Annotated in this window: 43 protein-coding genes, 2 tRNA genes and 3 rRNA genes (2 of these 48 cut by a window edge); 31 read left to right on the plus strand and 17 right to left on the minus strand. The window is 53.1% G+C overall.

Annotation, left to right across the window (positions count from 1 at the left end; all coding sequences use genetic code 11):
- The 4 genes from SAMA_RS07820 to SAMA_RS07835 form a co-directional block, all read right to left on the minus strand.
- Positions 1–1,002 carry the start of a TonB-dependent receptor plug domain-containing protein gene (locus tag SAMA_RS07820; RefSeq protein ID WP_011759618.1) on the minus strand. Its footprint begins 1,698 nt before the window's first position, so the window shows 1,002 of its 2,700 coding nt (coding positions 1–1,002); it begins with the start codon at positions 1,000–1,002; its stop codon lies beyond the left edge, outside the window.
- 536 nt (positions 1,003–1,538) lie between these two features.
- On the minus strand, positions 1,539–2,549 hold the full coding sequence (locus SAMA_RS07825) for a TDT family transporter (RefSeq protein ID WP_011759619.1): 1,011 nt from the start codon (positions 2,547–2,549) through the stop codon (positions 1,539–1,541).
- 103 nt (positions 2,550–2,652) lie between these two features.
- Positions 2,653–3,732, minus strand: coding sequence for a methyltransferase (locus SAMA_RS07830; protein ID WP_011759620.1), 1,080 nt, complete (start codon positions 3,730–3,732; stop codon positions 2,653–2,655).
- Positions 3,733–3,933: 201 nt separating this feature from the next.
- A complete protein-coding gene (locus SAMA_RS07835) occupies positions 3,934–6,195 on the minus strand; it encodes an aminotransferase class V-fold PLP-dependent enzyme (protein ID WP_011759621.1) in 2,262 nt (753 codons plus the stop codon).
- A 274-nt stretch (positions 6,196–6,469) separates the two neighbouring features.
- Here SAMA_RS07835 and SAMA_RS07840 point away from each other — a divergent pair, with 274 nt between their 5' ends.
- Positions 6,470–7,132, plus strand: a complete 663-nt coding sequence (locus SAMA_RS07840) for a TetR/AcrR family transcriptional regulator (RefSeq protein ID WP_011759622.1) — start codon at positions 6,470–6,472, stop codon at positions 7,130–7,132.
- A gap of 99 nt (positions 7,133–7,231) precedes the next feature.
- Here the strand turns inward: SAMA_RS07840 and cysK are convergent, their stop codons facing one another.
- On the minus strand, positions 7,232–8,200 hold the full coding sequence (gene cysK / locus SAMA_RS07845) for a cysteine synthase A (RefSeq protein WP_011759623.1): 969 nt from the start codon (positions 8,198–8,200) through the stop codon (positions 7,232–7,234).
- Positions 8,201–8,410: 210 nt separating this feature from the next.
- Between cysK and SAMA_RS07850 the strand changes: the two genes are divergently transcribed.
- Genes SAMA_RS07850 through SAMA_RS07860 form a run of 3 tightly spaced genes read left to right on the plus strand, consistent with a single transcriptional unit; the run spans position 8,411 to position 11,921 of the window.
- Positions 8,411–9,538, plus strand: coding sequence for an RDD family protein (locus SAMA_RS07850; RefSeq protein ID WP_011759624.1), 1,128 nt, complete (start codon positions 8,411–8,413; stop codon positions 9,536–9,538).
- Positions 9,535–10,659, plus strand: coding sequence for a beta-ketoacyl-ACP synthase III (locus SAMA_RS07855; protein ID WP_011759625.1), 1,125 nt, complete (start codon positions 9,535–9,537; stop codon positions 10,657–10,659). Before SAMA_RS07850 ends, SAMA_RS07855 begins: the two co-directional genes overlap by 4 nt.
- An 11-nt stretch (positions 10,660–10,670) precedes the next feature.
- Positions 10,671–11,921, plus strand: coding sequence for a GGDEF domain-containing response regulator (locus SAMA_RS07860; RefSeq protein ID WP_011759626.1), 1,251 nt, complete (start codon positions 10,671–10,673; stop codon positions 11,919–11,921).
- A 99-nt stretch (positions 11,922–12,020) separates the two neighbouring features.
- On the opposite strand, the gene SAMA_RS07865 is transcribed toward SAMA_RS07860, so the two are convergent.
- A complete protein-coding gene (locus tag SAMA_RS07865; protein WP_157608318.1) occupies positions 12,021–14,369 on the minus strand; it encodes a carbohydrate binding family 9 domain-containing protein in 2,349 nt (782 codons plus the stop codon).
- A gap of 147 nt (positions 14,370–14,516) precedes the next feature.
- Entirely contained in the window at positions 14,517–15,311 is a 795-nt protein-coding gene (cysZ, locus tag SAMA_RS07870; protein ID WP_011759628.1) for a sulfate transporter CysZ, read from the minus strand.
- Positions 15,312–15,605: 294 nt separating this feature from the next.
- Between cysZ and SAMA_RS07875 the strand changes: the two genes are divergently transcribed.
- From SAMA_RS07875 to SAMA_RS07935, 13 genes are all read left to right on the plus strand, one after another.
- Positions 15,606–19,025 (plus strand): chromosome segregation protein SMC, encoded by a 3,420-nt coding sequence (locus tag SAMA_RS07875; RefSeq protein ID WP_011759629.1) that lies wholly within the window; start codon positions 15,606–15,608, stop codon positions 19,023–19,025.
- A 23-nt stretch (positions 19,026–19,048) separates the two neighbouring features.
- On the plus strand, positions 19,049–20,101 hold the full coding sequence (zipA, locus tag SAMA_RS07880; protein WP_011759630.1) for a cell division protein ZipA: 1,053 nt from the start codon (positions 19,049–19,051) through the stop codon (positions 20,099–20,101).
- A 62-nt stretch (positions 20,102–20,163) separates the two neighbouring features.
- Positions 20,164–22,176, plus strand: a complete 2,013-nt coding sequence (ligA, locus tag SAMA_RS07885) for an NAD-dependent DNA ligase LigA (RefSeq protein WP_041410257.1) — start codon at positions 20,164–20,166, stop codon at positions 22,174–22,176.
- A gap of 125 nt (positions 22,177–22,301) precedes the next feature.
- Complete coding sequence (locus SAMA_RS07890; RefSeq protein ID WP_011759632.1) at positions 22,302–23,243, plus strand: collagenase; 942 nt, start codon at positions 22,302–22,304, stop codon at positions 23,241–23,243.
- Between the two features lie 122 nt (positions 23,244–23,365).
- On the plus strand, positions 23,366–23,857 hold the full coding sequence (locus SAMA_RS07895; protein ID WP_011759633.1) for a DUF2919 domain-containing protein: 492 nt from the start codon (positions 23,366–23,368) through the stop codon (positions 23,855–23,857).
- Positions 23,858–24,380: 523 nt separating this feature from the next.
- Positions 24,381–25,595, plus strand: coding sequence for an HD-GYP domain-containing protein (locus tag SAMA_RS07900; RefSeq protein ID WP_011759634.1), 1,215 nt, complete (start codon positions 24,381–24,383; stop codon positions 25,593–25,595).
- 66 nt (positions 25,596–25,661) lie between these two features.
- On the plus strand, positions 25,662–26,477 hold the full coding sequence (locus SAMA_RS07905; RefSeq protein ID WP_011759635.1) for an SDR family oxidoreductase: 816 nt from the start codon (positions 25,662–25,664) through the stop codon (positions 26,475–26,477).
- A gap of 78 nt (positions 26,478–26,555) precedes the next feature.
- Positions 26,556–27,113, plus strand: coding sequence for a thiol:disulfide interchange protein DsbA/DsbL (locus tag SAMA_RS07910; protein WP_011759636.1), 558 nt, complete (start codon positions 26,556–26,558; stop codon positions 27,111–27,113).
- 256 nt (positions 27,114–27,369) lie between these two features.
- The gene (locus SAMA_RS07915) at positions 27,370–27,636 is read left to right on the plus strand and encodes a DUF4212 domain-containing protein (protein WP_011759637.1); all 267 of its coding nucleotides are present in this window, start codon (positions 27,370–27,372) and stop codon (positions 27,634–27,636) included.
- 11 nt (positions 27,637–27,647) lie between these two features.
- Positions 27,648–29,366, plus strand: a complete 1,719-nt coding sequence (locus SAMA_RS07920) for a sodium:solute symporter family protein (protein WP_011759638.1) — start codon at positions 27,648–27,650, stop codon at positions 29,364–29,366.
- A gap of 150 nt (positions 29,367–29,516) precedes the next feature.
- Positions 29,517–31,364 carry a DUF294 nucleotidyltransferase-like domain-containing protein gene (locus SAMA_RS07925; RefSeq protein ID WP_041409730.1) on the plus strand — a complete coding sequence of 616 codons (1,848 nt, stop codon included), beginning with the start codon at positions 29,517–29,519 and terminating at the stop codon, positions 31,362–31,364.
- Entirely contained in the window at positions 31,364–32,050 is a 687-nt protein-coding gene (locus SAMA_RS07930) for a 3'-5' exonuclease (RefSeq protein WP_011759640.1), read from the plus strand. The genes SAMA_RS07925 and SAMA_RS07930 overlap by 1 nt, the downstream gene beginning before the upstream one ends.
- Positions 32,051–32,134: 84 nt before the next feature.
- A complete protein-coding gene (locus tag SAMA_RS07935) occupies positions 32,135–32,725 on the plus strand; it encodes a C40 family peptidase (RefSeq protein WP_011759641.1) in 591 nt (196 codons plus the stop codon).
- Between the two features lie 161 nt (positions 32,726–32,886).
- Here the strand turns inward: SAMA_RS07935 and SAMA_RS07940 are convergent, their stop codons facing one another.
- The 5 genes from SAMA_RS07940 to dapA form a co-directional block, all read right to left on the minus strand.
- Complete coding sequence (locus SAMA_RS07940; RefSeq protein WP_011759642.1) at positions 32,887–33,951, minus strand: ketoacyl-ACP synthase III; 1,065 nt, start codon at positions 33,949–33,951, stop codon at positions 32,887–32,889.
- 90 nt (positions 33,952–34,041) lie between these two features.
- Positions 34,042–34,713 carry a GntR family transcriptional regulator gene (locus SAMA_RS07945; RefSeq protein WP_011759643.1) on the minus strand — a complete coding sequence of 224 codons (672 nt, stop codon included), beginning with the start codon at positions 34,711–34,713 and terminating at the stop codon, positions 34,042–34,044.
- A gap of 113 nt (positions 34,714–34,826) precedes the next feature.
- On the minus strand, positions 34,827–36,374 hold the full coding sequence (locus SAMA_RS07950; protein WP_011759644.1) for an aldehyde dehydrogenase (NADP(+)): 1,548 nt from the start codon (positions 36,372–36,374) through the stop codon (positions 34,827–34,829).
- Between the two features lie 36 nt (positions 36,375–36,410).
- Positions 36,411–37,412: a 4-hydroxyproline epimerase gene (locus SAMA_RS07955; RefSeq protein ID WP_011759645.1), complete on the minus strand. Its 1,002-nt coding sequence runs from the start codon at positions 37,410–37,412 to the stop codon at positions 36,411–36,413.
- Positions 37,413–37,456: 44 nt separating this feature from the next.
- A complete protein-coding gene (gene dapA, locus SAMA_RS07960; protein ID WP_011759646.1) occupies positions 37,457–38,371 on the minus strand; it encodes a 4-hydroxy-tetrahydrodipicolinate synthase in 915 nt (304 codons plus the stop codon).
- 204 nt (positions 38,372–38,575) lie between these two features.
- Between dapA and SAMA_RS07965 the strand changes: the two genes are divergently transcribed.
- Positions 38,576–39,616, plus strand: coding sequence for a proline racemase family protein (locus tag SAMA_RS07965; RefSeq protein WP_011759647.1), 1,041 nt, complete (start codon positions 38,576–38,578; stop codon positions 39,614–39,616).
- Between the two features lie 10 nt (positions 39,617–39,626).
- Positions 39,627–40,913: an NAD(P)/FAD-dependent oxidoreductase gene (locus SAMA_RS07970; protein WP_011759648.1), complete on the plus strand. Its 1,287-nt coding sequence runs from the start codon at positions 39,627–39,629 to the stop codon at positions 40,911–40,913.
- Between the two features lie 81 nt (positions 40,914–40,994).
- Here the strand turns inward: SAMA_RS07970 and SAMA_RS07975 are convergent, their stop codons facing one another.
- A complete protein-coding gene (locus SAMA_RS07975) occupies positions 40,995–42,320 on the minus strand; it encodes an aminopeptidase P N-terminal domain-containing protein (protein ID WP_011759649.1) in 1,326 nt (441 codons plus the stop codon).
- A gap of 164 nt (positions 42,321–42,484) precedes the next feature.
- Between SAMA_RS07975 and gmhB the strand changes: the two genes are divergently transcribed.
- The 8 genes from gmhB (at position 42,485) to corA (ending at position 50,714) form a co-directional block, all read left to right on the plus strand.
- Positions 42,485–43,039, plus strand: coding sequence for a D-glycero-beta-D-manno-heptose 1,7-bisphosphate 7-phosphatase (gene gmhB / locus SAMA_RS07980; RefSeq protein ID WP_011759650.1), 555 nt, complete (start codon positions 42,485–42,487; stop codon positions 43,037–43,039).
- A gap of 387 nt (positions 43,040–43,426) precedes the next feature.
- Positions 43,427–44,971: ribosomal RNA gene (locus tag SAMA_RS07985) — 16S ribosomal RNA — on the plus strand.
- Positions 44,972–45,040: 69 nt separating this feature from the next.
- Positions 45,041–45,117, plus strand: a tRNA-Ile gene (locus SAMA_RS07990).
- A 120-nt stretch (positions 45,118–45,237) separates the two neighbouring features.
- Positions 45,238–45,313 (plus strand) — tRNA-Ala (locus SAMA_RS07995).
- Positions 45,314–45,589: 276 nt separating this feature from the next.
- Positions 45,590–48,483 (plus strand): 23S ribosomal RNA (locus SAMA_RS08000).
- 190 nt (positions 48,484–48,673) lie between these two features.
- Positions 48,674–48,789, plus strand: a 5S ribosomal RNA gene (rrf, locus tag SAMA_RS08005).
- Together the 16S, 23S and 5S rRNA genes with 2 tRNA genes alongside form the textbook arrangement of a ribosomal RNA operon.
- Positions 48,790–49,308: 519 nt before the next feature.
- Positions 49,309–49,662, plus strand: a complete 354-nt coding sequence (locus SAMA_RS08010) for a hypothetical protein (RefSeq protein WP_011759651.1) — start codon at positions 49,309–49,311, stop codon at positions 49,660–49,662.
- Between the two features lie 104 nt (positions 49,663–49,766).
- Positions 49,767–50,714 carry a magnesium/cobalt transporter CorA gene (gene corA, locus SAMA_RS08015; RefSeq protein ID WP_011759652.1) on the plus strand — a complete coding sequence of 316 codons (948 nt, stop codon included), beginning with the start codon at positions 49,767–49,769 and terminating at the stop codon, positions 50,712–50,714.
- Positions 50,715–50,717: 3 nt separating this feature from the next.
- Here corA and SAMA_RS08020 read toward each other — a convergent pair whose 3' ends face one another.
- A complete protein-coding gene (locus tag SAMA_RS08020) occupies positions 50,718–51,023 on the minus strand; it encodes a DUF3135 domain-containing protein (RefSeq protein WP_011759653.1) in 306 nt (101 codons plus the stop codon).
- Positions 51,024–51,144: 121 nt separating this feature from the next.
- Positions 51,145–52,401 carry an HD-GYP domain-containing protein gene (locus tag SAMA_RS08025; RefSeq protein WP_011759654.1) on the minus strand — a complete coding sequence of 419 codons (1,257 nt, stop codon included), beginning with the start codon at positions 52,399–52,401 and terminating at the stop codon, positions 51,145–51,147.
- A gap of 112 nt (positions 52,402–52,513) precedes the next feature.
- Between SAMA_RS08025 and SAMA_RS08030 the strand changes: the two genes are divergently transcribed.
- Positions 52,514–53,206 (plus strand): 2OG-Fe(II) oxygenase, encoded by a 693-nt coding sequence (locus SAMA_RS08030; RefSeq protein WP_011759655.1) that lies wholly within the window; start codon positions 52,514–52,516, stop codon positions 53,204–53,206.
- Positions 53,207–53,232: 26 nt separating this feature from the next.
- On the opposite strand, the gene SAMA_RS08035 is transcribed toward SAMA_RS08030, so the two are convergent.
- Both SAMA_RS08035 and SAMA_RS08040 read right to left on the minus strand, forming a co-directional pair.
- The gene (locus tag SAMA_RS08035; RefSeq protein ID WP_041410262.1) at positions 53,233–54,582 is read right to left on the minus strand and encodes an ATP-binding protein; all 1,350 of its coding nucleotides are present in this window, start codon (positions 54,580–54,582) and stop codon (positions 53,233–53,235) included.
- Between the two features lie 2 nt (positions 54,583–54,584).
- On the minus strand, positions 54,585–55,259 hold the full coding sequence (locus tag SAMA_RS08040) for a response regulator (RefSeq protein WP_011759657.1): 675 nt from the start codon (positions 55,257–55,259) through the stop codon (positions 54,585–54,587).
- 174 nt (positions 55,260–55,433) lie between these two features.
- Here SAMA_RS08040 and SAMA_RS08045 point away from each other — a divergent pair, with 174 nt between their 5' ends.
- The 3 genes in view from SAMA_RS08045 to SAMA_RS08055 are tightly spaced (at most 2 nt apart) and all read left to right on the plus strand, a layout consistent with a single transcriptional unit that may run on beyond the window.
- Positions 55,434–56,288 (plus strand): putative selenate ABC transporter substrate-binding protein, encoded by an 855-nt coding sequence (locus tag SAMA_RS08045; protein WP_011759658.1) that lies wholly within the window; start codon positions 55,434–55,436, stop codon positions 56,286–56,288.
- A gap of 2 nt (positions 56,289–56,290) precedes the next feature.
- Positions 56,291–56,968 (plus strand): ATP-binding cassette domain-containing protein, encoded by a 678-nt coding sequence (locus SAMA_RS08050; RefSeq protein WP_011759659.1) that lies wholly within the window; start codon positions 56,291–56,293, stop codon positions 56,966–56,968.
- Positions 56,962–57,671, plus strand: partial view of a PhnE/PtxC family ABC transporter permease gene (locus SAMA_RS08055; protein ID WP_011759660.1) — the beginning only. It continues 790 nt past the right edge of the window; 710 of the gene's 1,500 nt are visible here — the first part of the coding sequence; its start codon is at positions 56,962–56,964; the stop codon falls past the right edge of the window. The genes SAMA_RS08050 and SAMA_RS08055 overlap by 7 nt, the downstream gene beginning before the upstream one ends.

Genomic DNA, 57,671 nt, shown 5'->3' on the forward strand with positions numbered 1-57,671 from the left:
GGTAGTGGATTGGGCCTTGGCATAATCCATACGACCAACGAAAGACAGGTCGTCAGACAGCTCATAGGTGAAGTTGGTTGAGCTGATGAAACGGCTGCTTTCCGGTGCCAGATCGCGCCATTGTGAACGGTCGAAACCACAGAGGTTCTTCTCGGCTACCCACAGGTAACCTTCAGCAATACAGCGCTCCATTGGGATGCTGCCGACAAAGGTGTTGCCTTTAGGACCACCGGCGATACGGGCACCGTAAGAGCTGTAGGCAGAGTATTCGCTGTAAGGCACTTTGTCTGTGTGCAGACCGAATACTTCACGGTCAGAGGCTCTCAGACGCTCGTTATCGGTGAATTCGATGAAGGTAGACACGTTACCACGGTCAGAAGAGGCACCCAGAGACAGGGCGATACGATCTGAACCGCCGCCACCTTCAGTGGTGTCTCCGTGACGGTATTTCAGGGCAACGCCTTCGAAATCGTCCTTCAGGATGATGTTAACCACACCACCTACGGCGTCAGCACCGTATACGGCAGACGCACCGGATTGCAGAACTTCGATACGGGCTACGGCTTCCATTGGCAGGTTGGCAGTGTCAACAAAGTTGTCAGTACCGCCGGCTGGCTTTGGATACTGGTTCAGACGCTTACCGTTGATCAGCGTCAGAGTGCGGCTGGCACCGGCGCCACGCAGGCTGATGGAAGAAGCGGCTGGGGTAAAGCCGTGCACAGACTGAGTGGTCATGGCGCCTGTGGTAGAAGTCAGGCTTTCCAGAGCGTCCTGAATAGTGGTGAAACCTTGCTTGGCCATTTCTTCAGAGCTGAGAACGGTAACAGGCGTTGCTGATTCCAGATCGGTACGCTTAATACGTGAACCTGTTACCTCGATGCGTTCTACTTTTGCACCATCGGCTTCTTCGGCAAAGGCGGCAGCGCTGGTGATAGCTACAGAAGCAGCACCACCGATCAGCGCAAAGCGTACCGCTTTGGCCAGAGTGTTGTTAACGAGCATGATAATCTCCCTGACACTTAAATGTGTTTTGCTTTTTATAGGACGATATCCCGATACAAATTAATTAAATCCGTGATCGAAATTCGTCTGGCTGGAGATATAACCACACCGAATTTACATGTGCAACACAGGGCTAAAGTATTAGAAGTTTATGAATATAAACCAAAAAATACACTAAAAAGTAACAGAAATAAAACAAGGTGGCGTTTTTCTAACGTTGTTTTTGGTTTAAATGGTTTCAGGTGTTAATAAAACGTTTTTTATTATTTTAAAAAGGTTTCATTGCGGTGTTATTGGTGTTTTTATGCTGGTGAAATTTCCTTTAAATCGCAATGAAAAGTAACAAATTGTCATAATTAAAAAAATGTGTAAGAACAAAAATCCTGCAAAAAGAGAGATTTTTTCAAGTATATAAGGGGTGCTATTCTGTATATTTTGTCGGCGCTACCACGGAATATTTGAAATATTCCTTATTTGTTAACAAATATCATTTGGTCAGTTGTTAATAAATTTGATTGAATTAATCTGCTCAAATATTAACTTTTGTGTTTCTTGAGATAGAAAGCCAGATATTTTGCGCTCACAAAAAGCACCACTGCCGCCGCAACAGTCAGCTCAAGATTTGCCAGGTGTGACAGCCCAAGAGTCAACTGGCCGACATGGCCGTGGTCAGCGAGCCAATCGTGTGTTTTGTACAGGGCTGTGGCGCCAATGACCATGGGGAAGGTAAAGGCCGCGAATCCCGGGCTGAAGGGCAACCGCAGCAAATGGAAGAAGGCAAGATAGATGATACTGGTCATCAGCACTGCCAGGGTCAGCAATAACCCTATTATCACCGCCGAAGGTTCAGGGATAAGACTCAGGTAACCGGCCAGAGACAGGCTTGCCGGGGCGGCGAGAATGGCCAGGGTTGGCTGTGCTGCTTCGGGCACTGCAGCGCGAAAGATAAGCCGGTAAAGCATCACTGGCAGCATGACAAGGTAGGCCAGCATGCCAAACCACAGCAGAGCTTCTGCCAGCACTCTGGGTCCATGGGGCGGAAAGGCTACTGCCGCCACTATGATGCCAATGGGGGGCACAAACCAGCTGGGTACCATGCTGTCCAGAGAAAAGTTACGGCAGCGATGAATACAAAAGGCAGCCAGAAATCCCAGGTGTGCGGCCACGGCCAACAACCACAGAATCTCGCCCGCACCCGCAACATAATTGCCAAGACAGCGGGACACCACCATCCATCCCATGGCATAGGTGGGAATGACACTGCCCAATACCGGATGGGCCAGCTCCTCGGCCAGGATTTTGGGGTGGAGGATAAACTTGATAGTCAGGGCCATCAGTAATAAGGAACCCACCAGGCTGCCCGCAAGCTGGGCCATGCCGTTTGCTGAGGGAAGGATATTCTCCAGCGTCCAGCCCAGACTGGCAATGGCCAGCGCCAGACCTCCCAGTGGACTGGGCAATTTGGCGGCGCCTGCATGGAGGCGTTTATGCAGCCCCGACTCAAAGACACCCTGTGTTGAGTTGGTTTCGATGGATTGCCGGTTCATATCGCACTCCTCATAAACAGTCAGTTCCTGTATCTCGGTGAAAACAGTTTATGGTGGGAGTAATGGTAATAATATTTGAATGTTGTTAATCATACGGTAAGTATTATTTAATCTCACAACAGAGCAGGGTATGGCCCAGGCCAATATTGTGCTTTTGCCAGCTGATACTGAGCCCGGTCTCGGCGATGAGGCGTTCAAACACACTGGAGTGGTACATTCGGCTGTTGCCGTTGGCGATGGCGGTAAAGTACAGGCTGGTGGCATTCACACAATAGGCGGCTGTTTCATTGGGCTGCTTATCCCAGAAGGTTTCCAGAATATAGAGACGGCTCTCCCTGCCCATGGCCTCCCGGGTGTGGCTGAGCACGGCACGGATTTGTGCCTCGCTGAAGCAATCGAGAAACTGACTCATCCAGTACACATCTGCGCCTTTAACAAAGCGTGGCGCCTCATCCAGTAAATCCACCGGGTGATAATGGATACGCTCGGCAAAGCCTGCCGCCGTGCAGGCCTCGTTAGCCAGAGCAAGTTGCTGGGGTAAGTCCATGATGGTGACCCTGAGGTTTGGCTGATAACTACAGCAGGCTCTGGCCCATTTACCGGTGTTGCCGCCGATATCGACCAGATGCGCGGGCTTATCAGCCAATACCAGAGGCAACAGGCTGTCGAAGGCATGGTCTGAATAAAAGTGGTCGAAGGCAAACCAGCTCTCTTTTGCCGCCAAGGGCAGGGACGAAAGTGCAGGATACAGGGTGTCCCAATCGCCAAACTGACTCAGTCCGGCAGGCGTGCCGCTCAGTAATGACTCTTCCAGCTTAAACATGCCCTGATAACAAATATGATGTACAAACTCGAGGTTGGTCCGGCTCATGCCATCGTGCAGTAAAAAATGGCCGGTTTTGTCCAGTTGATACTTGTCTTTTTCGTGCCACAACAGCCCCATACTGAGTCCCATGTCCAGCAAGACGCCTATCGCATACAGGGACAATGGCTCGCCAGCCAACTGGAGTTTCTGGTGTATGTCCGCAGCACTTGCGCCACCTGTCTGGTCTAAGGCATCCAGGATCCCAAAGCGCAGCAAGCAGCGCGCGGCCTGGAAACTGATGGGAGCAAAGGCGATTTTCTGCGCCTCAGATTTGGCATCGAATGCATGCAGTGCTTTTGGCTGGGAATAGAAAGGCATAGCTCGGCCCTGAATTCAAAAAGGCTATTTGTATCAGGCTTTAATGGCCGGACTTATGATCTATGCCAAGGCTTGGGTAAAAAAGCCCGGGCCTTGGTGTCCTTGATTGCAACAGTGGGCGGTAGCTCATGCCCCAAAAGTAAAAAAGCGCCCGCAGGCGCTTTTTTACTGTTTATCTTACCATCAGGGCAATCGGCCCACTCAGCACTGACTTAAGGCATAACCCCCTGCCACGTGGGCAACAGCGCTGAAACCAAAACGCTCAAGAGCCTTTGCTGCCACCAGCGAGCGGCTGCCACTGCGGCAAATCAATACCAGAGGCTTACTGCGTGCTCCTGGCTCCCGCGCCACAAACCCCGCCAGGCGGGTGAGGGGCACGTTAACGCAGCGGCTCTCTCGATGGGATAGCTGATACTCGTGAGGTTCACGAATGTCCAATACCAGGGCTTCGGGATTGCTGTGAAGCAACTGCTCCAGAGTGTCAGCACTATACTCTTCCACCCCTTTGGCCTGTTGGCACTGGCCATAGGCACCGCACATGATGGTCTCACCCTGCACATCCTTGAGAGTCGCATCCATGGCATCTTTACGGGCAACAAAGGTGGCTTCATCCATGGCACCGGTAAGGACGTCGTTAAGCAGTGCGGACTGTTTGAGTTCGACGCCAAAATTGGTGAAGAAATCGTTGTGATAGTCATGGGAAGACAGCAGCAGGCTCTGGTCTCCCAACAGGCTATGCAGTCGCTTCAGGGTATGAAAGAGTGCCACACTGGAAGAGGATGGGAAGTTGCTGCGGCCAATACTGCCCGGCAACACAGTATCGCCCACAAAGGCAAATTGAGGTGCCTGTGTATCATCCAGCATGATAAAGCTGTGACTGTCGTCTGTGTGACCCGGGCTTGGCAGTGAAACCAATGTCTTGTTTCCGACACTCAGGCTCTTTACCTGTTCACCACGCCACATCTGGCCTTTGCTGCTTAAAGGCCATCCCAGATGGTCGCAAGCGTCTGTTAGCCCAAGCTCGCAGATGAGCTCGCTGCGTATGCTCTGATGGTCGCCATGGCCATGGGTATCCAGTACTGCCAGGACTTTGAGTTCCTGGCAACGCACCAGATTGAGTAAACGGTGTTTCAGCGCTGGCAGCGGGTCAACTATCAGGGTTTCACGGCTATCTTTGTCTGTGTATACCCAGCAACAGGCGCCATCGTCTTTAAACTGCACCAGGCCTTGCAGCGGCTCGCGGTCTGCGTCGGTGCTGCGGGAGTCTCGGGTGAGTAGACAGGAATGGGTCAGGGAGGACGCGGCAGTCACGATACGTTCGCAGGCTGCCTCCAGTTCGGCCGCTGTCATGGCCGGGCCAAATGAGAGGCGAATGGCCGATTCACTCTGCCAACGGGGTAATCCCATGGCATCCAGCACAAAACTGCGGGTGACTTTAGAGCTGCAGGCAGAGCCTGAGCTGACACGGAGCCCGGCGGCATCAAAGAGATCCATGATTTCCTTGCTGGAAAAACCCGCAATAGAAAAGTTCAGGGTGGTAGGGACCGTGTTTTCCAGGCTGTGGTTCAGCGTCACTTCACCGAAGGCTTGCTCAAGTGCCGCAAGCAGCTTGAGGCGATAGCCCTTGAGGGTTTCCTTGGACTCAAAGCGCTCTTGAGCATCACCATTGAGCATATCCAGCACGACCTTGAGCGCTGCCATGGCCGGCAGGTTTTCAGTGCCTGAACGCAAGCCACCTTCCTGACCACCACCGGCGATAAATGGGGTAAAGGGCGCACCGTCGCGGATATAGAGCATGCCAATGCCTTTGGGGGCATAGAGTTTATGGCCACTGAAGGGCGCGTAGTCGATGCCGCTGCTGGCCAAATCGATAGCGAGTTTTCCCAGTGCCTGCACACAGTCGACCATCCAGAAAACGGTAGGATTGGCTTGTCTGATGCAACGTGAAAGGGCATCCAAATCCTGATACACACCGGTCTCGTTATTCACGGCCATAGTACAGATAAGCAGCGCGTTGGGGGCCTTGTCGCGGATAAAAGCCATATCCAACCGGCCTTGAGTATCCACGGGAATCGCCAACACATCGGCATTGATGCCAAGTACCTTGTTCCAGTGTTTGAGGGATTCGGGGACAGCCTTGTGCTCGGTGGCACCATACAGCAAGCAGGCGCCTGCAGGGACGCCCGTGTCTCTGGCTGCCACCAATGCCGACAAAATAGCGGTTTGAATGCCTTCGGTTGCACCGCTGGTGAATACCAGTTTACCTGTGCCGGAACCCAGCTGTTTGCGGGCGGCGGCGCGGGTTTGTTCCATCAGGGCTTTGGCCTGAAGACCCGTGATATGGCTGCTGGAAGGATTCCCGTAGATATGCTCCATGGCATCCATGGCGGCTTTGGCGGCGGCGGGTAATACGGGAGTGGTGGCGTTGGCGTCGAGATAGATCAAGGGCTTTGACTGGCTCATGGCTTTTTCTGTGCTCGTGTTGAATTGTTATAATTATTGGTTATATGAAATTCTGATGGATTATATTAGCAGTTTTTAGTGTAACGACAAGATGGCTTATGGAAATTGGTATAAGCCTCGCCAGTGCACCATTGTGGCAGCCGAACTGCCCTGCAATTGGGATAAACAGTGGGACGCAATCACCCTTTATTATTCAAAACAGGAATTTAATGCAGGCAGCAAAGGTGATAGCGTTAAAAACATAGGCGGACAGGTCCAAGGTCAGGAAACACGAATGTTACAACCCTTACTTTATATAGGTCGGCAAGCGAGCCGCAGTGATGGCCAGGCCCGCAGGGTCGCCATTCTCGAGGCTACCCTTAAGCTGATTGTCGCCGAAGGGATCCGCGGTGTACGCCACCGGGCGGTGGCCTCAATGGCCCAGGTTCCACTGGCTTCAACCACGTATTATTTCAGTGATATCAAAGAATTGATCCACGATGCCCTCACATTTCACGTGGAAAAAACCATGGCAGCCAATCTGACCCTGGAAAAGCAGAGTTTTGCTGCGCTGGGAGACTTTAACGCTGCCTCGCTTAAAGACCGCAGTCGCCGGGCGCAGCTGGTCGCCATGCTGAGCGGCTTTGTCTGTGAACATATCAAGAGCCATGCGAAAGACAGAGAAGGGCGGTTGCTTGAGCTGGCATTTCATGACGAGGCGCTGCGTAATCCGGCGCTGGCCCAGGCGATTGTGGCGCTTGATGATGCCATTTTTGGCCCCATGATGGGCTTTTTCAGTCAAATCGGTGCCGGTGCGCCACGGGCGCTGGCGTGTCAGATGCTGGGACTTATCAGGCTGCTTGAGTATCGCTATACGGTGCGGCCATGGGACGAAGAAGAGTGCAGGAGCGCCGTGACGTCCCTGCTCGAATCCCAATTTGTCGCGATTTCTGTATAACGATTTCATGTAAAAAGCCCGCCCCCAAATCATTGGGACCGGGCTTTTTTGTGTGGGTTGTCATTAATCAACCCATCGCACGTATATTACGTTGACGGCTTACTGCACGTTTTCCTGGTCGCCAAACTGACCCTGGAACAGTACTGAAGACAGGTAACGTTCAGCGGCGGATGGCAGTATGACCACGATGTTTTTATCAGCAAACTCGGGCAGGGCTGCGATGCGGTTGGCGGCAACCACGGCTGCACCGGAGGAAATGCCCACCAGAATGCCTTCTTCCTTCATCAGGCGGTGGGCCATCTCGATGGCGTCTTCGTTGCTGACGGTTTCAACACGGTCAATCAGTTCAAGGTCAAGGTTGCCCGGAATAAAACCGGCGCCAATGCCCTGAATTTTGTGCGGACCTGGCTGAACAGGCTGACCAGCAAGTGTTTGGCTGATAACCGGTGAGTCAACAGGCTCAACGGCCACAGACACTATGGCCTTGCCCTGTGCCTTCTTGATATAGCGGCTCACACCTGTGATGGTACCACCGGTACCCACACCGGCCACCACCACGTCAACGGCACCGTCGGTATCATTCCAGATCTCTGGGCCTGTGGTTTTTTCGTGGATTTCCGGGTTGGCAGGGTTGTCAAACTGCTGCAGCAGAACGTATTTTTCCGGTGCAGACTGACGGATTTCTTCGGCTTTTTCGATAGCGCCTTTCATGCCCTTGGCGCCTTCGGTCAGCACCAGGTTGGCACCCAGTGCCTTGAGCAGCTTACGGCGCTCCAGGCTCATGGTGTTGGGCATGGTCAGGGTCAGTTTGTAACCACGGGCCGCGGCCACATAGGCCAGCGCAATACCAGTGTTACCGGACGTAGGTTCGATGAGTTCCTTGTCTTTGGTCAGCACGCCACGCTTTTCGGCATCCCAAATCATGTTGGCGCCGATACGGCACTTTACAGAGAAGCTGGGGTTACGGGCTTCAACCTTGGCCAGCACCTTGCCGTTGCTGACACGGTTCAATCGTACCAGGGGGGTATTGCCAATCGTGTAAGAATTGTCTTCAAAGATTTTGCTCATGGGAATGCAGCTCCTGTGACTTTATCGCATTTAAGCATAAACGCTGTTACGACATTGAGAAGTGATTCTTTGTTCTTCGTTATTTCTTTTAGTTATTAAAGCATTCGCTTTTATTCATAATGTCTGATTTGTTCGGCAATTGAATGTGATAACCTCGAATCAATAACAAGAGAGTTGTCATCCACGGGTGTACAGCCGCCGGACACAAGTATGACAAAGCCGCAAGCCAATCACACAGGCGCCTTGCCAGGTGGCAAGGATCCGCGCACCATTATTACGCCCCACGCCTTCAGTGTGAATGAAGGCCTGCTTTACACGCCCCTGGCTTCCCCCGTGAAACGGGCCCTCGCCATCTCCATAGATGGTTTGGTGATTGCTGTGCTCGCCGAAGAAGCCGGGGTGGTGTTTGTGCTGCTGGTATTGCTCGCCTCTTATTTAAATAAACGCCTTACCAGTATTGGCCGTTATGCCAAGCTGGCCATCTACCTGCTGATGACCCTGGTCATGCTTTATGTATTGTCTGAATCTTTCGTGCAGCGTGGTCAGGTCGGCGAAAACCTTGGTGAGAGGCCGTCAGACGTCGTATCGGCAACCCAGCTGCTGGCGTTGGTTCCACACACTACAGCGCTGGCGCTTTGTGACACCCCTGACTGCGTTGATGAGCAGGCCGATGCTCTTGCCACTGAGCTCGCCGCATCGTCGCTCCACCGGGAAGAAGCCGAGGCACTGCTTTTTGGTACCCTCGATGAAGTCTCGCTGACGGATGCTCAGCGTTCAGTGCTCAAAGAGAGACTTTCCATGCGTTTGGCCCAGCTGCCATTGCGCAGTGCCAACCCCGCGGGCGCCGACATTTCTGCCGCTCCGCATGCGGGGCAGGGGTCTGTACCCGAGGCAGATAAATCCCCCGGCAAAGTGACTATATCCCCCGGGAATGACGACGAGCGGAACGTCGAAACAGGGTCTTTCGAAAACGCAGCCCCCACCGGGAATTACAGCCTCATTCAATGGGTAAAAGGCATTTTAAACGATCTGGGTCTTGGTTTCGGCTGGGCCGCTTTCTACTTTACTGTGTTTACGGCCTGGTTTGATGGCCAGACACTGGGCAAGAAACTCCTTGGGATCCGGGTGATTTCATTGGACGGCTCCAAGTTGGGACTCTGGGCTGCTTTTGGGCGCTATGGCGGCTATGGTGCGGGGTTTGCCACCGGACTATTGGGTTTTTTGCAGGTGTGTTGGGATGCAAATCGTCAGGCCATTCAGGACAAGATATCGTCCACTGTGGTGATTGATTTAACCAAGCCACGGCAGACTCCGATTTCAGAAGGAAACAAAACATGACTCAGTCAATTGCCATTACCGGCACCGGCGTTTTTACGCCGCCGGAAGGAATAGACAATGATGCCCTGGTGGCCAGCTTCAATGCCTATGTGGATCTCTTTAACCGAGAGCATGAAGGCCAAATCGACCTTGGCCATATTGAGCCGCTTGCATACTCATCCAGTGAATTTATTGAAAAGGCCTCGGGGATTAAGCATCGCTACGTGATGGTGAAAGACGGGATCCTGGACCCTGAAATCATGATGCCGCTTATTCCCGAGCGGCCAGCGGATGCCCTGTCACTGCAGGGTGAAATGGGGGTATTGGCCGCTCAAGAGGCACTGGCCAATGCCGGGCTGCAACCATCAGATATCGACCTGGTCATAGTCGCCTGCGCCTATACCCAAAGGGCGTATCCTGCAATGGCCATTGAAATTCAGCAGGCCCTCGGCACTTCGGGCTTCGGGTTTGACATGCAGGTGGCCTGCAGCTCGGCCACCTTCGGATTGGCCGCCGCCAAGGGCTTGATTGCCCAGGGCAGTGCCCGGCGAGCCCTGGTGATTTGCCCTGAAATCTGCTCGGCCCAGGTGAACTACCGCGATCGCGACAGCCATTTTATTTTTGGTGATGTGGCGACAGCCATGGTCGTCGAACCTTTAGCCGGCAGTCGCAGCCACCAGAGTTTTGAAATACTGGGGCATCGCTGTGTGACCCAGTATTCCAACAACATTCGCAGCAATTTTGGCTTTCTCAATCGCTGCGATCCGGCCACGGCCTATGATGCCGACAAGCTGTTCCATCAGCAGGGGCGAAAAGTCTTCAAAGAACTCTTGCCTATGATCTACAGTCATCTCGACAGTCAGTTCGCCGATGCTGGCCTCACGCCTGAAGCCATGAAGCGGCTGTGGCTGCACCAGGCCAACATCAATATGAACCAGTTTGTGGTGAAAAAACTGCTTGGGGATGATGTGAGTGCCGATACGGCGCCGGTAGTGCTAGACCGTTATGCCAATACCGCATCGGCCGGCTCTGTCATTGCACTGCATCAACACAGAGAAGGGCTTGGCAGTGGCGACCTGGGGCTTCTGTGCTCCTTTGGCGCCGGTTATTCCATCGGCAGCTTTATTTTGCGGGCAGTGTAAGGAGTATCGGTGTGCGGATTCTGGTGGTAGAAGACAGCAGCGTGGCAGCACGCATCCTCAAACATATGCTGACCCATCAGCTCGAGTGCAGCATTGATGTTGCGCCGGACTTGGCCAGCGCCGCGGCCCTGCTGGCCAAGCACGACTATTTTGTGGCGATATGCGATCTCAACCTGCCCGATGCTCCCGGCGGGGAGAGTGTCGAGCTGGTGCTTGGCAATCAGACGCCCTGTATCGTGCTGACCGGCAGCCTGGATGCACAGCAGCGCCGCCGTTTACTGCAAATGGGCATAGTGGATTATGTCTACAAGGAAAACCGTTACAGTTACGAGTACGTAGTCAAACTTATCGCCACCCTTGCTCGCAACCGCCACACCAAGGTGTTGGTGGCCGACGATTCGGCCCTCAGTCGCAAATTTGTCCGTAATCTGTTGGAGCTGCATCTTTTTGAAGTGATCGAAGCCGAAAACGGCGCCAGGGCATTGGAGCTGCTTGACGCCGTGTCCGGCATTCGCCTGCTTATTGCCGATTACAATATGCCGGGTATCGATGGATTTGAACTTATCTTAAGAGCCCGTGAAAAATTCAGCCGTGAGGAAATGGCGATTATCGGTCTTTCAAACGACACTGACGAAACCCTCACGGCACGTTTTATTAAAAACGGTGCCAATGACTTTTTGCAAAAGCCCTTTGTACACGAAGAGTTTCACTGCCGCGTGAGCAACACCCTTGAATCCCTTGAGATGGTCAGGCAGCTCTGGGAGCAGGCCAATTTGGATTACCTTACCTCGGTGTATAACCGCCGTTTTTTCTTCAATCGCTTCAGTCAGCAGGTGCCTGTACTGGGGCAGCAGGGAGCGAGTTTTTCGCTCGCTGTGCTGGATATCGATTTTTTTAAAGACGTCAATGACAAGCATGGCCATGATGTCGGCGATTTTGTACTCACGGAGTTTGCTTCGCGCTTGAAACAGTCGCTTGGGCAGCATTTTACCGTTGCCCGTTTTGGTGGCGAGGAGTTTGTTGTGGCCTTGAAAGGACTGGATGGCAAGCGCGCTCTGGCGCTGATGGAAGGTTTTCGTGAACGCCTGGCGATGGAGCCATTTGTGTTTGGCGAACTCGAACTGAGATTGACCGCAAGCATTGGCATTGTAGCGCTCGGGCATGACAGCGAAGAGACTCTGGACAGCCTGATAAAACAAGCCGATGTGGCACTCTATCAGGCCAAAACAAACGGGCGTAATCGCTGCGTGCTGGCCGAGTAAATCAATTTTGCAAGCGCCGCTGAGAACATGAAAGCGCAGCAGAGAACATGAAAGCGCAGCAGATAAACCATGCTGCGCTTTGTCATACCCTTCTGGTAGTTACAAAATAAACGCGTAACTCATTTTCATAAACAGCGATTGTTCGGTACGGGTCAAACCCGGCCAACGGTCGTCAGCCCGCATGCCGTCAGCATATCCAAGATAAAACACACTGAGTGGGTTGAGCTTATAGCCATACAGCAGTTCTGTGCCCAAATCTTTGCTGAGGTTATCCGGGGTGTGATAAAGGTACAGCCCGGGGTCTCGACGGATATGGGTATAAATCCCTGAAAATCTGATGAAACTTTCTACGCTCAGCTGCCAGTTGATGCGCACGTCCGTGAGATTGGCGGTGATGAGCCGTCCTTCGTCCACATCGAGGGCATAGTAAGCGTGGCTTGCTTCAAACACCAGACCGTCGGTGAGCTTGAGCTCAAGCTCACCGCTGGCCCGCAGGCTGCTACCCAGGCGGTTGTTTTGCAGGTCAACTTCGTCGCCCCAGGACGCGGCCAGGCCGCCGCCAACCCACGAAAGAGGATGAGCGCTGGCTTCAGCCCAAACGCGGGTTTCGTCAAACAGGGTGGTATTGCCGTCAATGGCGAGGGAACTCGCATCGAGACGGCGCCCCACCTTTTCGCGGGTTAACCAGCCACCGCCGATCCAGCTTTGCCAGCCACCTTCAGCCGAGAGCCAGCCTTCGAGCTCCTGCTCGATTTTCTCGCCATTCTGGTTTTGGGTGATATCCCAGTCACCGCCGAGCTCAATTTCGTTGAACCAGCTGTCGGTGGGGTACCAGATATAGCCGCCGCCCAGCACGGCTTTACGTTGGTCGACTTTCTCGATAAAGCCCAGATCGGCGCGAAAATCGTCACCCACCGACTCATAATCGGCCTTGAGGTAGTAGTCGCGGGTCGCATGCTTATAGCCAAGGCGATACATCTCGCCCCGAAACGTACCGTCTTTATGGGTTCTGAGTACCTGTTCATTGAGTTCGCAGTCGTTGAAATTGCAGCTATCCGCCGGTAGACAATCCTCATCCGAGTGACAAAAATCCCGATACAAATCCAAGGGATACTGGGTGTCTGAACTGGCAAACTGGCCGATAAAGGTGTCCTGAGCTGTTGGCTGGTATTTGATATCCGCCGACACCACCAGATTATGGTAATCGTCGCTGCGCTTGCCGGTGATGACAGCACCCACGGCCAGGGCTTCGCTGCTGGTGTAGAGGTATCGGCCGGCAAGGTTGTGGCTCTCGCTGTCGATAGTGGCGACTGAGGAGCCCAGGTTTCCGGGCACCAGAAAGTGGCTGGCGCTGTCGTTGGCACCCAAAAATGCAAAGGTGTGTGCCTCTGACTTGTGGGTAAATTTTACCCCATAATCCGGGTCAACCAGATTGCGGGTATGCAGCAGTGAGACCTGAGAGTCGAAATACTCTTTATTATCAAGGAAAAAACTGCGCTTTTCTTCAAAAAACAGGGCGAAACTCGAGTTGACGTCCAGCTGGCCGGCATCGGCTTCCACTTGTGAAAAATCCGGATTCAGGGTGGCGTTGAGCAAAGAGGACGGGCTGAGCGCCCAGCGAAGGTCTGCACCCACATCCACATCCTGATTATCCTGCCACTCACTGCCGGGGGCTTGCCCCCGGTCTCTGTGGCCCTTGGCCACCAGAGAAGGCGTCACCTGAAGCCCGTTGCCGAGGTTGACGGTGGCCAACCCGCTCGCCACACCAAGCTGGCATAATTGACAGCTGTTTTGCCGCGAAATGGCGTGGGTAGATAGTCTGCGTTCGGCGTCTCTGGGATGAAAACGGATGAGCTCAAATCCCCAGGTTTTGTCACCGGGGCTGTCGTCAAAACTCAATTGCGACAGCGGAATAGCCACTTCTACCTGATAACCTGTGTCTGTGATTTGCCCGGCGCTTTGCCAGATGCCATCCCAGGCAGCACTTTCAGTCTTATTGAGCTCATTTTCTATGGAGTCGAGCTGCACCCCCAGCGGATTGATAAAAAACTGATAGGCAAGACGGGCATTGTTAAAGGTATCCAGCTTGATACCGACCATGTCATCGCCCCAGATATCATCTCTGGGGCGTAAGTGGGCCCGGATGTTGCCCGGGTAGGGATCGTCAGCCTTGAATGCCACATACAGGGTGGAGTCTGTGGCATATACCCATGCCTGGGTTTGCACGGTTGCGGGGGCATTTTCGGCCGGACGGGTTTCGAATGTCAGATAAGTGCTGGATGCCTGCTGCCAAACAGGGTCGCTGAGGTCGCCGTCAATCTGTGCCTCTGTGGTGAGAGAAGGAATGCGTATATCAAATTGACTGGCACTGCCGGCGAAGCTGATTTGAGGGGATAAAGCAAACAGCAGCGCCAAACCGGGGGCTAAAGGGAAACGAAAGGGTTTCATAGAGACTGTTCTTGTCATTATTTTGTGGGCGAGTGTAACTCAGCTGAAGGTCGCTATGTAGGTGGATTTGTTACAAATTCTGAATGGAAATAAAACGCCCGCATAGAAGCGGGCGTTTTGTGGCGCTGATTGCAAAGGCGAGGACGATTATTCCGGCGCTATGTTGGGATGGCGATAGGCTTCGCGATAACGGTCAACCCACATGGCGGTGGCGCCGCAAATGGCCACTGGCATCACGATAAAATTCACCACAGGGATCATCGAAAACAGGGTGACGGCGGCACCAAAGCTCATGCTGGTCCCCTTGGTTTGCCGCAGGGCGAAACGCATGTCGTTAAACGGAACCTTGTGGTTATCGAAGGGATAATCACAGTACTGAATGGCCATCATCCAGCTGCTGAACAAAAACCACAGCACAGGGGCGGCGGTTTGCCCTACAAGCGGCACCCAAAACAGCAGTAAAAACAGGATGGCGCGGGGCAGGTAGTATTTGAGCTTGAGCCATTCTCGGCCAAGGATCCGCGGCAAGTCTTTGATTAAGTCCGAGGTCGTTCCTGTATACAATGTCTTGCCGGTGAGCAGCTGCTCTACCTTTTCCGCCAGCAGGCCATTGAAGGGGGCGGCGAGCCAATTCATCACTGAGCTGAAAATAAAGGCCATCACCACCAACATGGTTAATACGGCCAGCGGCCACAGCAGGAAATTGAGCCACGACAGGTATTCGGGCAGCTGACCGCTGATGTAGGCAAAAAGCTGCTCGAGCTGGCCAAACGCCACGTAAAAGGCACCGGCAAACAGCAGCAGGTTAATCATCAGTGGAATAAAAACGAAGGTACGCAGGCCGGGGCGGCGAATAAGATGAAAGCCTTCCATAAAGTAGTTAAAACCACTCTTGGCCTGGCGGGCTGATTCCCGGGTAGATGAAAGAGTCGGTCGTGACATAAGGGGCTTTGCTCCAAACGTTTGTGTTTGCAGGCATTGTCGGCCAAGGTCTGCCAAGGTTGCAAGGTTGAAATTGTGGCGAAATACGTCCAGCACTCTTACCCATATTCAGCTTGACACCTGTTTGTGTGGCTGGGGCCTCTTTTAGGGTGATAAAAACGTTACAAATTCAAATGGGCTTTGGTAAAGTTGGCAGCAAACAACAGGAATGAAGGCTCTCGCCCATCGGCGGGGCAATTTTTTCATCGGCGCGACGGCTGCGTTGGCGGCCACTGAAGCGATTTGACTGGCATTATGAGACTGAAACAAATAAAACTTGCTGGCTTCAAGTCGTTTGTCGATCCCACCAGGATCCCATTCCCCAATCCTCTAACCGCCATCATAGGCCCTAATGGCTGCGGTAAATCCAACGTGATTGATGCCGTGCGCTGGGTGCTGGGCGAAAGCTCTGCCAAGCATTTGCGCGGCGACTCCATGACTGACGTTATCTTCAATGGCTCCAGCGCCCGCAGGCCCGTGTCCGTTGCCGGGGTCGAGCTGGTCTTTGATAACCGGGAAGGGCGTCTTGGTGGCCAGTACGCCAGCTATGAAGAAATCGCAGTAAAGCGTCAGGTAAGCCGTGATGGAGAGTCGCTGTATTTCCTCAACGGCCAGAAATGTCGCCGCAAGGACATCACAGATCTCTTTATGGGCACCGGCCTTGGGCCGCGAAGCTACGCGATTATCGAACAGGGCATGATTTCGCGCCTGATTGAATCCCGGCCCCAGGAGCTCAGGGTTTTTATCGAAGAAGCCGCCGGTATTTCCCGCTATAAAGAGCGTCGCCGCGATACCGAAAACCGCATCCGCCATACCCGCGAAAATCTGGAGCGTCTGGGCGATATTCGACTGGAACTGGGTAAACAGCTCGACAAGCTCGCCGTGCAGGCCGAGGCCGCCAAACGTTACCGGGAATACAAACAGGCCGAACGTACCACCCACGCCGAGCTGCTGGTGATGCGCTATCAGGAAATCTGTCAGCAGGCCGATGCCCTGGGCCGCGAAATTACGCAGCAGGACTTTCTATACCAGAGCGCCAAAACCTCCCTTGATACCACCGCCGCCAGGCTCGATGAGCAGAAGCTCGTGCTCGCAGCTTTGGTGGATGAAGAGCAAGACACGCTCGAAGCTTACTATTTGGCCGGAACCGAAGTGGCGCGCCTCGAGCAGCAACTGTCCCATTTGGAAGAGCGCAGTCACAGTCTGCGAAGCCGGGGAGATAGCCTTGCAGAGGAGATTTCTGGGCTCATGGCCAGGCAGGCGTCGCTCGAGGCCGCTCAGCAAGAAGCGGCCGACAAGCTTGCCGGTCAGGAAGACGCTTTACTGGGATTGGAAGAGACTCAGGACGCCTGGAGTCAAAGCGCTGAAGAAGCCGAAGAGGTGTTGGAGCAGCTCAAGGATGCTGTGACCCAGGCGGAGCGCCGCCACGGTGAAACCAAGGCACGATGCGAGCTGACTTCCCAGCGACTCGTCCATCTCAAACAGGTGAGTCAGGAAAAAGCGCAGTCACTGTCAGGATACCGTGAGCAGCAAGCGTCCCAGGGGGATGAGGACGTCGACCCGGTTACGCCGCCATCGGAGCAAATTCTGGTGCCGCTGACGGTAAGGTTTGACAACGCCAAAGCGGCGGAGTCTCAGGTAAAGGCGGCGCTTGTAGAGTGTGAACAGGCACTGGCAAAGTGCCGTGGCGAGCAGAGCGAAGCACAGGGGCGCTATTCGGTGCTGTCCAGGCTGCTTGATGACAACGCAGTCAATGATGCTGGCTCCGCGCGCACCAAACTCTGGCAGCGTCTTGATGTGGCTGCGGGGTGGGAGAAGACCGCAGAGCTGCTGCTTGGGCATCTGTTGGAGCAGCCTCTTTTTGAAGACACGGCCTTTGGTGAGGATGCGTTTGATGGCCGGGGATTCAGATATCAGGAAAAGGGCGACTGGGGCATTATGCAGGCGCCAGCCAATCTTGCGCCCTGGCTTGATACGGTAGGCTTTGCCGAAAGCTTGAATGAGGCTCAGGAGCGCCTGGTCGGTACGGCGCAAAGCACGCTCATTGCCACCAAGGATGGCTATCTGGTCGGCCATGGGTTGGTGTTGCAACAACAGGGTACCGGCACCGACAAGGTGGCACTTAAAGCAGAGGCTGAAGCGCTTGGTGCCCGTATTGGCCAGATACAGGCTGAGCTTGCTCAGTATGAGCGGGCGGTGGCGCAGCAGCGTGATGCGCTGAATCTGGCCCGTATTCATCGGGAAGCCGTTGAAGCCGAGTTATTTGAAGCAAAACAACAGCAGGCTCGGCAGCAAACCCTGTGGGAAGCCAGCGTCGCTCATCAGGCCCAGCGCGCCAAACAGCGAGCCTTCATCGATGAACAAATTCAGCGTTTGACCCAGCAGCACGAGCAGTCTTTGCTGGAGCTGGAGGTGGCAGACGAAGCCCTGGTGCAGCAGGAAGAAGCATTGGAGCAGGCGGCAGAGGCCTTGGCACAGGTACGGGAGCAGCTTATCCCGGCCAGACGCATGGCTGAAGAGCGTCGAGCCTCAGTCGCAAACATCGATAAATCGGTCGAAGCGGCTAAGGCCACACGGGCCGAACTGGCCACGTCTCTCGCCCTTATCAACCAGCAAATGGCATCGGGAAAGGAGCAACTGTCAAAATTATTGACACAAAAAGCGACCCTGGACGCCGAGCTGAAAGCCCAATCTGAGCACAGCGGTGATGCCGACCGCGAAGCCTTATCGATGAAATTGCGTGAGCAGCTTGCCACCCAGCAAACAAGGCAAACGGCGCTCGCGGAAAACCGCAGTCGGCAGGCTCAGGTTCAGGAACAGATTGATGCTTTACTATTGAAGCAAAAACAAGAAGTTGGCAAGATAGACCACTTGACTCATACCCTCGAATCGTTAAAGCTACGACGGGAAGGTTTAAAGGGGCAGGGCGACACCCAACTTGGGCAGTTGGCCGAGGCCAATATTCGACTCAATGAGGTGTTGCCAAGCGTACCTCCCCACGCCTCTGTGGAGGAGTGGCAGCAAAGATTGGAGAAGCTTCGAAGTAAAATCAGTCGCTTGGGCGCCATAAATTTGGCGGCGATTGAAGAGTACGATGAAGCCAAGGCGCGCAAAGATTATTTGGATGAGCAGGACAGGGATCTCGAGCAGGCGCTGGAAAGCCTTGAAGAGGCCATCCGGAAGATAGACAGGGAAACCCGCAGCCGCTTTAAAGCGACCTTTGAACAGGTCAATGCCGATCTGGGGACCTTGTTTCCCAAGGTGTTTGGGGGTGGCAGCGCTTATCTTGCGCTTACAGACAATGATTTACTGGAAACCGGTGTGACCATCATGGCGAGGCCGCCCGGGAAAAAGAACTCCACAATTCACCTGCTCTCGGGTGGTGAAAAGGCGCTGACCGCTTTATCATTGGTGTTCGCAATTTTCAGGTTGAATCCAGCCCCTTTTTGTATGCTCGACGAGGTCGATGCACCGCTGGATGATGCCAACGTTGACCGATTCTGCAGACTGCTGCAGGAAATGTCAGCCAGCGTGCAGTTTATATACATCAGCCACAATAAGATAACGATGGAAATGGCTGATCAGTTGGTAGGTGTGACCATGCATGAGCCCGGCGTATCCCGCATCGTTGCGGTGGACATCGAAGAAGCCGTGGCCATGGCACACACGGAATGAATTCAGGAAAGACAGGGTATCCAATGGAAGATTTACAACTGGTTTTGTTTGTGCTCGGTGCCATCGCGATTGTGGCGGTACTTGTGCATGGGTTTTGGTCTATCAGAAAGCAGCAGCCCCGAACCATTAAAGAACAACCCAGAACCCCTTACGCCATGTCTCCCGGGCGTCGTGATGCCGAGGGCTTTGATGCCGATGGCATCGGTGAAGTGAGGGTGCGTAAACTGGCCCCTGACGATAAAAAATCAGAGCCTGTGAAAGCGTCTCACGACGACACCTTTTCCCTGTCTGACGAGCCCAAGGTTCGCCGTGTTAAAGAGCGTCAGGAGCCCGTGCTGGAATCGCGTGCCGACGCGGCGCCAAACCATGCTGCCCATGAGCGTCGTGGCCATGATTTTCGCCACCATGAAGAGCCTTCACCCAGTGCCAGACAGGTGCAGCTGGGACTTCTGGATGACCTGGATCAGGAGCCTTCCCAAGGCGAGCTGTATGAAGAGATAAACGCGTCGGTCGCCGACTACGACGATGATTACGACGCTTATGAAAATCAGCCCGCGTCTGTGGATCGTGCAGAGGCTGCCCGAGTGCCAGCGGATCAGGGGCAAGCGGCCCATTCAGCGGCGACGCAGGCTGAGCCCCAGGCAAAAGCCGAAGAGCCACTGCCGGATCCCCGCGATGTGCTCGTACTGCACGTGGTGGCACGGGAAGGTCAGGTGCTGGCCGGTGCAGAGCTGCTGCCATGCCTGCTTGAACTGAATTTCAAATACGGTGACATGGAAATTTTCCATCGCCATGAAGATAATGCCGGCAACGGTAAGGTGCTGTTCTCGCTGGCGAATATGCTCAAGCCAGGCACCTTCGACCCCGACACCATGGAGCAGTTCAACACCCACGGCATAGTGCTCTTTATGACACTGCCATGTCACGGTGAAGCCGTAATGAATTTTTCGCTGATGCTGAACTCTGCCTGCCAGCTGGCGGACGACCTGGATGCACTGGTGCTTGACGGTCAGCGCCAACTCTGGAGCGATGCCACCAAGGCACAGTATCTCGCCCGCATCCGCGCTAATGCATAACAAGTTATTGATTTACAAAGTGGGGCCGCATGAGCGGCCCCGCGCATTTCCAAGGTACCATCATGCAAGTCAAAGCCGAAATTCAACGTCTTACCGCTGAAATCAATCGTCACAACATCGCCTACTATGTGCAGGATGCGCCAAGCATTCCCGATGCGGAATACGACCGGCTGATGAACCAGCTCAAAGCGCTGGAAGCCGAGTACCCACAGTTTGCCGAGCCCGACTCGCCCACCCAGCGTGTGGGCGGCGCAGCACTGAATAAATTTGAACAGGTCAGCCACTTGAAACCCATGCTGAGCCTGGATAATGCCTTTAATGAAGAAGACTTCGTCGCCTTCGATAAGCGCCTGACCGATAAGGTGGGCTCCCAGGTGTACTGCGCCGAGCCTAAACTCGACGGCCTCGCGGTGAGCCTGATTTACCGTAACGGTGTGCTTGAGCGTGCCGCTACCCGTGGAGATGGCGCCGTCGGGGAAGATATCAGCGTCAATATGCGCACCATCAAGTCGGTACCACTGAGACTGCAGGGCGATGATATTCCGGCATTGGTGGAGGTGCGGGGAGAGGTCTTTATGCCAAGGGCCGCCTTTGAAGCGCTGAATGACCGCGCCCGTGCAAAGGGTGACAAGCTCTTCGTCAATCCCCGTAACGCCGCCGCGGGCAGCTTGCGTCAGCTCGACAGCAAGATAACCGCCGAGCGCTCACTGGCATTTTATGCCTATGCGCTGGGTGTGGTGCAGGACGACAATGGTGCCGATTTGGTGCTGGCGCCCACCCACAAAGGCCAACTCGAGCGCCTTACAGCCTTCGGTTTGCCGGTGAGCAAGGAAGTGAAGCTCTGTGAAGGCCTTGCAGAGGTGATGGCCTACTATGCGGATATCCTTAAACGCCGTGACGAGCTTGCCTTTGAAATCGATGGCGTGGTGATTAAGGTGAACGACATCGAAGCCCAGCAGCAGCTCGGGTTTGTGGCCCGTGCGCCGCGCTGGGCTATCGCCTTTAAGTTTCCTGCACAGGAAGAGATGACTGTGCTCGAAGGCGTTGATTTTCAGGTGGGTCGTACCGGCGCCGTGACCCCTGTAGCCCGCTTAAAACCTGTGTTTGTGGGCGGTGTGACCGTATCCAATGCGACTTTGCACAACGGTGATGAAATTGCCCGCCTTGGGGTGAAGATTGGCGATACCGTGATTATTCGCCGCGCCGGTGATGTGATCCCGCAAATTGTGGCTGTGGTGCCTGAGCGCCGTCCTGATGAGGCGCAGGATATCCTGTTCCCGGACAATTGCCCTGTCTGCGGCTCGCTGGTGGAGCGCATTGAAGGCGAGGCGGTGGCCCGCTGCAGCGGCGGGCTTTTCTGTGAAGCCCAGCGCCGGGAGGCCATCAAGCACTTTGCATCCCGAAAGGCCATGTATATCGATGGCATGGGCGACAAGGTGGTTGAGCAGCTTATTGATAAAGAGCTGGTGGAAAGCCCGGCGGATCTCTTTAAGCTCAATGTGTCAAAGCTGACCATGCTTGAGCGCATGGGCACCAAGTCGGCCACCAATCTGGTGGCGGCCATTGAAGAAGCCAAAACCACCACCTTACCCAAGTTCCTCTATGCACTGGGTATTCGGGAAGTAGGGGAGGCCACGGCCGCCAACCTGGCGAAGCACTTTCGAAGCCTCGAAGCCATCAGGGACGCCGATGTGGACGCCCTGATACAGGTAGAAGATGTGGGTACAGTGGTTGCTCAGCACGTGGCGCACTTTTTTGCCCAGCCCCATAACCTTGAGGTGATAGATGCGCTGATCGCGGCCGGGGTAAACTGGCCTGCCATCGAAAAGCCATCCGCCGATGCACAGCCGCTGCTGGGCCAAACCTGGGTGCTCACGGGGACGCTCACCAGTCTTGGCCGCACCGAGGCCAAGGCCAAGCTTGAGGCCCTTGGTGCCAAGGTGGCTGGCAGTGTGTCCAAGAATACCCACTGCGTAGTTGCCGGTGAAGCGGCGGGCTCCAAGCTTGCCAAGGCCCAGGAGTTGGGTATCCCGGTATTGGATGAAGCTGGTCTGATTGAGCTGATAGGCCTCTGATCTGATTTAAAAATTTATCCAGTTGAAAAAACGTCAACTTCAGGTTGGCGTTTTTTTGTTGCTCGCACTCGTGAAATAAAATATACAATATCCAGTAACACAAATATAACAACTGGAGAAAACACATGTACCCACCCAAGTCCCTTATCACCGTCAGTTTGCTGCTGGCACTCATCAGTGCGGTTTCCCACGCCAAGGGTCGCCCCGGTACCAACCCCACCGAGCCTGCCGATCCCGATGTGGTATTGCCTATCCGTGTGGATTGCAGCGCCACTATCAATTTGTGGGCGCAGGACATGACAGACCCGCAAATTGCCGATACCTGTGCGCAGCTCTCAAGCCAGGAAAGTGATTTTCACCAAAGAATGCAAACCTTTGGTGAGCCTGTGGCAAACGACTACAACGACAGCCTGCGGGTGGTGGTGTTTGATGATTACTCCCAATATGACAAATACGGCTATGAGCTTTTCAATATCAGCACCAACAACGGCGGCATTTACATTGAAGGCAATCCGGCGGATGTAAACAACCAGGCGAGTTTCTACGCCCACGAAGCCGACTGGCTACTTCCCGAGTTTGAAATTTGGAATCTGCGCCACGAGTATATCCATTACCTGGAAGGGCGCTTTGTCAGCTATGGCGGCTTTAATTTCTACCCGAGTAAGATGGTGTGGTGGGCTGAGGGCCTTGCGGAGTACCTTTCCCTTGGCAGCGACAATGCCACAGCGGTGAATCTGGCACTTAACACCCGCGCCAATCGTCGCCCGACCCTGGCGGCAATTTTTTCAACCAGTTACCGGGATGGCACCGACAGGGTTTACCGCTGGAGTTATCTGGCAATTCGCTTCCTGTTTGAGCGCCACGAAGCCGAAGTGCTGGCCATGACTGAGCATCTGAAACATAACCAGTTTGCCAGCTATGAAGCGGCGCTTGGCCAGTTTGCGACAAACTATCAGGCCGAGTTTGCCGAGTGGATGAATGGCCTGGCGCCGCAAAAGGCAAAGGCGCAGGACAGTAAGCGTGAACAGATGCTGCTGCGTCATGCTGAGCACAAAGGGCGCCAGTAATAGTCCCAAAGCCAGACAAGTTGACGCAATAGATGCGATAAAGGCCCGCCGATGCGGGCCTTTATGGTTCTCGGGCCTTGAATCCCGGGCATCTAGCCCCCAAGTCAGGGGAAAGACATGACGTGGAGCACACTTTGCTCAAGTTTGAACACATCCGCTGGGTCGATGACAAGGGCCATATCAAACCGCCGCTGGGGCTCTATCTGCTGCTGACCTTTCTTGCCCGGGGCTGGGTGGTATTTGTGGCCTCACTGACCCAATTCAGCGACAGAGCTGGCTTGGTTCGGCTGTTTTATCCCCACAAGGAAAGCTTTTTACTGGCGCTTGCCACCGGATTTGGGGCTTTGCTGTGTTATGGGCTGATTATTCTTGAGCGTAAGGCGCGGCCGGATTGGGCGATGAGCCTGTTCAGCCATTTGAAATGGCTGCTGTGGCCCTTGTTGGCGCTGGATGCCGCGATGCTGATAGTGCGTTTGCTCTCCAGTGGCTTTTTGTTTTCATGGACGGCGGCCGCGGATGCGGTGCTGATTTTCTGGTTTGCCATATATCTTCTCAAATCCAGCCATTTACGGCTTTACCTCGCTGACTGGAAGCGTCCTGTCATTCATCAATAAGTGGCGCAGCGCCTGCGCAAACGCTTATTGAGTTCGCCGCAGTTATGGCAAGAGCGATAGGTGTATTCCGGTTTGGGACTCTGCCTCAGTTCAGGGCTTATGCCCTTGCATTAAGTGCCGGGATAAAAAAAGGCGCTGCAAAGGCAGCGCCAACATCTGAGGGCTGATAAGCCAATACCTACCAATGCCCCTTGACCAACAATAGGAATGTAACCCGAGCCACAGGCGTGAACCTGTTACCCGGGACAATTGACAGCAACACAATCCACCACGGGCCCGGGGTGCGCAGCGCCGCAGTGACCAAGCTACTATGCACTAAATGGATAATGTATACAATTATTTCGGGTTGAAAACAATTCAACTCAAGTCTGCCGTGTCAAAAATGCGCCATTGGCCCCAAACTTGTCAGATAAATATTTGCCTTATGCATAATATGGATTTACGCTTTTAATTCATAGGATTGGCGCGTTATCAACCGCTATTCCGTCACCGAGGTTTTTACACCCCTCTTCGGAGGCTTTGATTGGCCAAAAACAACCCCATCTCCATTCCGGTCTCAGAACTCAGATTGGGACTCACAGTAAAGCTGCCGCTGTCCTGGACGGAGCACCCGTTTCTTATCAATCGGATTGAGCTCAAAGAGCAGGCCCAGATAGAAATGATTCGTGGCCTGAAGGTCCAACACGTGTTGGTCCTGGCCGGTGCTGAGCTGCTGGATGAAGACGTACCCAAGGAAGAGGTGCCTATCGAAGATGATGGCTTTGACGAAGACATGCCGGAGCGTGATGTTAAGCGCGAGGCCAGAGTCGCGATACGTAAAAGCCAGAAGCGTTTTTTGGACTGTGTTAACGACAGCCGCAGCCTGGTGGGCAAACTTGGCAGCGACCCCGAAGGCGCTTACCGTTTGTCGGCCACCCTGGTTGAGCAGATGCTGGAGCACTTGTTTGAGCAGGAGGCTGCGTATCTTGCGCTGGTGAGTGCGGGTGAGCAGGGCGCCTCGGTTACCCAGCATGGAATCAGTGTGGCCGTGTTGTCGCTGATGATTGCCAAGAGCATGGATATGCCCAAAAAAGACATGCGGGATATCGCACTGGGTGCGTTGCTGCACGACATAGGTAAGCTCAGGGTGCCGGACAATATCCGTCGAAAGCGTGGGCCGCTCACCACCCAGGAAATCAACTTCATGAACCAGCACCCCAACTATGGTCATGAGATGCTCAGTCGCAGTGGCTTGTTTCCCGAAGAGGTGCTGCACATCATTCGCCATCATCACGAATTTATTGATGGCACGGGTTTTCCGGGTGGCCTGAATGGGAAAAAAATTCCCAGAACCACGCAAATCGTCACTTTGGCCAATGATTTTGAAGATCAAATGACCAGCCACAGCATTGCTTCCCCTCAAGTCGCTTTGGGTTATTTATTCAAACACAGGGTAGGTAAACACGACGAAGCCCTCATTGCGACCCTGGTTAAGGTATTGGGCATTTATCCGCCCGGTACTCTGGTGCATCTCACCGACGGTTCTTTGGGAAAGGTGATGATGACCACCCGGGAAGTCAAGCAGCCTCAGGTGTGGGCTTGCAGCGCCGCCGGAGGCGACCCCGGCCTCAGAATCTTGATGAATGAAGACGTCAGTATCGACAGGGTCATCAAAATCGAAGAGCTCTCCGAGGCCGCTATTCGGGTACTCCAGGCCGATGCGCCCATCAGCTATTACTTTGCCGCGCTCGAAGCTTGAGTTTTCTGCACAGGTGCGTATTCTGAATCCCTCTTATTAGCCACTCTGGGATTAACCCGTTACTTCATGTCTGATTTTAAAACCATTTCTATTATCGGCTGTGGCTGGTTCGGTTTCCCGCTTGCCAGACTACTGAAGAGCAAGGGATTGGCGGTTAAAGGATGCAAACGTACTCCAGCAGGAGTGGAGGCACTCACACAAGCAGGGATTGAAGGCTATTGTGTGGGTTTAGATAAGGATGCTGTCCTGCCCGAAGGACTGCTCGATGCCGATGTGCTGGTGATCAACCTCCCTCCAGGCCTTCGCCGCGGCGATTCAGGCTACCTTGAGCGCCTCGCTACATTGCGTGATGCCGTAAAAACGCCTCCCAAGCGATTGATTTTTATAAGCTCTACTGGAGTTTATCCCGATTTCCCCAAACTACTGGATGAACACGACAGCAGTGCTCATTCCCCCACGGCGGCAATCTTACTGGGTGCTGAAGCCCTGTTTGCCCCGTTTAATACCACTGTGGTTCGTTTTGCCGGACTGGTGGGGCCAGAGCGACACCCCGGGCGCTTTTTTGCCGGTAAAAAAGACATCGCGGGTGGGGCCGTGCCGGTTAACTTGGTGCATCTTACCGATTGCATCGAGGGTGTAATGGCGCTTATTTTTGCCGATACCCTGGCACCCTGTTATAACCTGTGCGCGCCTAAGCACCCCACAAAGGCTGAGTTTTACACCCTGGCGGCACAGGTTGCTGGCTATGAGTTACCAGCGTTTATTGCTGGCGATGACACCGACGGCAAGCTTGTCGACGGTAGCCTGATTTGTCGCTTGCACGGCTTTATGTATTCTTACCCCGATCCTGTGGCGATGCTGCATGCTGCAGATGCGTTTTAAAGCATAAAATCATTGATAGAAGGAAGTTTGTCCGTGAAAACATCATTAAAGCTGTTGGGCGCCTTAGGGGGGCTGCTGATGTCCTTGTCTGCCATGGCAGCGACCTTTGTTGAAGGTAAGGATTATGTCAGGGTAGAAGGCTTCAGCGAGAGCCATACCCCCGTGCTACGGGAGTTTTTTTCCTATAACTGCCCTCATTGTTTTCGCATGGACCACACCATCGAAGAAGCGGTGGGTTTGGTCGCAAAAGAGGTTCGTTTCGAGCGAACGCCGGTCGGCGCAGGCCGTAACCCCTGGCAAATGAGCCAACTGGCTTATTATCTTGCTCAAAAATTCAACGTAACCGACCAGACCCACGGCGCCATTTTCAAGCAGGTTCAAGAAGTCGCTCCATTTCAGTCTGAAGCTGACGTGCGGCAGTTTTTTGTGTCCCAGGGGCTTAAGGCTGACGAACTGGATAAGGCAATCGCGTCATCCGACCGTAAACTGGCCATGATGACTTTTGATACCGAGGCGCAGCTCTCAGGTATCCGTGGTGTGCCAAGCCTGCTGGTGAATGGCAAATACATGTTGAACATTCAGGGCCGCAGCAGCGCTGAGATAGCCGAGTTGGTGCAATACCTGGTCAAGCAGTAAACATACATGGTGAAAGAAACGCCCGGCTATGCCGGGCGTTTTACTTTGTTAGACCTAGGTCGGAATGGATGCAATAAATCTGATTTGAACCATCACAAAGAGTTTTTGTTAGGTCGTTGATATTAAATGTTAAAAAATAATTTAGATGCGATAAGCAATCATCACTTAGACTAAGGTCGTGATTGAGGTCACACTCTGCCTTGTTAGATTAACCGTGACTTAACTTAATTATTACAAACACAGGGGAGTCACAACAATGGCATTCGAAAGCAACGAAAAGGCTCAGGGTTACTGGCGCGAAAATCTTCGCCTGGTGATCAGCCTGCTGGCAGTGTGGTTTGTCGTATCTTACGGCTTTGGCATTCTGTTGGTGGATGTGCTCAATCAAATTACCTTTATGGGTTTCAAACTGGGATTCTGGTTTGCTCAGCAGGGTTCCATGTACGTGTTCGTGGCGTTGATTTTTATCTACGCAGCCAAGGCGAATGCACTCGATAAAAAATATAACGTTCACGAAGACTGAGGAGCACTGCAATGGATGTTAAAACTCTGACATACCTGATTGTGGGGCTCTCATTTGCCCTCTATATCGGTATCGCGATTTGGTCCCGTGCCGGTTCGACCAAAGAATTCTACGTAGCCGGTGGCGGTGTTCCCCCTGTGATGAACGGTATGGCCACTGCGGCCGACTGGATGTCTGCGGCGTCTTTTATCTCTCTGGCCGGTATCGTGTCCTTCGTGGGCTATGACGGCTCCGTATACCTGATGGGCTGGACCGGTGGTTATGTGCTGCTGGCGCTCTGTATGGCTCCGTATCTTCGTAAGTTTGGTAAGTTTACCGTACCTGACTTCATCGGTGAGCGTTACTACTCTCAGGCGGCGCGCACTGTGGCCGTGGTCTGTGCCATCTTCATCTGCTTTACCTATATTGCAGGTCAAATGCGCGGTGTGGGCGTGGTGTTCTCCCGCTTCCTTGAAGTGGACGTGGATACCGGCGTATACATTGGTATGGCCGTGGTGTTCTTCTACGCTGTACTCGGCGGCATGAAAGGTATCACCTACACCCAGGTGGCCCAGTACTGCGTGCTTATCTTCGCCTTTATGGTGCCCGCCATCTTCATCTCTGTGATGATGACTGGTCACATCATTCCTCAGCTGGGTTTCGGTGCCGAGCTGATTGATGCTGCCGGTAACGGAACAGGTGTGTATCTGCTGGATAAGCTCGATGGTCTGTCTACCGAACTGGGTTTCTCCCAGTACACTGAAGGCTCCAAGAGCATGATTGACGTGTTTGCAATCACTGCGGCCCTGATGGTGGGAACTGCCGGTTTGCCACACGTTATCGTACGCTTCTTTACCGTTCCTCGCGTAAAAGATGCCCGTTCAAGTGCCGGTTGGGCGCTGGTGTTCATTGCTATCATGTACACCACAGTGCCAGCTCTGGCAGCCTTCTCACGCGTGAACATGATTGAAACCATTAACGGTCCGGATTCCACTGGTGTGGCGTATGAGACCGCACCGGGTTGGATTAAAAACTGGGAAAAGACCGGTCTTATCAAGTGGGACGACAAGAACGGCGATGGCAAGATGTACTACACCAAGGGCGATGCCAACGAGATGAACATCGACCGTGACATCATGGTGTTGGCGACCCCTGAAATTGCCAATCTGCCAGCCTGGGTAATCGCTCTGGTGGCTGCCGGTGGTCTGGCTGCGGCCTTGTCTACTTCTGCCGGTCTCTTGTTGGTGATTTCAACCTCAGTATCCCACGACCTGATGAAGAAAGGCTTTGCCCCCAATATCTCGGATAAGCAAGAGCTGCTCTACGCCCGTATTGCTGCGGCAGTGGGTATCGTGATTGCCGGTTACTTTGGTATCAACCCACCCGGATTCGTGGCAGCAGTAGTTGCGTTCGCCTTCGGTCTGGCTGCATCTTCACTGTTCCCCGCCATTGTGATGGGTATCTTCTCCAAGAAGATGAACAAAGAAGGCGCCATCGCCGGTATGGTGGTTGGTTTGGGCTTTACTGCGGCTTACATCGTTTACTTCAAGTTTGTAAACCCTGCGGCTAACGTGCCTGCCAACTGGCTGTTCGGGATCTCCCCTGAAGGTATCGGTATGATTGGTATGCTGATTAACTTTGCTGTAGCGGTTATTGTCGCCAAGCTGACGTCTGCCGTACCTGCCCATGTGGAAGAAATGGTTGAAGGTATCCGTTTCCCTAAAGGTGCCGGTGGCGCACAGGATCACTGATATCGACCATAAGGGTTAACAAAAAACGGCGCTAAGGCGCCGTTTTTCTTTATGGATGCAGGATTTTACTTAGGTCGAATGGTGACATTGAACGCGGCTGCCTTATAGTGGATGCACAAGGCGTAAATTTGCACTAAGCGGATGATTTGTATGGATGCCAGCGAAATTCAGCCCCTAACCCAGTTTCTCAGGCAATTGGTCCCTTTTGACTCTCTTTCGGATGCTTCTTTGCTGGCCTGTGTGCGGCATCTGAGTGTGGCTTACTACAGTAAATCCATGGGCCATGTTCCCCTTGATGAATCCCATCCAAGGCTCTACATAGTGCGTAGCGGTGCTTTTGAAGTGCGTGATGAAGAGGGGGAGCTGGTTGACCGCCTGGGGGAAGGGGATTTCTTTGGTTTCCCGTCTTTGCTCAGTGGTGAGGCGATTTCCAATAAGGTGGCCATTCTCGAAGATGGTCTGGTGTATCAACTCAGTCCAGATATGTTCAACAGCTTACGGCAGGAAAGCCGTGAATTTGACCGCTTTTTTAACCGTGCTTTTGCCAAAAGGCTGCGCCATCAGGGCAGATTCAAGGCCAAGGAACTCACCACCACGAGCCGCATCAGCTCACTGATGACGGGTTCGCCGCTCACCATAGATTGCAACCACAGCATACGTCAGGCGGCGGTGATGATGCGGGACGCTCGGGTGTCGTCGCTGCTGGTGACAGACCATCACAAACTCTGCGGCATTCTTACTGACAGAGACTTGCGTAACCGGGTGCTCGCCGAAGGTTTTGACGGCACACTGCCGGTGCATCAGGCCATGACCCGAAACCCGGTGACCATAGGGGCTGGGGCCTTGGTATTTGAGGCCATGCTCGCCATGAGCGAGCGCAATATCCATCATTTGCCTGTGCTCGAAGGGGACACGCCGGTGGGGGTGATATCCAGCACCGACATTCTGCGAAGTCAGGGCTCGCAACCGTTAATGCTGATTGGCGAAATAGAGCGTCAAAAGGATGTGGCCAGTTTGATTTCAGTCAGCAAAAAAATCCCTGAACTGCTTCAAAGCCTTATCAGTGCCGATGCCAGAGCCGAAGAAATTGGCCGGGTGTTGACGTCGGTGACAGACGCCCTGACCAGAAGGCTGATATTACTGAATCAGCAGATTTTGGGGCAGGCGCCCATGGCATTTTGCTGGCTCGCATTTGGCTCCCAGGGGCGCCAGGATCAGGCCGCCTGCTCAGACCAGGATAATGGGTTGCTGCTTGCTGGTGAGCCTGACGAGCATGCCGCCGGCTATTTTGAGGCGCTGAGCCGCGCCGTTTGCAGTGGGCTTGATGAGTGCGGATACCGTTTTTGTCCGGGCGATATCATGGCGCAAAATCCCAAATGGCGCATGTCACTGGCACGCTGGCAACAGGTGTTTGACAACTGGGTTAAGGCGCCTGAGCCCAAGGCCTTGATGCACGCCTCGATATTTTTCGATATGCGGCCCGTGTTTGGTCCTCAAAGCCTGTTCGATGCGCTGCAGGACAAGGTGCTTGCCGGAACTAGGGACAATGACATTTTTCTCGCCGGCATGGCGGGTAACAGCCTTACCGAGGCACCGCCCCTGGGGTTCTTTCGCAAGTTTGTACTTGAGCGGGACGGCTCCGAGGTAAAAGGCATAGATTTAAAGCACAAAGGCAATGCTCTGATTAATGACATTGCCCGTGTATATGCGTTGTCAGCCGGCATCAAGGAGGTGAATACCGCCAAGCGTATTCGCGCCCTGATGGAGCTGGGTGTGATTGGCCGCAAAGATGCGCTTAATCTCGCCGATGCCCACGAATTTATTGCCCATATGCGTCTTGCCAATCAGGGCGTGCAACACCGACAAGGTCAGGAAATCAGTAACTACCTCAAGCCACAGCAGCTGTCTTCTCTGGTTCGCCACCAACTGCGGGATGCATTCAAAGTTGTGCATGATGCCCAGTCGGGGCTCAGGCTTAAATTTATGCGGAGCTTTTAATGGTTTCCCGGGCTTTTTTACGCCCGCGCCTGTGGTGGCGCAGCCGTACTCTTGACGATGGTCTTGCCCGCACCCTGGTAGACAGCCAGAGAGCACTGCTGAGTGCGATGGCTGAATCGGCTCCCATGCTGGCGCTTGACCTTGAGATGACAGGGCTCGACCCCGGGCGGGATCAGATCCTGGCCATCGGCGTAGTGCCCATCGACGGCGGCATTATCCAGCTGCAGGGCGCTGAGTCGGTCTTGGTGGAAATTCAGGGCAGCGTGGGGCAAAGCGCCGTTATTCACGGGATCACAGATAGAGAGCTTCACAACGCACTGCCATTGGCAGATGCCATGAACTGGCTGATGCAAAAAATGAACGGCAGAATACTGGTGGCCCACCATGCACCTCTGGATTTGGCTTTTATCCGCGCCAACATGAGTCGCAGCCTCGGGATCAGCATGCCAATGCTGGCCATTGATACCCTGGCGCTGGAGAGGCAACGGCTACTGCGGATACATGACGCTATCCAGGAGGGGAGCCTGAGACTTGGCGCCAGTCGGCAACGATATGGCTTACCGGTTTACGACGCCCACAATGCACTGACCGACGCTTTGTCCTGTGCTGAACTCTTGTTGGCACAGCTTGCGGCCATCGGCGGCGCCCATACCCGCGTTGCTGAGCTTGTCACCCTCTGCGACTAGTCATATTCATTTACAGATTTTCATTCTGTTTTCAGGTGCTTTGGTTCTACTCTTCAGTGAATGTCCATTCCTTTGGGAACGCTTATGCCTTTACCCCTTCTCTGGATTGGTGGCGCCGCACTCGGTGCGCTGGCCATGGCTGATGCCCGGGAATCACGTCGACGCTTGCAGTATCAACGTGCCCGTGGTCTGACGGCTGTCGACCATGGTGACAAATCTGTGGTGCTGTCGCCCAGCACCTGGCAAACCGGTGGCAAGCAAAGCACGCCGCTGCCAGGCGCTTTGATGTGTTGTCATGTGTTTGGCGTGATTGAACATACAGGTATCTACCTTGGTGATGGTTTGATTGCAGAGCTGCACGGCAGCGGTCTTATCCGTGCTGTATCGGCAGAGCGATTTCTCCATGGGCGCACCGGCAGCCGCATTTTTGTCGCGGCTGACGCCAACCATCAGGCACTGGCGCACGAAATGGCCACGGAAAGAGCCGCCATGTCACTGTTTCAGTATCGTGATTACGATCTGTTGGAAAACAACTGCCATCGATTTGTATGGCATTGCATCAGCGGCGATGACAGAGAAATCAAGGGCTTTGGCGAGCTGAACCAATTGGTGGCATCTTTTTATGGCAAAGCCATCTATTGGGACGAGGCCAGGCTGTCTTATCCACGGGAATGAGTTGTTCATGGTGGATATCACGAGGTGCTTGCCAGCTAACAGCCCCCAAGATGGGTTATAGGATGCCAGCTTTATCCGCAGTGGGGGATTAGGCTCCTGTGCACTCTATGAGGCTACAGAAAGCAAAAAGCCACCCGAAGGTGGCTTTTTTGATGCCGATATTACTTGCAGAAGTAATTCACTGCGCGGCTAACCAGCTCAATACCGGTTTGCTCGCAGGGCGGCAAATCGGCATCGCTGATGCTCACAGGTGTTACCCGCTCGCCCCATTTCAGCAGCAATGCTGCTGACGTCAGGCCGGCACCAAAAGCACAGGACAGAATGGTGTCATTGGGCTTTATCAGGCCTTTTTCCAATGCGTCACAAATGGCGATTGGAATAGTCGCGGCGGACGTATTGCCGTAGTTGGCAATGTTGACGAAGGCTTTTTCTTTTGGAATACGCATTTTGCTGACCAGAGTATCGATAATGCGCTCGTTGGCCTGATGGGGGATCACCAAATCCACCGCATCCTTGTCCACACCACATTTTTCCAGCACCTGGGCACTCAATTTACCCATGCCATTAATGGCACGCTTGAAGATTTCCTGACCATCAAACTGGATGTAAAAGTCCAGCGATTCTGCACTGAATCTATCCATGGCTGTGCCGAAACCGGCCTTGAGGATATCGCGGCCATCGGGGTCGTTATTGAGCTCATAGCCCAAAACGCCGCCGGGGATGTCACTGGCTTCCACCACGACGGCACCGGCGCCATCGCCAAAGAGTACTGCAGTTTCACGGCGCGACCAGTCCAAATAGAAGGTCAGACGCTCGGCACCAATCACCAATACCTTTTTGCACTGGCCGCTCTTGATTTGTGAGCTGGCAAGGCCAAGGCCATACAGGAAACCCGAGCAGGCGGCGTTTATGTCAAACGCTGCGCAGCGCGCACCCACATTGGCCTGAACGGTCGAGGCGATGTTGGGGATCAGGGTATCCGGGCTCGCGGTGGCCAGAATAATCATGTCCAGTTCGCTGCCGTCGATACCGGCGGCGGCCAGGGCGCGATGGGCGGCTACAGTGGCCAGCTCGGAAGTATTGACGTGACTGACATGGCGCTGACTGATCCCGGTTCTGGGCTTTATCCATTCATCGGACGTGTCGATGAAGGTAGCGAGATCATGATTGGTCAGAACGGCAGGGGGAACACATTTGCCCCAACCGGTAATGGTGGCGTACTGCATTGATAATTCTCTCAAACAAAAAAGGCAGTGCCTTGGGACTGCCTTGAATATCCGACAACAGCGCTTAAAACAACAGCCTGTTGTCTTTTATCATTTGACCTGTTCGGCAACCAGATCGCGAATGGACTCTGCGGCGTGCAATATGTGCTGGCGCAGCAGGACGACGGCCTTGTCGGTTTGTTTCTGCTTGCAATAAGTCAGCAGATCTCTGTGGTCTTGCTCGGCCCGCGGGATCCCGCCGGTCAGCAACAACTGCAGCCTGATATAACGGTCACAATTGGTATTTAAACCGTGAACCACTTCCAATGTGTGTGGACGGTTGGCAGCCTGATACAGCGTAGTATGGAATTTGGTGTTGAGCTCGGCCCAGCTTCCAACGGCATCTTCTTGTTTAAAAGCAGATTCCAGTTGTTCCAGCACTTTCTCGGCCTGGATCAGGTCTTCATCTTGCAGATTCGGGATGGCTTTTGCAAGCAGATCTGTTTCAATCAGCGCCCTGAGTTCAAACAATTCGGTTACCTGTGCGACAGACAGCTCGGTGGCGGTGGCGCCTTTGTGGGCCTCAAACTTCACCAGACCTTCGGCTTCAAGTTGCAACAGGGCTTCACGGACAGGAATACGGCTTACATTAAGCGCTTCGGCCAATGCGCTCTGACGCAAGGGCTCTCCGGCAGCAATTTCCCCGGAGAGAATTTTCTCTCTGAGTACTTCTACCACGACCTGAGTACGAGTTTTATGAACGATAGGCGTGTGTCGACTCATTTTTTATTCTTTATACCAAGACATTTTGATCGCCTAAGATTAACGCCAACTCAGCCATAAATAAAGGGAAACCATGGGTTTCCCTTTATCAATTGGCTTAACTTTTCGGTCGTTTAGAACATCATCAACCGCCTTGATGACGCTTTAAGCTCATTGGGCAACAGCGTTTCAGGCATATTTTGGTAGCAAATAGGACGCATAAAGCGCTTCATGGCTTCGGCGCCCACCGATGTGGAGCGGCCGTCGGTACTGGCAGGGTAGGGACCGCCGTGGTTCATGGCTCTGGCCACTTCAACCCCGGTTGGCATTTGATTGAACATGATGCGGCCTACTTTAAACGCCAGTCTGTCAATTATGTCACCGAAGTCTGCGACTTCTGTTTCCAGTCCGTGGATGCTTCCGGTCAGCTGACCGGGGAGGCGTTTCACCAGTTCAAACATCTCCTCCTTTGAATCACATATCGCCACCAGAGCAAAGGGGCCAAAGATTTCCTCCAGCAGTTCGGGTTGCCCAAACAAGGCGCTTGCCTCGATGCTGGCAATCAGGGGCCGGCTGTGGTGCGCCGCCTCGGCCGCTTGCCCCTGGGCAATCACATTTACCCTGGGCACCAGGATACTGACGTCCTGATTAAAAGCTTGGCATATTCCGGCACTCAGCATGGCAGCGGCATTTTGGCGGCTGGCTATGTCAGATAAGGCCGCAAGATAGCTCTCCAGACCCGGGCCTTTGATGGCAATGACCAGTCCCGGGCTTGTACAAAACTGCCCATGGCCCATCATCATGGAATTGACCTGAGCCTCGGCCAGGACCGCTGCATCTCTCGCGAGTTTTCCGGGCAGCAGCAGCTGAGGATTCACGGAACCCAGTTCACCATAAAAGGGGATGGGCTCGGGGCGCAATGCGCAGCGGTCAGCAAGGAGGCGTCCCACTTTAAGCGAGCCGGTAAAGCCAACCGCCTTCACGAGTGGATGCTCAACGAGTGCCACCGACAGCGCCGGTTCACTTCCCTGAATGAGTGAAAAGAGCCCCTTTGGCATACCGGTCAGATCAATGGCTCTTGCCATCGCCCGGGCCACCAATTCGCTGGTGCCGGGGTGGGATGGATGGCCCTTGACGATAACTGCGCAGCCCGCAGCCAGTGCAGACGCGGTATCGCCACCGGCGGTGGAAAACGCCAATGGAAAGTTGGACGCGCCAAATACAGCCACCACCCCCAAGGGGAGCTGACCTAATTTTAACTCCGGCTTGGGCAGGGGCTGGCGATCTGGGTTGGCTTTGTCCATCAAAAGCGGGGAATAGGGCTCACGAAGGACACTGGCAAACAGCCGCAGCTGGCCCGCAGTACGGCCAAGTTCGCCCTTAAGGCGCGCCTCGGGCAGGCCCGACTCCAACATAGCGCAGGCAACAATGGCGTCGCCATCCTGCTCAATTTCTTTTGCCATGGTCTCCAGCAGCTTTGCCTTCTGGTCGGCAGAGGTTTGCTGGAATTCCCAGAAGGCGGCATCGGCCGCAATGGCCGCAGCTTCAACCTCAACAACTGTGCCCTGGGAAAACGCGCCGGGCAGAACCGAGTTGGTACTGGGGTTGAAACGGGTAAAGCTGGCTTCACTTTGGTGCCATTCATGGGCAATGAAGTGCCGGCCACAAAGGTCGGTGGTCATAATGACTCCTTTAAATATTTGGCTTGAGTAACCGGATTACACGACCTGGAACCCCAATGCATACGGGTCTGAGTCATCCACTGTAATGGCGTTTTGGCCAAATACCCGGGCCCAGCCCTGAATGCTGGGACGAATGGCATCATAATCACCCACTCTGGTGGCAGATTCGATGCGGCCGATAAACTGACTGCCAATGATGCTTTCATGGGTATAACTGTCGCCTACCTTGAGTTTGCCGCGGGCATAGAGCTGGGCGAGACGGGCGCTGGTGCCTGTGCCACAGGGAGAGCGGTCGATGGCTTTATCACCATAAAACACCGCATTGGCGCCGTCGGACCCTTCACTGATGGTGTCGCCAGTCCACAGGACGTGTGACACGCCTCGCACAGTGGGGTCGTTGGGATGAACACAGGTAAGGGTGTCCTGGGCCACCTGCCGCACAATCGGGCTCCAGCGCAAAATGTCTGCGGCGCTCCAATGGCGAAGGCCTGGGAAGTTGTCCTGTGGGTCGACAATCACATAGTAGTTGCCACCGTAGGACACGTCGACCTTGAGGGTGCCTAGGCCGGGTATATCGAGAATGGCGTCTTTATGGGCCAAATAGGCCGGCACATTATAGATGCGGACCCAATCGACCTTGGCGCCGGTTTGCTGATAGTCAATCTCGATTTGCCCAGCGGGCACATCCAGCACCAGCTTGCCCGGGGTGCGGGGTTTCAGCAGTCCGGTTTCGATGGCGGCTGTAATAGTGCCTATGGTGCCGTGTCCGCACATCGGCAAACAGCCGCTGGTTTCGATAAACAGGATGGCGGCATCGGCATTGTCTGAACAGGGTGGGTACAGGAACGAACCCGACATCATGTCGTGGCCACGGGGCTCAAACATCAGTGCCTTGCGGATCCAGTCGTGGTTGGCGAGGAAGTCCTGGCGTTTTTCACTCATGGTGCGGCCCTGAAGGTGGGGGTGGCCACTGGTGACCAACCGCACTGGGTTACCGCAGGTATGAGCATCAACGCAGAAAAATGTACCTTTCATCATAGTCGTAGAGCTCCGGTAATATTGTTATTATCGCTCTTGGCCTGTCAGTCCAGATTGTATTTGGATAAATCGATGCGATTGGCCATGGCTTCTCCCACGACGTTCTCAACATAGGCCCGCTCATCGCCGATGAGCGTCATGCGGGGCATGCGCACCTGCTCGCTGCCACGACCGGCCAGTTGCTCGGCAAACTTGATGCACTGCACCAGAGTTGGAATGGTATCGAGGCGCAGCAGTGGCATAAACCAGCGATAGATTTCACGGGCTTCTTCCATGCGACCGGCGCGGGCGAGCTTATAGAGGGTGACCGACTCACGGGGGAACACGTTGGTCAGGCCGGAAATCCAGCCGGTGGCACCCAATAACAGAGACTCAAGCGCGATATCGTCCACGCCGCAGAACAGGGTGAAACGATCGCCGAAGCGGCTTTGCAACTCGGTGAGGCGGCGGGTGTCCGTGGTGGATTCCTTAATCGCCACTATGTTGGGCTCGTTGGCGAGAATGGCGGTCATGTCCAAATTAATATCAACGCCGTAACTCACTGGATTGTTATAGATCATGATAGGCAGTCTGGTGGCGCGGGCCACCATCTGGTAGTGGGTCAGCACTTCACGGTCGGTGCCACGATAAACCACGGCCGGCAGCAACATAACCCCATCAACCCCGATGGCTTCTACGTCCTGGACATACTGGATGGCTAACTGGGCCGTATTTTCGGTACAACCGGCAATCACGGGAATGCGTCCGGCAACGGTTTCGACCGTGTGCTTAAGGAAGGCGCGTTTTTCGTCAGCGCTTAAAGACGCGTTTTCACCTATGGTACCCAGGGCGATGATGCCGTTAATGCCATCCAGGATAAGTTGTTCCAACATACGGGTGTTGGAGGCGAAATTGATAGAGCCATCTTCATTGAATTGGGTAGAAATCGCTGGATATACGCCTTGCCAGTTAACTTTCATTTTTAAACCTCAAAATAGTCTTGTTTTTGTCTAACGCTGTCCGCCTTATCAATTCGGACACAGGGTTATGCGCTCGGCATTGCGTAAAGTTATAGTATATTGTATACAATAATGCAATCGAGAAAATCTCAGATTTCAGATTATTTGAATCTGTGTCGCTCGTCACTATATATTGCATACATTATTACAATAGGAAGTCGTCTGATGGGACCCGTTCAGTTAAGCCCTGAATTACTTGGCCAATTTCGCCGGATAACCACCCTTGATGCCCACACGGAAGGAGAACCTCTGAGGATCATTACCTCGGGTTATCCCGCCATCCCCGGGAACACCATGTTGGACAAACGTAAGTTTTTAGCTGAGCACCTGGATGAGTATCGCCAGTTGTTGATGTTTGAACCGCGGGGCCATGCCGACATGTACGGCGTGCTCCTCACTGAACCGGTGTCAAAAGGCGCCGATTTTGGCGTCCTGTTTTTGCACAACGAAGGTTATTCCAGCATGTGTGGCCATGCCGTATTGGCGCTTGCCACGGTTTTGTGCCAAACCGGCGCCATCGACTTTGACGGCTGCAGTGCTGAAATAGGGATAGATGCGCCGGCAGGTTTTATCCGGGCCTTTGCCGAAAAAGACACCACTGGTCGCATTCAGGCGAGTTTTTTAAACGTGCCATCCTGGGCCGAAGCGCTGGATTTATCCATCGAAGTGCCGGGTATAGGTGAGGTGCCATTCGATATCGGCTTTGGTGGCGCTTATTATGCGTATGTGGATGCCGATGCTTTGGGGCTGGACTGCAGCGCAGACAATGTCAGTCAGTTGATTGACTGGGGCAGGCGAATCAAGCAGGCGGTGATGGCATCGTATCCCATCAAGCATCCCCTTGATGAAGACCTGAGCTTTTTATATGGCACCATCTTTACCTCCAGGCATACCGCAGTACCCGGGGCACATTCGCGCCATGTGTGTGTGTTTGCTGATGGCGAGGTTGACCGTTCCCCCACGGGCACCGGCGTGGCAGGTCGTATCGCCTTGCTGCACGCCAGGGGAAAAGTGGAGCTGGCACAGGCACTCACCATTGAGAGCATTGTTGGCGGGAAAATGACTGTTGAAGCCAGGGAACGGGTGGATTTTCATGGCAGGGACGCACTTATTCCACGGGTGTCAGGCCGCGCCTTTATTACCGGAGAGCACACCTTTTTACTGCACCCGGACGATATTTTTCAAACCGGCTTTTTACTGCGTTGAGGGCTCAGGTGTGAAAACTAATCCAATGAAGATAAACGCTGGGACCCCCGATTCTGTCAACCAACAGGTGATAGTGATAGGTGCGGGTGTGATTGGGCTTGCCAATGCCGTTACGCTCGCCAGAAGAGGCTTTAAAGTTACCGTAATAGACAAAGAGGGCGTCGCCGCCGGTGCATCCTTCGGCAATGCCGGGCATTTTGCCACGGAGCAGGTATTCCCCCTGGCCGATCCGTCCTTGTTGCCAAAGTTACCCAAAATGTTGCTCGATCCACTTGGGCCTTTTCGCATTCGCCCGGCGTATTTCCATCGGGCGCTGCCTTGGTTTGTGCGTTTTATCGTAAATATGATGCCCGCAAGGCGCCAACATAATGGTAATGCAATTAAGGCGCTTAATGCCCGGTCGATGGCGGCCACCAAAGAACTGCTGACGTTTTGTGGCCGGGCGGATTTGCTGGTGGAAAATGGCTCCTTACTGGTATTTGAAACCCAAGACCCGAGAGTTATGGAGCAGGAGCTGGCGCTCTACAACGACGCCGGGATTGCGGTCAGGTTACTAAGTGGTGATGAAGCAAGGGCGCTGGAGCCTGACTTATCCGATGCTATCAGCGGAGCGCTGTGGTTTACAGAAGTTGGGCATACGCCCAATCCAAGGGCTATTTGCGAAGCCTTGGCAGATACCCTGAAGGCCTTGGGGGGACGGATTGAAATAGATTCGGTCTGCTCATTACAAGGTGGGAATACGCCCTCAGTAACCACTGAAACTGGTAAGGTCACAAAAGCCGATAAACTGCTTCTTTGCGCGGGCGCCTGGTCACGGCCATTGGCGTTGAAGCTCGGTCACAGGGTGCCGCTGGAAACAGAGCGGGGTTATCACCTGATGATGCCCCAGCACAGTGGGCTGAAAAGGCCCGTTGCATCCTATGAGCGCAAGTTCATCATAACCCCCATGGAAGATGGTACACGTCTTGCTGGAACCGTGGAATTTGGTGGGCTGAATGCTCCAATGTCCAATGCCCGTGCTGATTGCCTGCTGCCACACGCCAGGGTGCTCTTACCCAAGGTGTTTGCGACAGCCAGGGTTTCAGAAGGTAAGCGCTGGATGGGATTCAGGCCATCACTGCCGGACAGTTTGCCCGTCCTGGGCGAAAGCCAAACTCCGGGCGTCTACTTTGCTTTCGGGCATCAGCACCTCGGACTCACCTGGGCTGCGAGCAGCGCCGAGCTGCTGGGGCAGTTGATATGTGGCGAGACTCCGTCCATCGATTTGAGCCCCTACTGTGTGAAGCGGTTCGACTGAGTTTGAGGCGGGCATTGGTAAAGCACGAAAAAAGGCGGCTAGTGGACCGCCTTTCTAATCCTTCTTTTACCCCGGCAGTATTTATCTATTGGCGGCCATGAAGGCTTCTATCTCATCGCTGCTGCGTGGGCAGGCAGCAGAGAGATTCTCACAGCCTTGCTGGGTAACCAGAATATCATCCTCAATTCGTACACCCATCCCCCGATATTGGCTTGGTACATCCAGAGCATCAACAGGGATATAGATGCCGGGCTCTATGGTAAACACCATCCCGGGTTCAAATATGCGCCAATCTCCGGTTTCATCCTGATAGGGGCCAACATCGTGCACGTCCATTCCCAACCAGTGACCGGTTTTATGTACCGTAAAACGCTTGTAGCGTTCGCTTGCCATTACGTCGTCAAAAGAGCCATCAAGTAAGCCAAGCTCAATAAGACCCCTTGCCATCACTTCCATGCAGGTCTGATAGATCTCATTCCAGCGTGCGCCGGGGCGTACCCTGGCAATGGCGGCATCGAGCGCTGACAATACAAGGTTGTGGATCTGTCGCTGTGCAGCGCTGAAGTGGCCAGTCGCGGGAAAGGTGCGGGTAATGTCGGCGCTGTAATGGTCATACTCAGCGCCGGCATCGACCAGTACCAGCTCCCCCGCCTTAATTTCGCAGCAGTTGTCTTCGTAATGCAGACAGCAGGCATTGTTGCCACTGGCAACTATATTGGGGTAGCCCACATCGACACAGCCATGTTTGGCTATTTCCAGCATAAAGGTGGCCGCGAGCAGCCCTTCATGGATGCCGGGAGTAGTGGTTCGCATCAGCGCCTTATGCCCCGAGATGGAGGCATTGACTGCGTGGCGGATAAGGGCAATTTCGGATTCAGACTTAATTACCCGCATCGGGTGCAGCACAGCGCCCAAGGCTGATAGTTGCCGGTAGGCCTTGGGAACGTCGAACGGAGTGTGAAATCTTTCGCGATTAATGAGCTGCCACAGAGTTGGCAGGCGGTTTAGCTCATCGCTGACAAAAACCTGGGTCTTGCCTTTAAGTGCCTCTAGCAACCTTGGCTCAAACTCATCGATTGCAAACGCGTAGTCGGCGCCATATTTGGCAATGGCGCCTTCGGGGCCCGCTCGCTGACCAAAACTGACTTCGGCGGCCTGGTCGCGGGGGCGACAAAAAAGCGTTAGGTAGTCGCGATTACCTTCTCGATAGATGAGGGCCAGGGCATCAGGTTCTGCGAACCCGGTCAAATATAAAAAATCGTTGTCCTGACGGAAATGGTACTTGATGTTTTTGCTGCGTACTTTTTGTTGGTATCCGGCAAGCACTATCAGGCTCGCTGGTGGTAAGCGGTCCAGGAGTGCACTGCGACGGGCTGTATACAGAGTGATGTCGGTGGAGGTGGCCATATTCTTCTATTCTTTGCGAGCTGATAGGGGGAGCATGGTTAACAGGATATTTGCATGCAATATCCAAAACAAGTGAAAAACATGCGTGCTGTCGCCAAGTTCGCGGTGCAATTCAAAAGCAGGAATGAAATAATAGCGCCACTTGCAAAACCGGAGTCAAAGAAGTGAAACGAGCAGTGTTTCTGGATAGGGATGGTGTCATCAATAAAGACCATGGTTATGTTCATACCGTGGATGACTTTGAATACATCGAAGGTGTATTCGAAGCCTGTCTCGCATTGAAAAACATGGGTTTTAAATTGGTGGTGGTAACCAATCAGTCAGGCATTGCCCGTGGCATGTATACAGAAGACGATTTCCACAGCCTGACGGAATGGATGGACTGGAACTTTGCCGATAAAGGCGTGGATCTCGACGGCATCTATTACTGCCCACACCATCCAGAAAAAGGTATTGGTGAATATAAGCAGGATTGTGATTGCCGCAAACCCAAGCCCGGCATGCTGGAGTCAGCAGCCAAATTCCTGAAACTGGATCTGGCCAATTCGGTGATGGTGGGTGATAAGGCTGATGATATGCGTGCGGCTGAAGCTGCAGGTATCCCGACTAAAATCCTGGTGAGAAGCGGTAAGCGGGTCGACTGCGAAGGCGAAACGTTGGCAACAATCGTATTGGACAGTATCGCTGACGTACCGGCCTACCTGAAAGCACTCAAGTAACAGTCGATGGTGAATCGCCCTTGCTCGGACGCAGAAGCCTGAATAGGGCTGAGTCACCATCGACATAGCCCCGCGGTTATACCCCATGCCTTTTGAGACTGCCTGTGCAGTGTCAAAGAGGTTAATAAAGTGGCAAGAACTGCACGCGTGGCTAAAATATATCCACTTGATGCATTGATTCAATAAAAGGGCTTGCGCTCGCTCACCAAGCCCCTATAATGCGCCTCCATCGACCGGCGGTAAACGCCAGATACGGTCAGCTCTTTAAAAATTTATCAAGTAATCTGTGTGGATACTCGCAGGTTGATGAAGTCGACAAAACGATTTTATCAATGAAGGAGTTTTCATGCAGAGCATGACAGCAGAAATTCATTGAGACCAAAACTTTAATTGAAGAGTTTGATCATGGCTCAGATTGAACGCTGGCGGCAGGCCTAACACATGCAAGTCGAGCGGCAGCGGGAAGATAGCTTGCTATCTTTGCCGGCGAGCGGCGGACGGGTGAGTAATACCTGGGGATCTGCCCAATCGAGGGGGATAACAGTTGGAAACGACTGCTAATACCGCATACGCCCTACGGGGGAAAGGAGGGGCTCTTCGGACCTTCCGCGATTGGATGAACCCAGGCGGGATTAGCTAGTAGGTGAGGTAATGGCTCACCTAGGCGACGATCCCTAGCTGTTCTGAGAGGATGGACAGCCACACTGGGACTGAGACACGGCCCAGACTCCTACGGGAGGCAGCAGTGGGGAATATTGGACAATGGGGGAAACCCTGATCCAGCCATGCCGCGTGTGTGAAGAAGGCCTTCGGGTTGTAAAGCACTTTCAGTGGGGAGGAAAGGTTGTAGGTTAATACCCTATAGCTGTGACGTTACCCACAGAAGAAGCACCGGCTAACTCCGTGCCAGCAGCCGCGGTAATACGGAGGGTGCAAGCGTTAATCGGAATTACTGGGCGTAAAGCGTGCGCAGGCGGTCTGTTAAGCGAGATGTGAAAGCCCCGGGCTCAACCTGGGAACTGCATTTCGAACTGGCAGACTAGAGTCTTGTAGAGGGGGGTAGAATTCCAGGTGTAGCGGTGAAATGCGTAGAGATCTGGAGGAATACCGGTGGCGAAGGCGGCCCCCTGGACAAAGACTGACGCTCAGGCACGAAAGCGTGGGGAGCAAACAGGATTAGATACCCTGGTAGTCCACGCCGTAAACGATGTCTACTCGGAGTTTGGTGTCTTGAACACTGGGCTCTCAAGCTAACGCATTAAGTAGACCGCCTGGGGAGTACGGCCGCAAGGTTAAAACTCAAATGAATTGACGGGGGCCCGCACAAGCGGTGGAGCATGTGGTTTAATTCGATGCAACGCGAAGAACCTTACCTACTCTTGACATCCAGAGAATTCGCTAGAGATAGCTTAGTGCCTTCGGGAACTCTGAGACAGGTGCTGCATGGCTGTCGTCAGCTCGTGTTGTGAAATGTTGGGTTAAGTCCCGCAACGAGCGCAACCCTTATCCTTATTTGCCAGCGGGTAGTGCCGGGAACTTTAGGGAGACTGCCGGTGATAAACCGGAGGAAGGTGGGGACGACGTCAAGTCATCATGGCCCTTACGAGTAGGGCTACACACGTGCTACAATGGCGAGTACAGAGGGTTGCGAAGCCGCGAGGTGGAGCTAATCTCATAAAGCTCGTCGTAGTCCGGATTGGAGTCTGCAACTCGACTCCATGAAGTCGGAATCGCTAGTAATCGTGGATCAGAATGCCACGGTGAATACGTTCCCGGGCCTTGTACACACCGCCCGTCACACCATGGGAGTGGGCTGCACCAGAAGTAGATAGCTTAACCTTCGGGAGGGCGTTTACCACGGTGTGGTTCATGACTGGGGTGAAGTCGTAACAAGGTAGCCCTAGGGGAACCTGGGGCTGGATCACCTCCTTACCTAAGCGACACATTATCCTGCTGAGTGTTCACACAGATTACTTGATAGACGAAAGAGACAAATGCGATGGGTCTGTAGCTCAGGTGGTTAGAGCGTACGCCTGATAAGCGTAAGGTCGGTAGTTCGAGTCTACTCAGACCCACCAAATCTCATTAATGCGTTGTTGGAAACGTCGTCGTTTACGAAAGTAAACTTCCTCCGTTCCCGCCTCGCCTGAATGAGATTTATCACATCGTGTTTGTGTCAGACTGCATATTGCAGAAACGGGGCTATAGCTCAGCTGGGAGAGCGCCTGCTTTGCACGCAGGAGGTCTGCGGTTCGATCCCGCATAGCTCCACCACTGTGAATATGTGAGTCTCAGGACGTGAGTCCCAAGGAATAGAGACGCCAAAGATAAGTGATGAATTTATCTTTGGCTTTTTTAAGCCCGCTCTTTAACAATTTGGAAAGCTGATAGTAGAAACCAAGTCTTCGGATTTGGTGAATACAAAAATTGAGTTCTCAAACACTTCAATCAAGTGTTTTGGAAATTCTTCAAGGCGAGTTCAGTAAAATGAACTATCGAAAACCAGCTGGTTGCAATACAGCGCGGTGAGGAAACTCATCCGGGTTGTATGGTTAAGCGACTAAGCGTATACGGTGGATGCCTTGGCAGTCAGAGGCGATGAAGGACGTAGTAACTTGCGAAAAGCGTTGGTGAGGTAGTAACAACCGTTATAGCCAGCGATGTCCGAATGGGGAAACCCGGCACCATAAGGTGTCATCACTAAGTGAATACATAGCTTAGTGAGGCGAACGAGGGGAACTGAAACATCTAAGTACCCTCAGGAAAAGAAATCAACCGAGATTCCCTCAGTAGCGGCGAGCGAACGGGGATTAGCCCTTAAGTCTTCGGGGTGTTAGTGGAATGGTCTGGAAAGTCCAACGGTACAGGGTGATAGTCCCGTACACGACAACTAACCAAAGATGAAATCGAGTAAGGCGGCACACGTGATATGTTGTCTGAATATGGGGGGACCATCCTCCAAGGCTAAATACTCCTGACTGACCGATAGTGAACCAGTACCGTGAGGGAAAGGCGAAAAGAACCCCTGTGAGGGGAGTGAAATAGAACCTGAAACCGTATACGTACAAGCAGTGGGAGCGGTTCTTGAGACCGTGACTGCGTACCTTTTGTATAATGGGTCAGCGACTTACGTTTTGTAGCGAGGTTAAGCGAATAGCGGAGCCGTAGGGAAACCGAGTGTTAACTGCGCGTTTAGTTGCAAGGCGTAGACCCGAAACCCGGTGATCTAGCCATGGGCAGGTTGAAGGTTGAGTAACATCAACTGGAGGACCGAACCGACTAATGTTGAAAAATTAGCGGATGACTTGTGGCTGGGGGTGAAAGGCCAATCAAACCGGGAGATATCTGGTTCTCCTCGAAAGCTATTTAGGTAGCGCCTCGGACGAACACCTTTGGGGGTAGAGCACTGTTAAGGCTAGGGGGTCATCCCGACTTACCAACCCTTTGCAAACTCCGAATACCAAAGAGTGCTATCCGGGAGACAGACGGCGGGTGCTAACGTCCGTCGTCAAAAGGGAAACAACCCAGACCGTCAGCTAAGGTCCCAAAGTAATTGCTAAGTGGGAAACGATGTGGGAAGGCTTAGACAGCTAGGATGTTGGCTTAGAAGCAGCCATCATTTAAAGAAAGCGTAATAGCTCACTAGTCGAGTCGGCCTGCGCGGAAGATGTAACGGGGCTAAGCAATTCACCGAAGCTACGGGTGTGCACGATAACGTGTACGCGGTAGAGGAGCGTTCTGTAAGCCGTTGAAGGTGAAGGGGTAACCCACACTGGAGGTATCAGAAGTGCGAATGCTGACATGAGTAACGATAAAGGGGGTGAAAAACCCCCTCGCCGAAAGACCAAGGGTTCCTGTCCAACGTTAATCGGGGCAGGGTGAGTCGACCCCTAAGGCGAGGCCGAAAGGCGTAGTCGATGGGAAACGGGTTAATATTCCCGTACTTCTGCTAACTGCGATGGAGAGACGGAGAAGGCTAGGCCAGCACGGCGTTGGTTGTCCGTGTTTAAGGTGGTAGGTAGTGTGCTTAGGCAAATCCGGGCACACATATACCGAGAGCTGATGACGAGTCACTACGGTGACGAAGTGGTTGATGCCATGCTTCCAGGAAAATCTTCTAAGCTTCAGGTTAGCAGGAATCGTACCCCAAACCGACACAGGTGGTCGGGTAGAGAATACCAAGGCGCTTGAGAGAACTCGGCTGAAGGAACTAGGCAAAATGGTACCGTAACTTCGGGAGAAGGTACGCTGCTGTTGGTGACGGGACTTGCTCCCTGAGCTGACGGCAGTCGCAGATACCAGGTGGCTGCAACTGTTTATCAAAAACACAGCACTGTGCAAACTCGCAAGAGGAAGTATACGGTGTGACGCCTGCCCGGTGCCGGAAGGTTAATTGATTGGGTTATCGCAAGAGAAGCTCATGATCGAAGCCCCGGTAAACGGCGGCCGTAACTATAACGGTCCTAAGGTAGCGAAATTCCTTGTCGGGTAAGTTCCGACCTGCACGAATGGCGTAATGATGGCCACGCTGTCTCCAGCCGAGACTCAGTGAAGTTGAAATTGCGGTGAAGATGCCGTATACCCGCGGCTAGACGGAAAGACCCCGTGAACCTTTACTATAGCTTGGCACTGAACATTGACCCTACATGTGTAGGATAGGTGGGAGACTTTGAAGCGGGAACGCCAGTTCTCGTGGAGTCAACCTTGAAATACCACCCTTGTAGTGTTGATGTTCTAACCTCGGTCCATGAATCTGGACTAGGGACAGTGCCTGGTGGGTAGTTTGACTGGGGCGGTCTCCTCCCAAAGAGTAACGGAGGAGCACGAAGGTTGGCTAAACACGGTCGGACATCGTGTGGTTAGTGTAATGGCACAAGCCAGCTTAACTGCGAGACAGACACGTCGAGCAGGTACGAAAGTAGGTCATAGTGATCCGGTGGTTCTGCATGGAAGGGCCATCGCTCAACGGATAAAAGGTACTCCGGGGATAACAGGCTGATACCGCCCAAGAGTTCATATCGACGGCGGTGTTTGGCACCTCGATGTCGGCTCATCACATCCTGGGGCTGAAGTCGGTCCCAAGGGTATGGCTGTTCGCCATTTAAAGTGGTACGCGAGCTGGGTTCAGAACGTCGTGAGACAGTTCGGTCCCTATCTGCCGTGGGCGTTGGAAGATTGAGGGGGGTTGCTCCTAGTACGAGAGGACCGGAGTGAACGAACCGCTGGTGTTCGGGTTGTCATGCCAATGGCATTGCCCGGTAGCTACGTTCGGAATCGATAACCGCTGAAAGCATCTAAGCGGGAAGCGAGCCCCAAGATGAGTCTTCCCTTGGACCTTGAGTCCACTGAAGAGCCGTCCGAGACCAGGACGTTGATAGGCAGGGTGTGTAAGCGTTGTGAGGCGTTGAGCTAACCTGTACTAATGACTCGTGCGGCTTAACCATACAACCCAGATGGGTTTCAGATGGTGTAGATAGTCTTGAAGAGACCAGACTTGATTGAAGTGATAACTCAAGCTCGATAGAGCATCAGCTTTCTAAATTATCTGGTTCAGAATTGTATCAAGTACATCCATGTACTTGACCCTAACGGGCGCACTAAAGTGCGTGAAATTTTGTTCCGGACAAAATTTTGCTTGGTGACAATAGCGCTCTGGTCCCACCTGATCCCATTCCGAACTCAGTAGTGAAACGGAGCAGCGCCGATGGTAGTGTGGGGTCTCCCCATGTGAGAGTAGGTCATTGCCAAGCGCCTATTTAAGTAAAAAAGCCACCTGAATAAGGTGGCTTTTTTGCGTTTGGAGACTAGATTTCCACTCCCTGCAGAGCCCGAGTCGGACATTGCTCATCTCAAGTGACTTTTCAATTGAACGCAGGCATTGCATGCTTGCGCCCGATGTCAGTTGATAAATGCTTTTTCTATATCGACATTTCCGCCATCCATGGCGATTGGCTGCCGCTAAGCGGGGCCCCCAGCTCGCAGACAGCGGCTTTGCGTTAGAGCTGTTTGTCAGGCTACGCTTGATAATTAAACGCCTTTTGCCCCCAAATAAGAGTATGTGATTGCCACGCGCTTATTTTGAGTGTCCACTTTGAAAAGTGAAATCAAACCGAGTCGAGAAGGCCACCCATGTGGGTGGCCTTTTCGCTTTTTGCGTATTTCTCTGTCACTGGCTGAATTTTGATTTCGCCCAAACTTTATCAGAGTTTCTTAACAGAACTGATTGAATGCTTGAGGTAGACTATGGACATAGTCGAGAGGAATTTGCCATGTTGCTGAAAATACTGCTGACTCTGGCCGTTATCGTTGCGGCTTACATCAAGTTTCATAAGCGTAAGCCAGTCATGCCCTCGGTCAGTGCCAATGGTTTGTTGGTCCGCTATCTCGCCCTTGGCATTCTGTTTACGACAGTCCTTTTAAGCTCTGTGTGGCTCGGTTGGCGCTGGTATGATGGCAATCGCGTGCTGTCTGTCACTATCATTTCGCCTGAGCGGAATGAAGAACGTATCTTTAAGGTCCGCAAGCGCAACCTGGGTCAGTCAGAACTTGAAACCCTGGATGGCCTTAAAATCAGGCTGTCATCACAGGAGCGGATAATGATCTCCAGCTCCGACCAGAACTGAATCAATGCCTTAAAGCTGTCCATAATACTTTTCATTCGAAGGTTATCAGGTAAACTAGCCGCGGTTTAACGTTACTCCCCGTGTGAACGGGTAAGGAAGGCTCGATGATCACTGCTTATGTTTATGAAAATCGTCAATTGACTGTTCTTGAACTTGGCATTGAGGACAGCCTTCCCCCATCGACGCTGTGGCTGGATCTCTACAAGCCGGAAGATGATGAGCGTGAGTGGCTCGCCAGATTCTCGGTCGAAGAATTACCCGACGAAGAAGACATTAACGAAATCGAAGCGTCCGCCCGTTTCTACCAAAACAGCGATGGTTTGCATATCAACTCTCTGTTCCCGCAGCGGGTTGGGCAGGACGTTCGCGCTGTGAACGTATCCTTCAACTTACGGACTAAATTCCTGCTGACCATACGTGAAGAAGACGTGGGGCTTATCCGTCTGCTTCGAAACTATCTGCGTCTTGGCCGGCTTGAGGTGTCCACTCCTCAGGAGTTGTTTATCGAGCTTTTCAATCTCAAGGTGGATTACCTCTCCGACTTGATTGAAGACGTTTACACAGTGCTCGAAAACGTGGGGGAGGAGGTATTTGAGAGCCAGGAGTTGGATGATGTCTTTAAACTCATCACCATACAGGAAGATGCCAACGGTAAAATCCGCCTGAGTTTGCTCGATACCCAGCGATCACTTAGGTACATGCAGCGCTATTACCGGGGACAACTCTCAGACGAGGACATGAAAGACTTGCGGGAGATGCTGTCGGATATCGAGTCTTTGATGCCCCACAGCCAATTTATCTTCGATAAGTTGAACTTTTTGCTGGATGCGGCCATGGGTTTTACCAGTTTGCAGCAAAACAAAATCATCAAGATCTTCTCGGTTGCCGCTGTGGTGTTTCTGCCTCCAACCCTCATAGCATCCAGCTATGGCATGAACTTTACCACCATGCCAGAGCTCGAGTGGCAATACGGTTACCCGATGGCCATTGCCATGATGCTGGCCAGTGCCGCCGGTACCTATTTCTTTTTTAAACGCAAGCGTTGGTTGTAGGTCTCAGGCCTTGAACAGGGGAATTATCTCGGCGCAGGAGCGTTCAAGAAAGTCCGGTTCATTGATGACACAGTGCAGGGTGTGAAGTTTATTTCGCATCATGCCCGTGGCGATGACACATCTGTGGTAGGGATTGGTGCAGCGGGAGAGTTGCCGTTCAAGGTCGTAAATAAGGCATTCTAGCTGTGCTTTGTTTGTTTCAGAGCCGTCTATGACTTCCCGGTTGAGTTTATCCCGTAACTCGTCGAGGGCCTGCGGCTCGTTGTCCGCCATCCATCTTAAGGTATCGAAATCGGGTAAGGGTGTCATGGTGCCCCCTTTCGCGTTTGCGGTAAAGGAATACACTTTCACACTAGACAAAGGGGCGGGCAGGGGCAAGACAACTTGCGTATAAATGCGAAAGCCTTGGCTCTCGCAGGTTATAAGCCAATCAGCTTTTACTTTCCTGGCCAAAGAAGTAGGTCACGCGCTCCCTTGGATTTAAATAGTTAAAGATTTTTTCGGGCAGGGCAGCCGGTGGCAGGCAGCGTACTATGCTTAGCCCTTCGGCTTCCAAATCGATAATGGGGGCCTGATCTTTGGGCACCAACGCATCATAAACCATGATACGAGGAAACAGCAGCTTACTGATGTTTACCGCCATCACCATACCAAACTGGCCACTGGTTAATTCCACTACAGAGCCTGGAGGGTAAATCCCAAGCATACGAATAAGCTGGCCAACAAACTCGCTGTTAAGTTTGCCCTTGTAGTTTTTAAATAAATAACCCAGTGCCGCATAAGGGGTTTTTGCCTTGCTGATATTATCGGGATGGCACAGGGTATCGTATTCGTTAACCACAGCAACCAGTTGTGACAGTGGGCAAAGGTCCTTAGCGTTAAGCCCCTTGGGATAACCACTGCCATCAAGAAACTCGTGATGATTGGTAATAACGGGGAGCGCGGCCTCAGGAAAGGTATCGGTTAATTTCACAAACTCCACACCGAAGTTAGGATGCTGTTTGATAAAGTTGATTTCAGGAGCGGTCAAACCTACCTGTTTTTTCAGGATTTGCGCTGGCACCTTAAGTTTACCCACATCATGAAACAGTGCTCCCATCCCTATGGCCTCAATATCCGCTCTGTCCCAGCCAAGCTCCTTGGCCAATAACATGCAAAGCACTGCCACGTTGAGAGAGTGATAATAAATGCCGTCGTCTTTTTTGGCATCGCCCATCAGGTGTAACACCAGGTTTTCATTGGCGAGTAGTTGACGGGTGATGTCCTGAATCAGCTCTTCGGCTTCCTGAATGGCATTCAGTGGACGGCTTCTGAGCTTATTGATTAGGTTGCGCATTTTTGCGAGGGAACGGTCAAATTCCTGCTCGGTTTTGCCAAGCTCCCGGCGCATCTTTTTCAGCTGTTCAATCTGTTCCTGCTTTTTTTTGTCCAGTTCGTCAATAAGTGGAGCCAGATCCTTTGCCGGCGCAGACATTGAGACTGGTTGCTCCTGCAGCGGCATCACGTCGCTGCGATCCAAATCAACAAAGACGTGCTCTATGCCGAGGCTGCGGATAAGTTGAATTTGCGCTTCTTGTTTTACACGGAAACTGTTGAATAAAAAAGGATGATCCTTCCACGCAACAGGCAGGCGAACAAAATTTCCAACCTGAAGTTGGTTGACGTGAACCTTACAACTTTTACTCATAGTGGGTCTGTGGGAGTCCGGGTGGGGTTAGTCTAGCCCAATGGTAATACTTTACAATTACTTAACTGGCGTGTCAGCATAGCAAACCACAAGAAATTACTCTGAGTGTGACATGGATTTTATTGAAGTCTACCCCAATGCGATTCCCGACGAACTGTGTGACCGATTAATCTCCACATTGGAACAACATCCCGGCGTGGTGGATGGTCGTACGGGCAATGGTGTGGATATTGAGAAAAAGTTAAGCCGGGATTTGACCCTCGACTCCTTTGCTGACCTTATTCCGCTTCGAAATGAACTGTTAAGTCATGCCCTTAAGGGCACGGTCGAATATTTTGATAAGTATTCCATGGCATTGATGGGGGCTGTGGCGGTCAAAGTCGCAGACAATCAGGGTCAGCCTGTTACGCTCAATCCAGACAATTACGCTGAGCTTGGGCACCCAAGAGCGGATGCGCTGGTGAAGTACCTTTACCGCAGCGGCACCATCAATGTGCAAAAATATCCAAAAGGGAAAGGTGGCTATCCCCATTGGCACTCGGAGCAATTCCCCCAGGCCGGGCATAATGAAGCATTGCACAGGGTCGTCCTTTACATGTTTTATCTGAATGATGTGGAAGAGGGCGGGGAGACCGAGTTTTTCTATCAGGGGCGCAAGCTCAAGCCTCAGAAAGGCACCATGGTGATTGCGCCAGCCGGATTCACTCACACCCACAGAGGCAATGTCCCTGTCAGTGGCGATAAATATATCGCCACCTCATGGGTTATGTTCAACCGTGCTGAGCAGCTCTACGTCGTGGGATAAAAAGCTCAGAACTCAGATCCACGTCTTTACAGTGGGATACGGATCCTGAACATGGCGCCCTCAAGGTTGGACTCTTCAATCGTCAGGGTGCCATTGTAGCTTTGGACAATCTCGTGGCATACCGCAAGACCGATACCCTGGCCCGGGCTATGGGTATCGGCCCGTACTCCCCGCTCAAGGATTTTTTGCCTGAGGCTTTCTGCGACGCCCGGGCCGTCATCTTCAACCCTGAGTTCAAATTCGCCTTTGTCGTTGATTTCAGCGCTCACGCGTACAGTCGAAATACAGAGCCTGAATGCGTTCTCCATCAGGTTGCCACAGAGCTCCATCAGATCCCCTTTGTCTCCCGGGAATTGCAATAACGGCAGGATCCGCGTCGAAAACTGGACGTCTTTGTCACGATAGATTTTGAACAGCATTTGCGACAGCTGATTGACCAATGGCAGCAGCTGAGTCTGTTCCTGTTTCAGGCCTTTACGTCCCAGCATGGCCCGTTTTAATTGATACTTCACCAGATGATCCATCTGGCTCACTTGTTCCATCACTTTCTCGCTCACCTCCTGTTGATGCAATGCCTTGTCATCCAATATGGCATGCACCGCGGCGAGACGGGTTTTCAGGCTGTGCGCCAGGTCGTTCATCGCATTCTGGTAACGCTCCTGCTGGGCAGAAGATTGCTGCAGCAATTGGTTCAGTGCCTGAGTTACCCCTTCGAGCTCTACCGGATAACCATCAGACAGTGATTTCGCCTTGCCATCGGCAATGGACTTGAGCTCTTCGCGCATTCGCACCAGAGGGCGCATCCCCCAGTAGGCCGCACTGACAAGCAGGATCAGAGCCAGGACCAGCACCAGGGCGAGGCGGAAATAGGTGCGACGGCTGAACTTATCGTATTCCTGCTCCAGTTTTTCGGCGTCCTTCATCACCAGCAGATTGTAATGAACTTTGGCGATTTCCACCGACAGCATGTAGATGTAGTAGCCACGAGTGTCAGATAGGGTCAGGTAATAGGGCGGGGAGTCGTTCTTTATGTCGGCAAAACGCTCGCAGGTATCAAACAGGCCTCTGTCTACTGCCATGGCCGAAGTCCACACCTGCTTGAATCTGTCATCACAGCTTGCCATTACATAGCGCTCGCCTTTGCGGTTTTCTTCAAGCCAGGCGCTGGTATCAGGGATGAGATCATGCTCACGAAGTTCTGCTGCAACCTGGGGGATTTCCGCAATCAGCTGTGCAGTTTCTTCGTTATAAGAGTTTTGGGCATGCAGAATGTTCACCATCCATGCCAAGCCAAAACCCACCAAGGTAATAATTGACAGGGATGTCAAATACATCCTCGTCAGCAGGCGACGTTTGGGTTTTAACTTAAAGCGCATCATCAGCTACAGGGCAGGTTGAATTTATAACCCTGGCCGCGAATGGTCACTATGGGGTTATCCATACCATCCCGGGTCAGTTTTTTACGCAGCCGACTGACCATGACTTCGATGGTGTTCGGATCACCCTCTTTATCGCCATAAATCACATCCAGCAGTCTTTGTTTGGCTACCACTTCATGGCTGTGTCGCATCAGGTATTCCAAAATAAGATATTCAAATGCTGTGATTTCAAGTACTTCTGAGTCGAGCGTAACCTGTTTGGCGGCCAGATCCAGTTCCAGCGATCCTGACGTGATCCGGGGTTTCACAAAGCCCGCACTGCGGCGCACCAAGGCATCCAAACGGGCAACCAGCTCTTCTTTCTGGAAAGGTTTGACCAGGTAATCATCGGCGCCGGCATTGAGTCCTTCGACCTTGTCCTGCCAGTTCACCCGCGCGGTCAGAATAAGGATAGGCGCCTTGAGTTCGGCGTCTCGCAAACGAGTGATAAGTTCTATGCCGTCCTGATCCGGTAAGCCCAGATCCACGATGGCAACGTCAATCGGGTAATTGGTGGCCTGATAAAAGCCTTCCTGTGCGGTGTTGGCAACCTGGACCTGATTGCCCAGTTCACTCAATTGAACTTTGAGGTGATGTGACAATAAAGGATCGTCTTCGACAACCAGAATTCTCATGAATAACTCCCGAAGAAATTTGGGTCAGTGTACGCGCTAACGAATTGACTGTAAAAATTTTACCCGATTCTATGACGAATATTCTTAATCAACGCTGACCGGTAATCGCAACTGTTTTGTCTGTGCCTGCAGATACGTTACAATCTGCGCACTTTGACTGCCCAGATACAGAATATGAAACTCCTGAGAAAATATTTAGCGCCGCTGCTGGTTGTACTTGCTCCTGCCGCTATGGCTGAAACCTTTACCTTTACAGCCATCCCTGACGAGGATGAAAGCCAGCTGCGTACCCGATTTGAAAAGGTTGCGGATTATCTCGAAACCAAGCTCGGTGTTGAGGTCAAATATGTGCCGGTAAAATCCTACTCCGCAGCGGTCACAGCGTTTCGTAACAATCAGGTCCAATTGGCCTGGTTTGGTGGTTTGTCCGGTGTGCAGGCCCGTCGTTTGGTGCCGGGCTCTGAGGCTATCGCACAGGGCTTTGAAGATCAGTTCTTCAAGAGCTATTTTATTGCCCACCACAGCACAGGCCTTGAGCGCAGCGAAAACTTTCCGGCCATTGGTGGCTACACCTTTACCTTCGGTTCCAAAGACTCCACCTCTGGCCGTTTGATGCCGCAGTTCTTCCTTGAGCGTAATTTGGGCAAACGTCCGAAAGACCTGTTCAAACGTGTTGGCTTCTCGGGCGATCACAGCCGTACGGTGTCACAGGTTGAGGCTGGTGTATACCAGGTGGGCGCAGTCAACTATAAGGTGTGGGATTCCATGGTAGAAGCCGGCAAGGTGGACACCAGCAAGGTGAAGGTGATTTGGGAAAGCCCGGTTTACCCAGACTATCAGTGGACAGTGCGTGGCGACCTGAACAAACGTTTTGGCGACGGTTTTAAAGCCAGGGTAACCCAGGCGCTGCTGGAGATGAAAGACCCCGATCTTCTGGCCTCCTTCCCCCGCCAGTCATTCGTCCCAGCTGACAATGAAGACTTCCAGCCGGTGGAAGACGTCGCCAAAGCCATTGGCCTGATTGACTGATCATGCTGGTTCTTGACCGGCTTTCGCTGGACTACGGCGGCCGGGAGGTCATTAAAGACCTCTCGGTCGTTTTACATTCCGGGCAAAAGGTTGCCCTTATCGGTGCCTCCGGTGCTGGTAAATCCACTCTGCTTATGCACATGTATCGGCAGCTGAAAGACAGGGCAACCCTGTGTGCCCAGTCCCAGGGATTGGTGGATAGCCTGAGCCTTTATCACAACATCTACATGGGTGCTCTGGCACGCCATAGTGGGCTGTATAACCTTGCCAATTTAGTGTGGCCGTTCAAGACACCTTTGGCTGAGGTGAGCGCACTTTGCCATGCCCTTGAATTGGATATACCGCCATCGACGCTGGTGAACCGCCTGTCGGGCGGGCAGCGCCAGCGGGTAGCCATTGGTCGCGCCCTCTATCAGCGCCAGCCAATATTTTTGGGTGATGAGCCTGTATCGGCCCTCGACCCCGCCATGGCTGACAGGATCATCCGGCACATCCTCGGCAGTCACGACACTGTTGTGATGGTGCTGCACAATCGTCATCAGGCATTGACTCATTTTGACCGCATTCTTGGGCTGAAAAATGGCCAACTGGTGTTGGATGCACCTGCTTCGACGTTGACCCTGGCCGACCTTGATGCTTTTTATGGTGATGCGATGAAGGATGAAGAGGCACAATGCTGAACCTGGCGTTTATCGGCCGTTGGCAGCGGTTGACCCTGGGGTTATGGTTACTGTGTTTTTGCGCCTTTTGGCTGGCAGATACCGAAGTGATTGCCCTTGAGCCCTGGAATGAACTGGGGCGTATGTTTGCAGGTTTTATAACGCCGGACTTTTTTGCCACCGAGCATTTAATTGATGCGCTATGGCAAACGGTGAGCTTTACGCTGCTTGGGATAAGTCTTGGTCTGGTTATCGGCGTGCCATTGTCGCTGGTGTACCATCAGCCACTTGTTGCCGCAGGTTGCGCTTTTATCCGCGCCATTCACGAGATTTTCTGGGCATTGCTGTTTTTGCAACTGTTTGGCTTATCGCCGGTTACGGGAGTGTTGGCATTGGCGCTGCCCTACGGCACCACGTTTGCCCGGGTTTTTCACGATATTCTCTGTAGGGCGCCCAAAGACACTGCCGATTCCTTGCCTGGTGGAACTGATCCCCTGAGCCAGTGGCTCTATGGCAAGATTGCCCATGTATTACCGGAGCTGCTTGCCTATACCCGTTATCGATTTGAATGCGCGTTAAGAAGCAGTGCGGTGCTCGGATTTGTGGGCATGCCAACCCTTGGCTTTCATTTGGAGAGTGCTTTTAAACAGGGGAATTATTCGGAAGGCGCCGCGCTTTTGCTGTTGTTTATCTTCCTGATTGGGACCCTGCCTTACTGGTGCAA

Source organism: Shewanella amazonensis SB2B, from assembly GCF_000015245.1.
In the GTDB taxonomy this organism is placed as follows: Bacteria; Pseudomonadota; Gammaproteobacteria; order Enterobacterales; family Shewanellaceae; genus Shewanella; species Shewanella amazonensis.

Excerpts from the sequence above, each read along its gene's own strand:
- SAMA_RS07875 (WP_011759629.1), top strand. The coding sequence starts at position 15,606 with ATGAGACTGAAACAAATAAAACTTGCTGGCTTCAAGTCGTTTGTCGAT.
- zipA (WP_011759630.1), top strand. The coding sequence starts at position 19,049 with ATGGAAGATTTACAACTGGTTTTGTTTGTGCTCGGTGCCATCGCGATT.
- SAMA_RS07910 (WP_011759636.1), top strand. The coding sequence starts at position 26,556 with ATGTCCTTGTCTGCCATGGCAGCGACCTTTGTTGAAGGTAAGGATTAT.
- SAMA_RS07855 (WP_011759625.1), top strand. The coding sequence starts at position 9,535 with ATGACTCAGTCAATTGCCATTACCGGCACCGGCGTTTTTACGCCGCCG.
- cysK (WP_011759623.1), bottom strand. The coding sequence starts at position 8,200 with ATGAGCAAAATCTTTGAAGACAATTCTTACACGATTGGCAATACCCCC.
- SAMA_RS07935 (WP_011759641.1), top strand. The coding sequence starts at position 32,135 with ATGCCTTTACCCCTTCTCTGGATTGGTGGCGCCGCACTCGGTGCGCTG.
- dapA (WP_011759646.1), bottom strand. The coding sequence starts at position 38,371 with ATGAAAGTTAACTGGCAAGGCGTATATCCAGCGATTTCTACCCAATTC.
- SAMA_RS08035 (WP_041410262.1), bottom strand. The coding sequence starts at position 54,582 with ATGCGCTTTAAGTTAAAACCCAAACGTCGCCTGCTGACGAGGATGTAT.
- SAMA_RS08030 (WP_011759655.1), top strand. The coding sequence starts at position 52,514 with ATGGATTTTATTGAAGTCTACCCCAATGCGATTCCCGACGAACTGTGT.
- SAMA_RS07965 (WP_011759647.1), top strand. The coding sequence starts at position 38,576 with ATGGGACCCGTTCAGTTAAGCCCTGAATTACTTGGCCAATTTCGCCGG.
- SAMA_RS07825 (WP_011759619.1), bottom strand. The coding sequence starts at position 2,549 with ATGAACCGGCAATCCATCGAAACCAACTCAACACAGGGTGTCTTTGAG.
- SAMA_RS07920 (WP_011759638.1), top strand. The coding sequence starts at position 27,648 with ATGGATGTTAAAACTCTGACATACCTGATTGTGGGGCTCTCATTTGCC.
- SAMA_RS07835 (WP_011759621.1), bottom strand. The coding sequence starts at position 6,195 with ATGAGCCAGTCAAAGCCCTTGATCTATCTCGACGCCAACGCCACCACT.
- SAMA_RS07940 (WP_011759642.1), bottom strand. The coding sequence starts at position 33,951 with ATGCAGTACGCCACCATTACCGGTTGGGGCAAATGTGTTCCCCCTGCC.
- SAMA_RS08020 (WP_011759653.1), bottom strand. The coding sequence starts at position 51,023 with ATGACACCCTTACCCGATTTCGATACCTTAAGATGGATGGCGGACAAC.
- SAMA_RS07915 (WP_011759637.1), top strand. The coding sequence starts at position 27,370 with ATGGCATTCGAAAGCAACGAAAAGGCTCAGGGTTACTGGCGCGAAAAT.
- SAMA_RS08045 (WP_011759658.1), top strand. The coding sequence starts at position 55,434 with ATGAAACTCCTGAGAAAATATTTAGCGCCGCTGCTGGTTGTACTTGCT.
- SAMA_RS07950 (WP_011759644.1), bottom strand. The coding sequence starts at position 36,374 with ATGACCACCGACCTTTGTGGCCGGCACTTCATTGCCCATGAATGGCAC.
- SAMA_RS07830 (WP_011759620.1), bottom strand. The coding sequence starts at position 3,732 with ATGCCTTTCTATTCCCAGCCAAAAGCACTGCATGCATTCGATGCCAAA.
- ligA (WP_041410257.1), top strand. The coding sequence starts at position 20,164 with ATGCAAGTCAAAGCCGAAATTCAACGTCTTACCGCTGAAATCAATCGT.
- SAMA_RS07975 (WP_011759649.1), bottom strand. The coding sequence starts at position 42,320 with ATGGCCACCTCCACCGACATCACTCTGTATACAGCCCGTCGCAGTGCA.
- SAMA_RS07850 (WP_011759624.1), top strand. The coding sequence starts at position 8,411 with ATGACAAAGCCGCAAGCCAATCACACAGGCGCCTTGCCAGGTGGCAAG.
- SAMA_RS08025 (WP_011759654.1), bottom strand. The coding sequence starts at position 52,401 with ATGAGTAAAAGTTGTAAGGTTCACGTCAACCAACTTCAGGTTGGAAAT.
- SAMA_RS08010 (WP_011759651.1), top strand. The coding sequence starts at position 49,309 with ATGTTGCTGAAAATACTGCTGACTCTGGCCGTTATCGTTGCGGCTTAC.
- SAMA_RS07945 (WP_011759643.1), bottom strand. The coding sequence starts at position 34,713 with ATGAGTCGACACACGCCTATCGTTCATAAAACTCGTACTCAGGTCGTG.
- SAMA_RS08050 (WP_011759659.1), top strand. The coding sequence starts at position 56,291 with ATGCTGGTTCTTGACCGGCTTTCGCTGGACTACGGCGGCCGGGAGGTC.
- SAMA_RS07930 (WP_011759640.1), top strand. The coding sequence starts at position 31,364 with ATGGTTTCCCGGGCTTTTTTACGCCCGCGCCTGTGGTGGCGCAGCCGT.
- SAMA_RS07925 (WP_041409730.1), top strand. The coding sequence starts at position 29,517 with ATGGATGCCAGCGAAATTCAGCCCCTAACCCAGTTTCTCAGGCAATTG.
- cysZ (WP_011759628.1), bottom strand. The coding sequence starts at position 15,311 with ATGTCACGACCGACTCTTTCATCTACCCGGGAATCAGCCCGCCAGGCC.
- SAMA_RS08040 (WP_011759657.1), bottom strand. The coding sequence starts at position 55,259 with ATGAGAATTCTGGTTGTCGAAGACGATCCTTTATTGTCACATCACCTC.
- SAMA_RS07890 (WP_011759632.1), top strand. The coding sequence starts at position 22,302 with ATGTACCCACCCAAGTCCCTTATCACCGTCAGTTTGCTGCTGGCACTC.
- SAMA_RS07865 (WP_157608318.1), bottom strand. The coding sequence starts at position 14,369 with ATGAAACCCTTTCGTTTCCCTTTAGCCCCCGGTTTGGCGCTGCTGTTT.
- SAMA_RS07905 (WP_011759635.1), top strand. The coding sequence starts at position 25,662 with ATGTCTGATTTTAAAACCATTTCTATTATCGGCTGTGGCTGGTTCGGT.
- SAMA_RS07955 (WP_011759645.1), bottom strand. The coding sequence starts at position 37,412 with ATGATGAAAGGTACATTTTTCTGCGTTGATGCTCATACCTGCGGTAAC.
- corA (WP_011759652.1), top strand. The coding sequence starts at position 49,767 with ATGATCACTGCTTATGTTTATGAAAATCGTCAATTGACTGTTCTTGAA.
- SAMA_RS07840 (WP_011759622.1), top strand. The coding sequence starts at position 6,470 with ATGTTACAACCCTTACTTTATATAGGTCGGCAAGCGAGCCGCAGTGAT.